Genomic DNA, 57,671 nt, shown 5'->3' with positions numbered 1-57,671 from the left:
TACCGTTCGGGATCGAGTCGAATGTACCTCAGTCGTGGAGTTGGTTTGACCTTCATACCGTGGCGAGTAAACTGCCCGCCGGAGATCTCGGTTTTCCATTTGAGGCCCGCGGTGGACGGCAAAACGAAGATAAGCAGAACCGATGGTGCAATCACAGGGGTTTAGATTTAAGGGCATCGTCATCTCTCGGGCAGGCATGTTAACAATCTGTCGGAATGCAAACAACTCGAATACGAGTGCGTTTTCAAATGGTGAAAACGACCTCGGAGCAAAATCAGCACTGACCTGGTGCCCAGGTCAGTGGTACCCAACAGCCATTCAACATCGACCTTGGGGTGCCACGGACCTGAGTTCGCTCATGTCCGTGCTTGATCTGGCAAATTATTCACTGTTTGAACGGGACCTGGTACAGGTCTCGGGGGACATTAGGCAATGACTAACGAAAGCACTTCGGAAAGCCATAAGAAATTGGCGGAGCAGGGTTGGCAACGCCGGTTCACAGCGGAAGAACCCCGCCTCTCGGAAATGAAGGAATTGTACGAATCGCTGGGTCTGGAAGTCCTGATCGAACCTGGAATGCCCGAAGATGATGAAGAGTGCCGGAGCTGTTTCGATGAAGTCGGTTTTGAAGACAGGTACAAGACAATCTACACCAGGGGCGAAGAGAAACCGGGCAACAGACCGGACGAAGACCTCTTTGGCTGACCGTAGTACCGGGACCTGCCGCGGCAGGAAGGCAGGCCTCCAACTTGCCTATTTAACCCCTTCAATCAGTTGATCCATGTGCTGTCCCTCCCGCGTCATGCGGACCCCCCTGAAGCCTGCCTGTTCCAGATCTTCCCGGATTTCTTGAAAGGTGAAACAATCGCCGCCGGTAGTAGCTGCGAGCATGTTTACCGCGAAAATCGCGCCCTCGGCCGGGTGAGTGCGAGTCATGTCCATGACAAAATCGCGAATGAGTATGACGCCCGCCGGCTCAAGACACTCATGTATTTTTCGGAAAAGCTCGCGATTAACCTCACGGCTGTTGCTGTGAATAATGGCTGACAGAAGTGCCAGGTCATGCCCCGCTGGGAGGTCGTCCTTCATGTAATCTCCTGCCACCAATTCCACTCGGTCGATGTAGCCCTCGTCCGTGAGCTTCTTACGAGCCATTTCAATTACCAGCGGAAGATCGAAGACCGTGGCAGTCATGTGCGGCGCGGCTTTAAGAAAAGCCACGGCATAAGTTCCAGTGGCGCCTCCGACGTCAAGCACGCGCCGAAAACGGGTCAAGTCCACGGAACGCGCTATTTCGCCTGCCCTACCGCGGCCGATGACGTGCATAGCTCCGATAAAAGCTTCCATGTCTTCCTTGGAACGTGATTCCTTGGTCGAATAGTAAGGGCTATTGCCCGTGCGAACAATCTCGGTAATATGTGACCAACTGTTCCACATTCGAACCCTGTGGAGAATCATGGGCAGAACGGTTTTATCTTCGTCATGGGTCAAAAATTCCACCACCGATTCCTCGACCGTGTAGCGTCCGTCAGCAGTTCGGGTCAAAAGGCCTTGAGCTGCAAGCGCGTCCATGAGTATCCTCACTCCGCGAGGATGCCATCCTTCGGTTGCGCACAGGTCCTCCACTGTCCGAAAGCGGCCTTTCAGTTTGGTAAAAAGATCCAGTTCAGCGGCGGTCAATAAGATCCTGGATAACTGGAAGGCAGCACCCGTCTCCAGCAGTCGTTCGGCGTTCCATTGTTCAGGCATGTTGGATTTCCTTTGTTTATACCGTGTGGCTTAATCCGGTCGCGCACGCGCTCGGGCGGTAACGTAACCCGAGATAGTCGCGCCAACAATTATTCGCTCACAATTTATATGTGCCTTGTACCTGCGACTTGACAACCGGTTTCTTGAGGTTAGTCTGATCATAAGGCACATTGTTAAAAGAGGCTAAACCATGAAATACGTAATAGGAGCATTCATCGGCGCAGCAGCGGGATTCGGGATTTACCTGGTGAGCTCGACCGCGGGCGCTGGATGAGCTTTATGGTGCAATCCGATCGCAGCTGTCTCCATCGGGACCGTGATCGGCATAGCACTCTCCTCCGGGTGAGGTTCGGTACGGGATGACATGGCAGCGACTGCGGTAGGACGAGGGTCGCATCGCGGACACGGGACTGGTTGAGTCGATGACCTTTCTGCTTTATTTGATGCATTAGCAACGACATATTGTTATTTGATATGCCTTGACAATACTCTCTCACCATAATATCTTTCCTTCTGTCCGGGCTTGGCGTGTTACTGGAGGTCCCCAGACTAACAGCCGCACATCACAGCCAAAATCCATGAGGCCAAATTGCCGGACGCAATCAGATGATTGAACACCAGCATTTTGCTTTCACGGCCGGTCGTTCTTCCTTCGGCCGTTCGCATCTTGGATGCAACCTGATTCGGGATCGCGGATGAAACCATCTCGAAAGGTGCAGAGAGGGTTCGGAATTCACCCTGATTGGGCGGCTTCATTGAACAATTTGCAGATCGTCCTGGTGGGAACGACCCATGCCGGGAACATTGGAGCGGTCGCGCGTGTCATGAAAAACATGGGTTTGAGGAAACTTATCCTGGTTTCTTCAACTGCATGCGGGCCTGAGACCGAAGCTTTTTCCAGGTCATCGGGGGCCTATGAGATCGTGGAGAACGCCCGCAGAGTGGAAAGCCTGGAAGAAGCGTTGGCCGAATCCCTCATGGCTGTGGGCATGTCCGCAAGGCTTGGAGGAAAAAGAGTCACGGCACAAGCACCGGAGGAATTAATGCCCGTGGTCATGCACCGAGCATTGCAGGAGCCCGTTTCCATTGTCTTCGGCAGAGAGTCCAGGGGCCTGACCAATGAGGAGATGAAGCTTTGCACTCATCATATGATAATTCCGACAGATTCTGATTTCGCGTCCATGAATGTGGCTCATGCAGCCGCGGTAGTCTCTTACGAAGCGTTCAAAGTCGCTTGCCGGCCTGTGGGCTTTCAGGCACAAAAATTCCTTCCTGCATCCGTAAAAGCGCGTGAACAGATGTACACCCACATCGAGAAGGTGCTTTCTCGAGCGGGTTTCTTGGACCGCTCCAATCCTCTGCGTATGATGCGGGACATCCGTCGAATTTTGAACAGTGCTGAAATGGATAATCGCGATGTCACCATTATTCGCGGTATTTTCCGTAAAATCGATAACATGGCCAGACTAGCTGAAAGAAAGATAAGGACCTTGGAGAAGACTTTGCCCGAATCTTCTCCTTGTGGTCTTGAGTCATGAAATCGCGTTTGGCTCCTGACAAACATCCGAGGCTGCAAAACGGTTCGTCATAATGGCTTTGCCTCTTCCTGAAATCGATCCTGTTCTGGTCAGAGTTGGCCCCGTGGAAATCCGGTGGTACGGCTTCATGTACCTGCTGGGGTTCGCCGCGGGGTACCTGGTCATCAGAGCGGAGCTTCGGCGAAAGAACGGCCCGATTCCCGTGGAGATGGCGGACGATCTGCTTTTTTATCTGATCGTGGGGTTGTTGGTCGGCGCCAGGATGGGATATGCGCTTTTTTACAACCTTGAAGCCTACGCGCAAGCGCCGTGGGAAATTTTGGCCGTGTGGCATGGCGGGATGAGCTTCCACGGTGGATTGATCGGCATGGTGGTTTCCGGTTGGATTTTTGCCCGTAGACAGGGGGCGCCTTTTATGGAGCTTGCCGACATCGGAGCATTGTCTGCCCCGATCGGGCTTATGCTGGGCAGAATCGGGAACTTCATCAATGGGGAACTGTTCGGGAGAGCCACTGCGTTGCCGTGGGGCATTGTTTTTCCAGCGGGCGGCCCTTTTCCCAGGCATCCTTCGCAGCTTTATGAGGCCTTGCTCGAGGGACCGCTGCTCTTCGGCATTTTGTGGTGGCTTAGGGTCCGTACGAGGCGACCTGGCGAGGTCTTGGCTGCTTTTCTTGTAGGGTACGGCTCATTTCGATTCATCGTTGAGTTTTTTAGAGAGCCAGACCCACAGCTAGGGTTCATTTTCGCGTGGGCAACGATGGGGCAGATTCTCTGCCTGTTTATGATCCTGGTGGGAATCGGGCTATTCGCTTATCTGCGCAAGAAATCCCGTTCGTCTCCTGGTTGAAATGCAGCCGATCAACTGATCATCCTGCATTCGGCCGGTCCAAGAGATCCCGGGAGAGGTTGAACCGGAGATTAGACTTTGATTACTAACTCATTGATTGTCAGACTGAAGGGATTGTGATGGAGCTACTCAGCAAACGCCTTTTGGCCACGGGAGCCTTTCTTCTCCTTCTTTCAATGCTGGCCTTCCCCGATCCGGCGCGCAGCCTGACCATGACTCCTCCGACCGAAAGCCCTTCGGTAGCTTTCCAAGGGACTTTCCTCGAGAAAATAATGGGAGGCGGAAGCGCCCTCCGGTTGAATGTGGAAACACCGGGTCGGCCGGAAATATGGCCCAGGAAACCCGCGGAACAAGTTCAGGCACCGGAAGCTCCGGAGCCGCCCGCGGAGTCTCCCCGAGAGACCTCACAGCCTGCGGCCCCTGTGCCGGATGCCACCACCGGAGGAGCGGCGCTCGAAGGGGAGCAGCAGCCCGAAGTCAAAAATACTGACGCGGCTGAAAAACTCCGTCCAGTCCCGGAACCCAAAGATGCCAAGAAAGCGGAGCCCGCTTCCGCGGTACTGAAAAAAGCCGCGGAGTTCCTGAAGCAGAAGGACTATGAGGCAGCATTGGCCCAATACCAGTTGGTGCTGAAGAAAGGGTCTTCGCCTGAGGATCAGAAACTCATGGCCGCGGCGCTTAGCGGGGCCGCAAGCGCAAGCCATCATTTGAATCGTGACAAAGAGGCGTTGAACTATGTAAACCGCGCCATAATACTTAACCAGTCGTTGAAAAATGCTAAAGAGCGCAGCCTGAATTATCTCCTCTCCGGCCGGATTCTCATGGCCCAATCGAATTACTCGCTAGCCCTCAAGTCGTACGAGGAATCGCTGAAGATACTCCCCACGTCGGAGTCCTCGGAAATGCCACGCTTATTGGAGGAGATGGCCACGTGTTTGATGCGGCTGGACAAATACTCCGACGCGTTGAGCACCCTAAATCGCCTTCTATCGGCCTTTGCCAAGGAGAAGAACGACGCTGAAACGGCCAGAATAAGCCTGATGGTGGGAGAAATCCAAGTCTCACGATCCGACTTCCGTTCAGCGAGAAGTAATTTCCAGAAAGCCGAGAAGATTTACAGAGAGATGAACCGGGGCCAGGAAGCAGGCGAGACGCTATTCAGAATGGCATACATAGATCAAATCCTCGGTGATCTAAAATCCGCCCAACAGGCAGTGGAAGAGGGCCAGGCGCTTCTCAAGGAAAATGGGGATGTAAGTGTGAATGGCCTGCCATTGATGGTCAAGGGCATGGCCGCGTACAGCGAAGGGAAGATTATTCCGGCCGTGAAGAGCCTTACAGCAGCCCTTAACCAGTACGAGAAGGCCGGCGACCGCATGATGGCCGCCAGGGTGAGGCTTACCCTTGCAAACCTTGAAATGGACAGATCCAACCTGAAGTCCGCTCTCGAAATGGGAGGAAGGTCACTCGAAGAATTCAGGAGCTTGTCCGCAGCCGGCAGCGAATCTGCCGCCCTTAATTTAATAGCGGAAGTCTATTTCCGTCAGGGATTTGTTCAGAAGTCCCTTGAATACGCTCAGGAATCATTGGCAGTCGCCAAGAAAGTGGCTGATAGAAATCAAATGGCGCACTCCCGAGTCCTTCTGGCCGATATCCACAGCAGCCTCGGAGACGTGGAATTTGCTTCCAAACTGCTGAAAGAGGCCGTCGAAGAGGCCAAGGCCGGTGTGAATCGAAGAATAAAGGCCCAGGTTTTGCTGGCGGTGGCTCGTTTCCGTTTGGCCCGAGAGGCCTGGGACAAGGCGCTTCAGGACGCTGCCCAAGCGCGGGCGGATTTCCAGGAAATCAACGACCGCCGGGGCATGGCCGACGCGGACCACCTGATGGGCCTGGCTTACGAACTGCGAGGCGAGCGGGATAAGTCGTTTAGTCTGCTTCAGGCTGCGTTGAACGAACATCGCGCCCTGTGGGACCGCTTCGGAGAGGGGCGAGATTTAACGGCACTGGGAGTTCATTTCAAGAATTTGGGCGATCATGACAAGGCCTTGGAGCATTTCAGCAACGCCCTGAACCTCCGCAACGGGATCGGTGACCGCCGCGGTTACGCGGCTAATCTAGCCAACATTGGGAACTTGAAGCGACACCAGCATCACTCGGCCGAAGCCTTGAAGAGTCTGGAAGACGCCCTGGCAGTGTATCGAGAACTGTCAGACAAGAAAGGCGAAGCTGACATCCTTACCAATTTGGGCAACGTTGATGCGGCCAGAGGCATGCAATCCGCGGCTCTGGAAAAGTTCACGATGGCACTCAAACTCCATCGAGAGATTCGTGACACGCGAGGCGCGTCCACGGATTTGGCAAGCTTGGGCAGGCTGTACCTGGCCAAAGGGGATTTGCAGAACGCGGCCTCAAATCTGGAAGAGGCTCAAAAGCTAAACAAGCGGATCTACAATCCCCGGGGCGATGTCGCAATCTTGTCGGAACTGGCCATGGTCCATCGAGCGAAAAAGAATTCACAGGCGGCCCTTTCAACCTTGAAGGCAGCCCTGGAACTGGCCGGTCAGATAAATGACTCACGCGCGGTGGCTTCAATAAACTTAAAACTCGCTACAGTCCTCGAAGATTCCGGCGAACACAATAAAGCCCTTGCCCTGCTGGGAGAAACCCTGGCAACCATGCGGCAACAAGAGGATCGGATTGGAGAGCTTTGGGCCCTGGGGAGCATTGGAGTCATCCAGGCCAAGCTTGAAGACTATGAAAGTGCGCTGGCCAGTCTGCAGCAGGCTGCTAAACTTCAGCAAGAATTGGACCTCTCTGCATCACAATCTCGTGATCTGGATTTCCATCTTGGGGAAATCTATGAAGGGTTCAGAGACTATGAGCGGGCGTTGGAACACTATCACAAGGCTTTGGCAGTGTCACAAAACCCCGGAAACGACTCGGGGCTTGGAAAAATCTATGACCGCATAGGCAACATCTATTACCAAATTGAAGAGTACGCAAAAGCCCGAGACTTCCTCGAAGATGCGCTCAGAATACATTCCGAAACCCGCAACGTGGCGATGCAGAAGACCGAGTTGATCCGACTCGGTGACGTTTTAAGTAAACTTGGGGACTCTGAGGCCGCACTTAGGTATCAACTCAAAGCCCTGACCCTTGCTCGGGAAACAGGGGACGAACGCACCGACGCCCTAATATTGACTCGCATCGGCACGCTCTATCAGATCCTGGGCCGCCAGCGCACCGCGCTGGAACATTACAGAGAAGCCTATGAGAAACGAACGAAAGTTGGCGACAGGAGAGGGGTCAATGAAAACCTTCTCCAGATAGCTCTGGTTACATCTATCCTCGGAGATTTTGAAGAGGCAGTGGCAGACTTAAAGCGCGCTTTTGAGATAGCCCAGTGCTCCGAAGACAGGAGCATGCTGTGGAAGGCCTATTTCATCATGGGACGCACCCTGGAGGGGAAGAAAAGCCCCGGAGAAGCGCTAGAGTCGTACAGAAAGGCAATTACCATTCTGGAGGCCATGGAGGCCGATATCATCGGAGAATCCGACGAAGACGATTTTATTTTCGGTGGAAAGAAGGCACTTTTCGAGACGACCTTGCGTGTTCTTATGAATCTGGCAAAGAAGGATCCGGACGGAGCGTACGATCAGCTGGCTTTGAGAATAGTGGAAAAATTGAAAGCCGCGGCATTCGAGAATGCTCTGTCAAGGATCAATGTGGACGGTTTCTCGGATTTGCCTCAAGAGCTGCTGCTGAAGGAAAAGAGTCTCCGACTAAGTCTGAGAAGACTGAACAGCCACCTGGCCGAGGAACTTTCCAAGATTAATCCGGACCAGGCAGCGATTAAGAAATTGTTGGACGAACGCAGGGCCAAAGAACAAACCTTCATGGCTCTCAAGGATCGCCTTGTCAAAGAATATCCCTCTTATGCAGACCTGCGCTACCCTCGTCCCGTCTCAGTCCACCAACTCCAACAGAGTATCGTGGATCAGGATGAAGCGATTCTCGAATTTATGGTCACTCGGAGCCGCACTTACCTGTTCGCCATCGACAAGCACCGTTTTTACACGCACTCTGTCGATTACGCCACCAAGGACCTGGAAAGGGATATAGACGCACTGACCAGACCTCTTTATCGAGCGGACACGCAGGCGAGTTGGGACCCCTCAGTTGCTTACAGGCTTTATTCGAAACTCATCAAGCCGGTGGAGTACTTTCTGGCAGGAAAGAAGACCGTGATGATAATACCTCACGGCCCTCTGTCCTCACTCCCCTTTGAGTTGCTCGTCGACTCGCAGGCCCACTCAACGAAGCGGTTCTGGTCCGCCTCGGAGCGCCCCTCTTACTTGTTGGAGAAATATGCGTTTTGTTACGCCCCGTCCGCCGCGTCTTTGTCTCACATCCGAACCCGTAAGCGGGACAAGAAACCAGGATGGAACCTGGTAGCTTTCGGCGACGCGGTCTATTCCGACCCGGAAAAAAAGAAGGAATTCAACCCTGGCGCTGACAAGCTGATGGCCATGTTCACCGGTGGGCCGCGAGGCGCACGAGGAAACGAGCTAAAGCCCTTGCCCGGGGCTCGTAAAGAGATCTCGGAAATCGTCAAGATCGTGACAGGGCCTACGCAGACTTACCTCGGACCCCAGGCTACGGAAACTTTATTCAAGAAGGCCGACTTGAGCCGGTACAATTACGTGCACCTGGCGACTCACGGCGTACTTCTGAGTGGAGCAGGAAAGTTTCAGAATCAACCTGCGATCCTATTTTCCCTGTACGGCGATCAGGAAAACGACGGGTTCCTTCAAGCAGGCGAGGTGTTCGGTCTGAAGCTGAATTCCGATCTTGTGGTCATCTCGTCTTGCCTTTCTTCGGAGAAGACTCAACCCGGCGAGGGCGGCGCCATGCTGGGCTTGGCAAGGGCGTTTCTCTTCGCGGGGACGGACTCGGTAATTTTGAGCATGTGGCAGGTGAACGATGAGAGCACGGCCAAGCTTTTCATAGAAATGTACCGAAACCTTAAGGAAGGGTCCAAGTCTGACGCGCTTCGCCAGGCCAAGTTGACCCTCTTGAACAGTCCTGGAACAAGCCACCCATATTACTGGGCCCCGTTTGTTCTTATGGGAAACTGGAAAGTCAGCTTCCGTCCGTCATCAAATGCCGAAGACCCTAAAAACATGCGCTTCAAAGGTGTTTCCACATGGCGAAAGCTGCTTAGCATGTAGCCCCCCCGATCAGGGTTGTCTCCACGTGACCCAAATACGCCGGACAAACGCATTCCCAGTCCTCATGAGGGGACATTTCTCTTGACACTTGGATGCGATTTGTCGCTAAATGACCAGAAGAAAGTCTGGACGCTAACGGAACACGGTGTAAATCCGTGGCGGTCCCGCCGCTGTAATCGGTTACGAACCCCGCATATCCACTGTCCGGTCTAAGCCGGATGGGAAGGGCGGGCAGAGGTCGATCCGAAAGCCAGAAGACGGGCGTTTAGACTAGGGTAGAAATGATGGAAAAGTAGAACCCTGCACCTTCAAGGTGTCAGGGTTTTTTATTTCTTGGAGACGAAGGGAGGTGATGAAGAAATGAAGGATGTCATAGCCTATCGGAAGACCTGCTCCGCGGACGGTACCGGATTATCCCATTATATCCTGATGGGAACCAAGACCACGTGATGACCTGATAACCCGGCGGGGGTGTGGGGCAACCTTTCACCCCCGTTGAAAAACTCGGAACTGCACCAGGGGATGGCTTATGGAAATGGATAAGAATGTCAGCAATTCCGCTTCCTCGAGCGGTAGTTATTTCAATACGGGCAACGGGCCAACCATTCAACTTATCGACATCGGACACCGTGACTACGTCGCGGCAATCGACCCGGACACGGCGTTTTGGTCTCTTTTGAGAAAAGAGAAAATCAGCGAAGCACTTGACGCCTCAAGTCATCTCATGCAGGAGTTCCGCAAGAAACGAGGCACTTTTGCTCAAGAAATGGAACTTCTTCGGTTCGGTCTCCAGCCTTCCGCTGTCTACTTCAACCCCACTGAACGGTGCAACCTTAACTGCTCCTATTGCTATATCCCTGCAGAGATGCGACGAGATGGCTCCCAAATGTCTCAGGAAGAACTTATCAAGGCCTTAGGAATCCTGAAGAAGTATTTCAGCAAGGTCGTACCCGACGGAAGACTTCCTCAAGTGGTCTTCCATGGTTCGGAACCGATGCTTGCCCGCGATACGGTCTTTGCCGGGATCGAAAAATACAAGGATGATTTCAACTTCGGGATTCAAACGAACGGCACGCTCCTGGACGATGAATCCATAGAATTCCTGACCTCCCGTGGCATCGGCATAGGACTCTCGCTGGATGGTCACGAGAAGGCCGTGGCAGACCTGACCAGAAAGAACTGGACGGGTGAAGGATTCTTCGGGAAGGTCGTCTCGGCCATCGAGAAGTTGAAAGGATATCCGAATTATAACGTAATCTGTACGGTCACGACCCAAAACATGGAATATCTCACCCAAATCGTGGATTTCCTTCACCGCATGGAAGTTCCGATCGGGATGCTCAACCCTGTGAGATGCACGAGGCAGGGTGCAAGGGACATCAAGCCCCCGGATTCAGACCTCTCTGCGCATTATCTAAAGGCCTTGGAACGCACCTTCGAGCTTTACCAAGAGACAGGACGAAAGCTAGTAATAGCCAATTTTGCCAATGTTCTTGTAAGCATAGTTGCTCCTCTTGCTCGGAGGCTTATGTGCGATATTTCGCCTTGCGGGGGAGGAAGGTGCTTTTTCGCGGTCGGAGCAAGGGGTGACCTATTCCCATGCAGCGAGTTCGTGGGGGTGCCGGAGTTCAACGGAGGGAATCTTTTCAGGGACGATATATCGGGCGTGTTGAAATCCGGGCCTTTCAAATCCGTCACCGGAAGGAGGGTGGAAGACATTACTCCGTGTTCTGCCTGTGCTGTCCGTCATTTTTGCGGCTCCCCGTGTCCCGCGGAAGCTCATGAAATGAATGGGGGGATGAATAGGCCCGGCGCCTTCTGTGAGCTGTACGAAGATCAGGTTCGTTACGCCATGAGGCTTATCGCCGACGGGAGAGAAAACGCTTTTCTTTGGGATGGGTGGGATTCGGGAACTTCAACGACGTTGGACATTTCTTCGCTGTGACTTAGGCTTTGAGATCGCTACCCGCCTGTAACGACGAGACGTACCAATGTTTGGAGCTGGCGTAGGTCCTTTTCCGATATCTTGTTAATGGCAAATCCCGTCACACAGGTCCCATCTGTTGGATCGGCAAAACGCCACCGACAGTAGCCTTGGAATTCGAAAGAAGAGAACTGACCGAATTCATCACCGAGAATGACCAGGGTCTTCAGGTCTCCTTCGTTTGCCTCAATACCCGTGACGCTGACGCCCTCTTCGGATATGTCCCGCACCATCCCGTGGATCTCGGGCCGAGTTATTTCATAGATAGGCAGTTCAAAATCGACTTCATGTCTTACGAATTCACGCGTCGCCAGAAATTCGCGAGGTTCCTCGATGAGGGTCTCCGGTTCGTCAGCCGATCTTATCCCTCGTGCAGCGAGGATCTTCTTGCTGGCCTGGCGAAGCATTTCCTCTGACAAGTTGTACTTCTTCATGAGGTCCGAGTTGCTCATGCCTGCACGGATGTCCGCCAGAATTCTTGCTATGTTAAGCTTTCGAGAAACCGGCCTCAAGTCCGGCTCCAGAAGGTTGGCCTCGATCAGCTTCTCATAGAGCTTCGTCAGGCCTTTGTCGGAGAGCCTGTATTTCTTCTGAATCGCCGTCTCGTCCATCCCGGACCTAATGTCCTGAAGAACTTCCTTCACCGAGACGCTACTTACGGCCATTTCTTCACCCCGTTCGGTGGTGTCATACCAACCTCCATGGCGCAAAGCGCCACAACGAAGCATGAAAACGCCGGTAGGACCGTCCCGCGCTGAACGCGGGATTCCCGGTTGCTTTCGGGGCGTTTTCAAAGGAATGCGCGTTCAAAGAAGTTACATTAGCAATGGCCGGCATCCCGCGGGACCGGCACTACTATTGTGTGGTGGCGGTCCCGCGAGATGGCCGCCATGTTCATTCACTTTTACGAAAGTCCGTTGGTATTATTCCCTATCTTACGTGATAATCTCGGCGGGCCAAACAAAAAAGGTTCTCCGGCTCACCTTTTCGAGTGCCCTTCGTGTCACTGGAGTGCGGTGGCGTGACGCCGCCTGCGCAGATTGAAGAACAGCTTCCCTAAGACCGAATATAACGATTTTGCATCCTGAGTCCATTTTTGGGACAGATTGCGAAGCAGCGTCTGGTCCCGCGTAACAGAGAAGAAACAGGTCATTATCCCCTCAACAACGCCGCGGCCGGTGCGGTGTTTGCGCCGGACCAAGCCGGTCTTCTAGTTTCGCGCGTGTGACCACTCCCTTCCTTTTCAGCAGGAAGCGTCCGCTTTGTTGACATGAGGATTGACCTTGGGTCAAGTGTCGGATATGCTTACCCATGACATCAAGAGCTTCTTGGTGAGACGAACGCGGTCCTGCAACCGCTCCGGACGACTGGTGCGCAGCAGATCCGGATCCGTTTCACTGCCGCGCGGTCGAAATCCTGTCAGCCCCATAACGGCCCGATTTTCGGAGCTTCGCCAACCTGAAGCCCCTGCCTTTAGTCCCCGGAACCTTGGAGGCCATGTGAAGACAAGAGCCTATTTCAGACCTACCACCCTGCTCCTGGCAACGATAATCTGTAACCTGATAGTTTTTGGGGACGCCCTGCCCGGCGCTTGCCGGGAAATCAGGATCGGCATGTCCGCTGCCTTTACGGGGCCGACCCGGAGCTTGGGCATAGAACTGTATCGCGGGAGCATGGCGTACTTTACCCACGTCAATGAAGCGGGCGGAGTCTTTGGGCGGAAAATCAAGATCATAGCTCGTGATGACGGATACAATCCCGTACCCACCATTCACAATACAATTCAGTTGGTCGAAGAAGACGACGTAAATCTCCTCTTCGATTATGTCGGGACCCCGACAGTAACGAGAATGCTGCCGCTGTTGAAAACCTATGGTAGCCACCGCGAGGTGTTGCTCTTCTTTCCGTTCTCCGGCGCTCAACCGCAGAGAGAGGGGCCTTACGGGCAGTACGTATTCAACCTGCGCGCTTCGTATCGTCAGGAAATAGATGCCCTGGTCGACTATCTCGTGTCCAGGGGAAGGACCCGCATTGCGGTTTTTTACCAGATCGATGCGTACGGTCGCAGCGGCTGGGAAGCGGTCCACAGGTCCGTGGCCAGATTGGGTTTGCGTGTGGTGGGTGAAGCCACTTACTATCGCGGAACTCGATATGACGCAGACATGAAGCCTCAGGTGAAGATACTCAAGGGATCGAGTCCGGACGCCGTTATCTCCATCGGAGCATATCAGGCTTGCGCCGCGTTCATTCGAGATGCCCGAGACGGCGGGTTGAATATTCCTATTGCAAATGTCTCCTTTGTGGACAGCCAGAATCAACTCAAACTTCTCCTTCGCACAGGAGAATCCGCGGGTCGAGACTACACTTTCAATCTGATCAATTCACAAGTGGTACCTAGCTATGAAGAGGCAGAGCTGCCCGCGGTCAATGAATATCGTGAACTGATGACAAAATACGACACCATGCCTCCACACCCCCTTGTACAGCAGGCCTACGAACCGGACAAATACAGTTTCGTCAGCCTGGAAGGCTTCCTCAACGCGAAATTGATGGTGGAGATCCTCCGCAGACTAGGACCCAATCCCCCTCCCAGGAGCGCCAAAGCGGTGGTGGAGGGAATCAAAAATTTTGATTTGGGTATAAATGTTCCGGTAAATTTTGGCCCGGAAAGGCATCAGGGGTTAGACGCTGTCTTCCTGACCACCGTTGAAGAAGGTCGATTTGTAACCATAGGTGACGGGACAGTACGGGAGAAGTAACATGTCCAAACTATTCAAAAAGACCCTGCTGGCAATGATCCTCCTCTTTGGCGTTATCGCCACGGTGATTTCCGGTTTTGCCGGATGGAGTCTCTACGACAGGATCATAGACGAGTACGAGAGCAAGGCGGTTGCGATAGCCAGTAACATCGCCCATTCCAGTATGGAAATCATTTTGAACAGAGATGCATCGACGATTCAGTCCATCGTCGATCAATACAATGAGATTAAAGGACTCGCATACGTCCTGGTAGTTCATCACAATGGCGAAGTCCTCTCCCACACTTTCGCCCCCCACGTTCCTTACGAATTGCAGAAGCTGATCGAACGCCCTCGAGAGCGCAAAGAAGATGTGATAGTGACCAAGGTCCGCGTGGGCGGTTTCAAAGACCAGCCAATAATGGAGGACCCTCTTGGAAATCTCCTCCTTCGCGTTTTGCAGTGGGTCCGCCTCAAGGATCAAGGAAACGTTCTCGACGTTTCGTCGCCTATACTCTCGGGAGCGGCAGGTTACGTGCACGTTGGCATGCACCTCGACGGCGTGGAGTCATACACCTGGGCGACCATACTCAAGCTTCATTTAGCCACATTTGTGATCTTCGTGGTGGCGGTCGTGATAGCGGGCATGATCACAAACACCATATCTCGTCCACTGGCCAAGCTGACTGAGTACTCCAACAAGGTTGCCAATAGGGAATTCAGCGCGGCCATAGACATCAAGTCAAAGGATGAGATCGGTATTTTGGCCACAACGATGACGAACATGGCTTCCGAGATTCAGACCCGCGTGACCACGCTGGAGCAGGAGGTCTCTGATGCCACGCAGGAGCTGGAGGACACTCTCGCCTATGTATCTGCCATTATCGAGAACCTGGCCGATGGCCTCTTGGTGATGGACTCGCAAGGAAAAGTCAGCCGCTGTAATCCAGCCTTACTGCACATTTTGGAACTGGACTATGACCCTCGAGGACATAGTGTGCGCGAACTATTAGGAAGCGAAGCAGCAGATTTTCTCCAGCGCAAGGGATCGGAACTCGCCGAGACCTTCGAGAATATACCCATTGATTCGCGAATCGAAGAGGCATCAAACGGCTTCTTGAGACTCGACCAGCGGCCTGACAATACCATTGAGATCACCGCTGTGGAGAAAAACGGCCGGCGTTTTCCAATCGAATTGGTGGCATCGGCGGTATGCCTGAAAGGCATTTGGCATACCATTGGAATAGTTCGCGACATCACCGTTCGAAAGCGAGCCGAGGAAACCCTTCGACTGAGCGAAGAAAAATATCGCGGGATTTTTGAACACGCGGTCGCGGGCATCTTTCAGACTGACGCGGGCGGTTTCTTAATCAACGCCAATCCTGCGTCTGCAAGAATTCTTGGTTACGAGTCACCTGAGGAACTTCTGGAAGCTGTGAAGAAAGTCGGGGCCAAGATTTACTTGAATCCTCAGCGTCAAGAGGAATTCATACGTTTGATGCAGGAAGGACAGCTTCTCCGCGGTTTTGAGGTCGAATTGCTCCGAAAGGATGGAACGCCGATCTGGGCATCACTCCATGCGCGTCCGATATTGAACGAGCGCGGAGTTCTGCTTTCTACGGAGGGGATACTTCGCGACATCACCGAGCGCAAGCGAGCCCAAGAAGCTCTGCTGGAAAGCGAGAGGCGGTATCGTGAGCTGTTTGACATCTCGCCTGATCCAATGATGGTCCACAAGGAGGGGATTATTCTCTTTGGAAACGATACGGCTGCCAAGTTCCTGCGAGTGGGGCCTGCCGAAGCACTTGAAGGGCTGCCAATACTGGATTTCATCCATCCCGACTTCCGTGAATCAGTAGGTCACAGCATTAATCAGGCGCAACAACTGCGCGTGGCTTCGGCTTTTGCTGAGGTGCAATTCCTGCGGGCGAACGGATCGGTGGGACATCTGGAGTTGGTGGCCGTGCCCACGAGATACAATAATGAAAATGCCGTCTTGTTCCTGGGCCGGGATATTACCGAACGCAAAGAGGCGCAAGATGCACTGCGCACAAGCGAGGAGAGGTTTCGCACCATCTTCGAGATAGCGCCTGACTGTATATTTCTGAAAGATCTCGATCTCAGATATACGAATGTCAATCCGTCTGTAGAAACGCTCCTCGGCATCCCCGCCTCAGAAATCGTCGGGAAACGAGCCGAAGATCTATTTGGAGCCGAAGCGGGGCGGCACGTCAGGGAAGGAGACATTAGGGTCCTCGCGGGTGAAACCATCGAAGACGAACACACTCGGCCCGTGAGAGGGATGTATTTGACGTTCCACGACATTAGGACACCGCTGCGGGATAGCTCCGGTTCTGTCATTGGGGTCTGCAAGTTTTCGCGCAACATTACCGACAGGAAAGGCGTTCAGCGCCCCCCTGTCGCCACCGAAAGGAGCTACACGTCAAAGGCCATGCTGGGAGCCTTGGAAAGAGCCAGACAGGCGGCGGAGACCGACGGCATTGTCCTACTGCTGGGCGAAAGCGGCAGCGGAAAGGACTACATGGCACGCTGGATTCACCGAAAGTCGCAGCGCGCTGACGGGCCTTTCTTCTCGGTGAATTGCGCAGCCATTTCAAGGGAACTGGCGGAGTCGGAGTTCTTTGGACATGAAAGGGGTGCCTTCACCGGCGCGGTAACGCGCAAAAAAGGCCTGCTGGAACTAGCCGAAGGTGGAACCTTACTCCTCAACGAAATCGGAGAGCTTCCCCTGCACTTGCAGTCCAAGCTCCTGACATTCCTCGATACGCGCTCATTCACTCGCGTCGGCGGAGAAAAAGACATTCGGGTCAACGCGCGGCTGATCGCCGCAACTCATCGAGACCTCGAATTGGAGGTCCGTGAGGGACGATTCCTCGAAGCGCTGTTCTACCGGCTCAATGTTTACCCGGTCCGCGTTCCGCCCCTGCGAGAGAGACTGGAAGACCTCCCCATCATGGTCGAGGAAATCCTTCTCAACCTCGCTACCGAAATGCGTCTGACGCAGGTTCCCACGATTGATCCGGAGGACGTTCGCAAGTTGGGTTCCTATACCTGGCCGGGCAACGTCCGGGAACTGCGCAACTTCCTGGAAAGACAGGCGATGCTCTCAAAAGGCGGCAAATTGGATTCGGTCCTCACGTCGGCCCCCTCGGCCACATCGCGTGACTGGTCGCACGAGATCCGCTTCTGTGACGACAACCAGAGCCTGACCACCATCATTGATGAAGTCACGCGAAGCTTTTGCAGGGAAGCGTTGCGTCGAAGCAGAGGAAGCAAAAAGGAAGCAGCCACCTTGCTCGGCATTTCTCGCCAATCTCTTTACCGCTACATCAAGAGTTATGATCTGGAGTCCGAATGTGAGACAGCGCCTGGCGAGAGTTCAGTTATGTGACAGTATCTGGTCGGCGCGTCCTCTTTTGATACGGCTGCAAATTGCGTAACTATTGATTATTACAAGCTAGGCGCAATCCGTGTACCGCTCTCGGTCACGGTGTCCGCTTGTAAAGGCTTTTCCGCCACCTCCTTGGCCGTTGGCTCACCATTCGTAACCTTCCAACATCACCGCATTTATTTACTTGATTTCCGGCTTTAAACTAACTTGGTACCGGATTTGCACTCTTAAGCCGCCAATGGCACCCGAGACCATACAGGATTGTTTACACGGGTACGGGGATACGGTGTTTACAGGAGGCGGCTGAATGACAAGGTTTCTTACGCTTTTGTGCATAGTGATCGTATGCACCCTGCAAACTGCGGCGCTGGCGTCCGAGACGGGAAACCCGGTAGTCGATCCTGTGGCTCTTGGGAAAATCGAACTTCCTTTGGCGGGGAATGAGACTCAGCGCGCATATCTTGGGATCTCCTCCCACTCTGCACCTTCGCTTTCGCAAGTGGGCGCTGAACGTCTCATCCTCGTTATTTTCAACTCCTATTGCACCATCTGTCAGGCCGAGGCTCGCGCGTTGAACATGTTTTACCAGATGATCGAAGACGATCCGGTCCTCAAAGGGCGCACCAAGATGGTCGGCATTGCCGCGGGCAACACCTCGATGGAGGTTGAGGAATTCAGCAAGACCTATGAGGTTCCGTTTCCTGTCGTTGCGGATCCCAATTTCTCTGTAAACCAAGCGGTCACGTCAAGTCTCAGGATTCCCATGGTCATTACTGCCAAAATCTTGAAGGACAAGACTCTGGAAGTGCTGAAGACGCATCTGGGCGAAGCGAAAAGCATGGACGATTTGCTGGAGCTGCCCGTCCGCAGCACCCGCCTCGATCCGGAAACCGGCCCAAGATATCACTGACTCCAGGCTTTCTCTCCAGGGCCGGTTTCTCGGCTTCCGCAATCCTACACATGATATCGGCTAAGGCTTTCGCGTCCGTCTCCGCGGCAGAACGTACCTAAGACAGGCTGGGCCTGCCTTTCACAGATGTCCTAAAGTGTACTCGCGTTTGCGGCGCTGATTCCCACCACATGAAAACTACTTGGCGGCTCGGCCTTCCGGCCACAAATGCGCCTCTGTGCACGCCAACGAAAATCGTCACACCTATAGCGGTTCTCGAAAGTAATCACGGATTGAAATGCAGCTGCCACTGCCGGCTTCATCTTGACTCGCCCCGTAATTTGCGGCGGGGCCATAGGCCGCCCTACGTTTGTAGTCCCAGGCTTGGTGTCATCTCCCGTAGGGCGGCCTATTGGCCGCCGTTGACCCAGGCGCCACTGTGGGTTCATTCCGCGAAAACTTTTGAGAATCACTATATACCCCGTCACGAACGTTATCGCGGAGTGACTCCCGGGTGCCACGGACCTGGGCTCCGCCAGGTCTGTGCCGGCGTTTTTGGAAAACAGTAAGGTTGTCCCGCGCACGGAACACTAAAGTGAAAAGCGAGCCGCCGGTACGGTAAGGCTGGGAATCTTCCGAGTTATCGTGGTGATAGAACCGGCAGGAAGCACGGACCGGGTAAGGCCCAGGTCCGTGGCACCCAATCCAGAAGGGATCGCCTAACATATACCGAGTGCCAAAAGGAATGTCCATTTGGCCAGAAGATAATCAATCTGGTCTTCAGATCGTATCTACGGGGCCTACTTTTCAAGAGCGTTATAACGCCCGTCGTTCCCGCGAAGGCGGGAACCCAGGGAATCCAGCGAGACGCGGGACTGATAGGGGTAGGAACAGCCGGTTACCCGGCCGCTCCCCCCTCCGAACCGTACGTGCGGATCTCCCGCATACGGCTCTCCAGTCGGTAGGTCACCCCATGAGGGACTGACTAACCACAGTAAGGATGTAGTGAGAGAACACCCAAAAGTGGGGAATGACGCCAGTCATTCTCCTCCATTACAGAGGTAGTCAGCGTGAGGTTCCAGCGTAAAACACGGTTGATCCCACTGATGTCAGTGGAGTTCTCCGGCGGTCTAGACCAAACGGCCACTCGATACCGGTGTGTATTCCGTGTGGCTAACTGTAGCCCACCCACCTTCCTGCCTCCCTTGGCTCCACGCCCATTACGGCGCTTCAATGCTACTATGGAGGCTCTGACTCCTGTACACCTCTCTCTGATGTACAGGTCTCCCTGTTTCACGTACTCAACCTTCCAGACCATTCCGTCCCCAACCACCTTGTGTTCCTCAGATGTCGCTTTTGCTTCCGCTACCACGTTTGTCAGCGCATCGGATCTCCGACCTCTGTACCGTGTGTTGTCCTTATCTCGGACGCAGGCCTCAGGAGATCGGTCCAGGCTTCACCATCGAATCGCAGGCTCGCCGGAAACACCCGGCCGAAACGGGTTCGTTATCCTACGGACTGGTCGTTCACCTCCTGTTGCTCTCCACCCCGCCTCACGGCGACGCAGTTACAGTCGGCTACAGGCTGTAGCGTAAACCTGGAGAGGACTTGCACCTCTCTGATTGAGCGCGCTTACAGGCGCACGATTCCTGCCTCCGCAGGAATGACGGAATGGAGTGCTTGCCAATCGGACAAAAATTATGGCAACCGCTATAAAGGGCCACTATGGCTCTTTCCAAAAGCCCTTCCCGAAAGAGATCGTCCCGCGTGGACGGGACACCCCAAATGACACGTGTCGCCTGTCGGAAGCCCTCCTCAAGATCCCGACGTGACGCAAAACCCCAAACCACAGCTGGCTGCATGGGAGTGTATCATATTGTTACACGTGAGAGCTTTGCCGCGTGTCCGGTAGGTTGACATTGGGCGTGTTCAATTATTCAACGGGTCCCTGACCTGCATTCCCCCGATTGGGTGTCCCGAAAAAGAAAATCCGGCAGTTGGTTCAGTTCCAACTAGCCGGATTGTTGATCGTTTCGTGGTGGAGCTGGACGGGATCGAACCGACGACCTCTTGAATGCCATTCAAGCGCTCTCCCAACTGAGCTACAGCCCCAAAGACTTTTAATTATAGGACAGGATGGCTTTGTCTGTCAAACCTTTTGCTAACCGCCGATATTGAGGACTAACCCCAGCAATTCCTTGGGGTCGGCGATTCGGAGAAGGTGATACGGGGGCTCCGAGAACACCTCCCCTTCTTTGACCCTGTGCATCACTGCTTGAACATCCTCGACCTTGATGCCTTTCTTTTCCTTAAGAGCCTCCAGATCGGGATCTTCCCTCAATGACAAAAAGACGAAGATCCTATCTCCCACTTTCTTGTCATCCGACGCATACCCTTTCGTTCCGATCGGAAGCTCCTTGGGATCGTTGGCCCTTATTTTGCCGCTGTCTCTCGGTAACGCCTCTTGAGCTTTGTTTCGCCTCCCCTTTTTCACCGGCGTGGGATAAAGCAGCTCAACGCTCTTGGCCCCCTGACGGAAAACGTACAAGTACCCGTCAACATTGGACACAAACCTCAACTTATATTCGTCACCCTTCTTAAATTCGGTGTTGAAAGGTTGGGGGCCGCCAAACGCTTTTTCGCGCTTGGCTTTCACCAGCACCTGGCTGCTTACGCCTATGATGGGATTAGGGATAACAATTTTCTCCCCTGCCGACATTTTTTGGCCGGCCGGCAGTTCGTTGTACTTGGCCAACCCTTGGGCCAGCCCAGGATTTCCCATCATGTTCTCCGCGACGCTCTCGAAGGTGTCCCCTTCTTTAGCGGGGTACACGCGGGTATCCGGATCATTACCGTCTTTTCGAGGCGTAGCCAGGTCACCCCACGGGAACGCCTCGAAGTATTTGCTCTTCATGGTCAAAGGAGGCTTGGTTTCCTCAATCGGAGGCAGAGGAGGCGGCACATCCGGCTTCTGCAAGTATGCGCATCCAGTAATCAGCCCCAGGATCAAAATGATGATAAATCCAACGAGGGGTCGTTTCATAAGATCCTCCTGGAACGGCCGATGGCGCCGTTCGATCTCACTTGGCAAGTCCCGGGGCAGCAGCGGGTGCGTTGTTCGCAGCGCTGCGGTTCTTCGGTGTAGGCTGTGAAGGCTCGGAAGTTCCCTTCCATTTCGTCACGAATGCGTGGACCTGCTCTTTGATCTGCTTGGGCGAACGAGCGAGGACTTCTTCCGACAGCCGGTGGGCCGGAGGGATCAGTTTCGACGTCTTCACTACCGGCCAATCGGGAATTCCAATCAAAATAGCCTGTACAGTACACGCCACCACGAGAAATCCTGCCACCACGCCCATGGCAGCTCCTAGGCAACGATCCAGCCAACTCAGCCGGGTCAGGTCGATCAGGGCGTCCAATATCCGTCGAATCACTACGAATACGGCCTGTACAGCAACAAAGATAATGACCATCGAAAGAATCATCGATATGTGCGGGTCGAGGGACGAGACCTTATTCAAATAGGGCTGGATCACAGGGTAATACTTGGCCGCAAACAGCGCGCCAATGACAACGCTTGCCAGCGCGGTGAGAGACCGAACAAACCCTTTCCAAATACCCAAAATGAGCGTGACCAGAAGGGTTCCCATTATAAACAGATCGATGAGATTATATGCCTCAATGTATTTCATTTGCTGACCCCTTGTCCGTTGGCCGGCCAGTGAAGCTTCCGTCCTTCGGACGCCGCCGGTAGGTAATCCAAGCTTGGGTCACTCTCCTTGTCCTTCGCTCGGTTGCAGGGCAATGAGGGAGACTCATGGCCACTATGCCATTTAGCGAGCCAAGACACAATCGCACGCGCTTCGATGGCCGCGCCAAGGGGGTGGCTTTCCGATGCCCCTCCACCGGTTGTTCCATACAAGTGTCAAGAGCTTGTCTGACCAATTCCACCCCGTGCACCCGCCTTCCGTACAAACGGTTCCTCTCATTACCTTCTATTACGAACCTAACTATTTGTCAATATAAATCAAAGTGTTCACAGTGAAAGCTAAAGTCATGCCGAATCGCCGGCAACAAACCGAGTCGGACCGGCTGCTATAGAGGCAGGTTTAAGCCGGAGAACTCCTCTTCCGGAAATTTACGGTATTCAGAATCCAGGAACTTGACAGTCTCACTGTCGGGCATGTTATAGCCATTGTTCACATGTAATGCCCGATATGGGCAAGGCTTGGCGGGGACGAGTTCCAACGCTTCCCGGACCGCCTCAGGGAATCTGGGGCAGCGCGGCTATGCACTGCCGACGCGGGGATCGGTTAGGACATTCGAGGCCAAGTGTAAGAACCCCGTGCTATTTTCCAAAGGGAAGAAGGCGCGACAAACAATACCAACCCAGGGGCACACCACAAATATGAAAGCCATCAAGCGAAATGGAGACCGTAGACCGGACGAACTGAGAGCATGGAAAATCGTCCGCGGGGTCCTGGAACATGCAGAAGGTTCGGCCCTTATTGAAGCGGGCAAGACCAAGGTAATTTGTTCGGCGAGCGTCGAGGACAAGGTCCCTCCGTTCCTGAGGAACGGAGGAAAAGGATGGGTCACGGCAGAGTATTCCATGCTCCCTCGAGCCACGCACGTCAGATCGCCACGCGAGCGTGGGAAGGTTGGCGGGCGAACCATGGAAATCCAGCGTCTTATAGGGCGTTCCTTGAGGTCCGTTACCGACCTGGCGGGATTCGGCGAGAGGACAATCACCGTAGACTGCGATGTGATTCAGGCCGACGGCGGCACGCGCGTCGCGTCAATCACCGCAGCGTGGGCGGCATTGCACGACGCGTTCGAGACCTTGGCGCAAATGGGATTGATTGCCTCAATACCGATCTTCGATTCGGTAGCAGCGGTAAGTGTCGGGGTTGTTCAAAATGAGCTTTTGCTGGATCTGGATTACGATGAGGACTCCATTGCCGAAGTTGACATGAACGTGGTAATGACCGGCAAGAAAAAGCTCGTGGAGGTCCAAGCTACCGCGGAAGGGTCACCTTTTTCCGTGTCCCGATTAAATTCGCTGATTCGTCTCGCGCAGGTCGGCGTCGAAACCATCAAGCAGATACAGATGCGCGCGTTAGAATCTCAGTGAACGTCCGGAGTGCGCCCGACAAGTATGGTGGACCCAGGCGCCCCCCTCAATCCCCTAGGGACTCCAATTGCGGACTGTACGGAGGCGTCAAACAAACCGTCTCGGCTACGGTGCCTACGGTCTGCTTCCGGAACCCGACGCGGTCGACTGCTCCTCGCTCCTCTTGCCCAATGCCGAGATTTTTTCCCGAATGTTTTCCTTAATTCTCTCGTCCGTGGTTAGCTGCAAGGCCGACTCATAGTCGGCTAGGGCCTTTTGCTCAAGTCCTTTGGCCAAATATATAAGCGCCCGGTTTTCAAAAAACACTGAATTAGTCGGCTCCAACGAAATCGCCTTCGTGTAATCCTCCATTGCCCGATCAAGTTGTTCGCACTCGTGGAACACCAAACCACGATTGTTGTACCCTATCGCATCACCGGGACTCAGTTCGAGGGCTTTGTTATAATCTGCCATGGCCTTATCGGACTGCTTCATTTTGTAGTACGCGTCGGCCCTCACCCGATAGAGTTCAGCGTTGGAATGGTCCTTGTCCAGCGCGGCGGTAAAATCATCTATCGCTTTTTGAAACTTGCCGCTCTTGTGGAGCGTCAAGCCTCGATCGCGCAGCGCGGGCACAAGGCCCGAGTCGATCTTCAGCGCGTCACTCCACAGCGCCAGGGCTTGCTTTTCGTTACCTTGGCGATACTGGTCCAAACCCCGGCGGTGCAGGTCTTCTCCCGCCAGTTTCCGGAGATTTGCTACCCTATCCTGAATTTCCTTGGTGCCACCTCGTCCCTGGGTTAGCTCCCCGACCTTCATATACGATTCCATGGCCTTGTCGTAAACCTTGTGACGCTCATAAAGCTCACCTAAAGCCAGATAGGCCCTCAAGTTCTTCTTGTTTAAAGCGATAGCCTGTCGGAGGTCCTTAATGGCCTGGTCAGTCTGCCCTTTGTCCCGCTCCACCAAACCAAGAGTCGTATAGATTACGCTGTCCTTTTTAATGTATCTGAGGGCCTTATTCAGGTCCTCTAATGCCCCGTCCAGGTCTCCCTTCTTGTATCGCGCAGTCCCTCGGTTGGCTAGTGCGGGCCCGTAATCGGGTTTGATTTCGAGCGCGCGGCTGTAATCGGCCAATGATTTCTCCAACAGGCCTTTCCTCTTGTGAGCCACGCCCCGGTTGTTGTAGGCCAGATGGTCCTGCGGATCTAGTTGCACGGCTCTGGTGAACAGGGCTATGGCATCGTCCAGCCGGTCCTGCCTGAGAGCTTCCACGCCTTGGTTGTACGGGTCCACCACATCCTGTTGGGGGAAGCACTGGAACGGCACCAGCACTAAGAGAATAGTGGCTAAAAACAATGGCTTATTCATTATTACTACGTTTCCCCTCCAGTTCTGGTCGTTGATTGTTCCCTTAACACATAATACTACTTGGCGTCACCCATCTTTCTTGATGGGGCCATAGGAATCCGAATAATTCCGAAAAAACATGTTGTAATAATTCTTTCAAAATCAGCATGATATACAGCTCAAGTCATCGGTCACCCATCCTTTAATTATAACTCTATACAATCAAATCTTTTTGCTTGACAGGGGTGGGGGGGCATGTTAAAGCCACGTTTCAACGAAGCCCCACAACGGGCTAAATTCAGTATCCTTAGCTTGAGCCTACGCCCTCAAGTCTTATATGAAGGATCTGAACAAAGGAGGATCAGGTATGGTGCTAAGAGTCGCTGCTGTCGTTTTGTGCCTTTTTTGTCTGCTTTTCACAACAATCGCTTCTCAGGGACTGGCGAGCGGGCCGTCGTACTGTGGTCCGGCACCATATACGTGTGCTCCCGCGCCCTGTGCTCCACCGTCCTGTCCTCCTCCAACCTGTGGGCCACCTTCTCCGTTCGCATTATGCGGAGGCATACTCGGGGCATGCACTAGCATTTGCGGCGCGTGTATAGGAATTCCTGCCGCTGTGATGTCGGCCATACTCGCTCCGCCTCCCCCAAGGCCTTGCGGTCCGCCTCCAATGTGTGCTCCCCCGGCTTGCCCGCCGCCTTCCTGTGGGCCTCCCATGTGCGGGGCGTACACTTGTCCTCCTGCACGCATCACCAAGTGCAAACCGGTTTCCTACGCACCCAGGTATGCTCCCTATCCCTATCCGCCTTCAGCCGGCCGGGTGCCGCTCATGATGCAAATGCCGCAGGCTTATTACACTCCAACCGTACCGCCTACAGGTATGGTGTCCCAGGCCCTTGAGATGCCTTTCAGGCTGATCTCCGGCGTCCTGAGCACTCCCTTCGGCTCGTCCTACTACTACGGGCCCTTTGCCGGTGAGCCGAAGACCCCCACGTTCGGGGGATATTGGTGAGGAGACTTCATCCGGATGAGACCTGCCGGAAAGACATAAACGAGCAAACCTGAAGATTAATTGAGTTTTATTACATAACGCGCTTATTTTACGAGCAAGTATCTCAGCCCACGGACGAGGGCCAGACAAAAGGCTGAGAAAGTTCAACCCAGTCAGGCAAGATGTCACCGCTGGCCGGCGGCAAGCTCCTGATCACAGATGAGGGGATAAAGTGGGATCCCCTCTTTCCACAAAACCCCAATTCCTCCTTATCCACGGGGACGCGAGACGTCCCCTTTTTTTTTTTACATTAACCCCGGGCTTTTTGCAGGGCGGCCGTCAAATTGGTGGCGACTTCTCACGCTGAATTGCAGCGGGCATTAGCGAGACTTCCACTCTTCTTTGGTTTCGCGTCTCAGCCTGGCTTTACGATCTTTCCGGAGTTGACGAACCGATTGTTCCTCCTTGATCTTGTCAAACCGCTCCCGTTTTTCCATATCGGCCAACTCCGCCTCCAGCCTAAGCTTTTCGGCCAGAACCTTTGCCTCGTATCTTGTGCGTCGCTGATCCTCGACGAGTATGTCTTCAAACCTCTGCCAATTCTCGCCGCCGCCTCGGCACTCCGCAAAGTGTTTGGCGACAAGCGCGCCCGGAATGGAACAGATGTACATACCGCAGGAGGGGCAGGATTGGGCTTTGCCTTCAGACTGAGGCTCCAGGGGTTCGTACCCCCAAGTCTCTAACTCTTCCGAGGAAAAATCGGTTTCGATCCACAGGTCCCTCCTGCGGAGATATCCCCATCCACGGCGCTCGCACCAGATGGTCTCCAGGATTTTTTCCGGAGCATCCAGGCGGTACGTAAAAGTGGACTGATGAATCCAAATTATTTGTCGGGAGGTCATCGAAGTCTCTGTGCAAAATATGTGTCGTCGCGCACTCAGCATATTATCCGGCGCGTTTTTCGTCAACATGGGTAAGTTAAAGAAACGAGCCCCGCGGACCGATGGTGGGATCGCTCACTTATCGGAATGCGACCGAGCGGCAGCAAAGTTTACTCGCCCGTCGTCGGGGATCGAACAGATCGGTCGCCTTGACAGATCACGGCAGTAATAATTAAGTTGATGGACAGAGCGGAGCATTCTTGACTCCGCATCGCCCATATTGAGGTTCGATTCTTTTTTCGGTGCCCCCTCTTTGCCGGCCAATGCGCTTTGATCGATAGGCGCGGTTGGGATGCTGAGGGTGGAAATTGCTTTTTCGGGGGACTACGAGGTAGCTATGGACAATTTCAAAGATACGCTCCGGATTCCCGGAGTGTTGGTAACAGCTGTTGGGAGCCTGCCTCACAGCGATGCAGGGCAGGCTGTGGATATGATTTGTAAAAGCCTCAAGATTGCTCCCCATGCGCCGCAATTGTCCGCGTCAGACCCTAGGGAGCAGATGTGGATACAGTACACCGAGGGTCTGCCGAGATTCAAAGTAGATTTGGACAATTTGAACTATTTTTTCGATACGTCGGGCGATCCTCTCTCGGATGTGGAGAGGTTCTACGAGGGTTATTTCCAGGTAATGGAAGGGGCCGCGGTAGAAGACTTCGCTATCGGTCCGGATTACGGCAGGGGAATTCACGCGTTCCTGGAGCGGCTGCGCGGGCGGCTGGCGAAGTGCGACTTCATAAAGGTACAGGTCACAGGCCCTCTCAGTTTCGGCCTGACTGTGACGGATGAGAACAGAAAACCGATTTTCTATCATCCTCTGTTCAGAGACGTGGCGGTTAAAGGGATGGGCTTAAAGGCAGTGTGGCTTCTGGAAACGTTCAAGCCCTTTGCGGAAAACGTAATTGTCTTTTTCGACGAACCCAGCCTGAGCGCGTACGGCTCATCGGCCTTTCTCGGAGTGTCTAAGAGCGACGTGATTGAATCACTGGATGACGTTATTTCGATGGTTGCGGACAGAGGAGGGATTGCAGGCGTCCATTGTTGCGGGAACACCGATTGGGGTATTCTGATGGAGACGGCCACTCGAATAATAAACTTCGATGCGGTGGACTACATGGGCTCCTTGGCCATTTACGCTCCTCAACTGGCCGGTTTTCTGGAGCGAGGGGGCGTGTTGGCATGGGGAGCAGTCCCTAATACGGAAAAGGTTGAACAAGAGGCTGCCGATGACATTATTCGCAGGATAAAGGCAGGGATCGATCTGCTGGAAAGAAGCGGTTTGGACCGCGGCGCCCTGACGCAAAGACTGCTGGTGACACCTGCTTGTGGCTGTGCAGGCCTCACCGTAGGACAGACCGAAACAGTCTATGCCCGGCTTTCCGAACTGGAAGAGAGGCTGAGCATCGACTCGCTTCGATAGAAATTTATCCGCTGGAAACGACAAAACCTTCCAGCGGCGAGAGGACTCATAATGGGAAAAACATTGGCCGTTGCAGGCAAAGGCGGAGTCGGAAAGACTTCGTTTACCGCTCTGGTTATCAAGGCGTTGGTTGAAAGGGGCAAAAAGCCTATCTTAGCCATCGACGCCGATTCCAACTCCAACCTCCATGAAGTGCTCGGTATCAGGGAGCCCAAAAGCGTAGGTTGTGTGCGAGAAGAAACACGGAAGGCCGGGGAAGATATTCCCGGAGGCATGACACGGGATCGATTCATGGAGTACCAGATCCAGGCCTCATTGGAAGAAACCAAGGATCTTGACTTCCTTTCCATGGGACGCCCGGAAGGGCCTGGTTGCTACTGCATGGCCAATAACATCTTGCGCGAAATAATTCAGCGCCTTACCTCCAACTACAGTTTTGTGGTCATCGACAACGAAGCGGGTTTGGAGCATCTTTCCCGGAGAACCGAAGAAGAGGTCGACCATCTTTTTATCATTTCCGACCCCGCTCCCAGGAGCCTGAGGACCATCGGGCGCATAGTGGAATTGATAGATGAACTGGGAGGCCGGGTTCACAACAAACATCTGGTGATAAGCCGTGCTCAGGGAGCCCTTGAAGACCTTCCTGAAATGACTCAAACCGAGATCCAACGCCTGCCCTATTCTCCCGAGGCTGTTATTCCGTACGATGATACGCTGGTCAACCTGGATCTCCAGGGTGTCCCCCTGTTACAGATCCCTTCCGAGGCGCCTTCGTACACGGCCGTCAAGAAGCTGCTTCAGGATCTGAACATCTTGAACGGGGCGTAATGGATCGGTACCGGTCCTGCCGGTTCTCATGCTTACGCCGACCCAAAAACTCCAAGACCCGCCACACGTACTTGCTTTCAGACAGGCAACTTACGGGGGAAACTTTTCCGTCCAAAAAGGTTCTCCCCGTAATTTATTCTTTTAAATGCGCATTGGAATAAGGGGGCTCCCCAAGACCCGCGACAGGTGCTCTGGTGAATTGGCCGTTTCAATTACGGGTGGGAAATTTCTTGACTTCCCGGATAACTCCTCTATACTAGAAACTGAATTCATTTTTCTTATGCTTTTTGATTATGGTGGAGGTACTTGGGCTACCTTTTTTTGCGAGTATGGTTCTAGGTTTGTAGGGAGAGTGTTATGGTCTACACGGACGCCCAAGCTTGGTTGGACGCTCACGAGCTTATCGAATGCAAGCCGCTGAAGGGTCGCTGGACCCGCAAAACATGCCTGGAAATCTCCAGGCGAGGACGCAGGATGCCGCGAAATGCTAAATCCCAATTGAATGCCTTGTCCTCGCGGACGCTCCCCTGCGCGAATTGCCCGATTCTGGCGGCGCTTGAAAAGTAGTCTTTCGCTCATTTCTGATTCCGGTCAGGCAGATTTGACGCGGGGAAACGCCGCAAGACAGCCGTAGTCTGCCCTCGCCAAGCCTGACCCCCTTCGTTGGTACCGATCCCCTTCAACAAATTGAGAAATGAGCTAATATAGTCTTTCTCAAAAGTTCTGTCCGAATAGAATCGCACTGCTGGACAAGCCAGTCCCGCGTTGGCGGGACACCCACAATTCAATCCGTAATTAATTTCGAGAACTTCTATATTCGCTTTGCGGCCGTCGGCGTGAAAGACTCGGTGCGAGCGGCAGGCTTACGGGTGTTTGGCGGGCACGGACGCCCGCCGTTCTATTTCCGGTGTCAGGAAGACAGGTCCGTGCTGATCTTTTCGATCTGTTCTCGGACGGTTTTCTCCACCGCCTCCAGGAGTTTGCCGCGGATTTCATGCCTCAGTAGATCCACTACTTCCTCCTTCTTTGGGAGGGACCCGCGGGTTCTCTCATCGAAAAGTCCTCTGGAAACGGTTTCGAGCCAGACGCGTTCGGGCAAGGATTCGTGAATCGCTTGAGCGAGGCTCTGAGTGAGGATTTCCTGGAAGCGATCCCGCTCCGGCAAAGCGCCCCTCATTACATCCAGAATCTGGTCTGTGGTGGGAAGCACCTTGGCCAGCGCTTCCTCGACTTCAGCCGCTGAGAAAGTCGCTTCAACTTTACCGGCAAGTACCTCGCGCACGGTTGCGGTTATTTCGTCCTTAGTAGGCATCAACGAGGTCATCCGCTGTTCCACGCGGGATAGGACAGCGTCCGCGGAAGGCATTGCGTCAAGAGATTGGCTGAGCCTGTCCATCACCTGATCAGATGAAGGAAAGGCCTCCAAGGCCTGATTCAGGCGGGCCAGCACCATGTCGGACGTGATCGCAGCGAATCCGGATTCCAGGCGCGTTTCGATGTGCTCTTTGGTCGGCAAGGCCTCCAGTGCTGCCCCAACCTTCGAGTTGAACAGGTCCGGAGATATGATTTTGTCGAGCCTTTCGTTGATTGCTTCAAGCATGGGGAGTGTGGCAATGGCTTCCTGAAAACGATTCCGGATGTCCTCCTCAGGTACGGAAGACTTGAACGCGGTTTCGATGCGTTCCAACAGGTCCTCTGAAGTCGGTAACGCGCCCATGGCTCCGTCGAACCGCGTGTTGATTTCTTCAGCGGAAGGAAGCTCCTGCAATACCTTGTCCAAGCGCGCCATGACTTCTTCCGGCGAAGGCAAGGCATCCTTGATCGCGTTATCCACCTTTTGAGCCACTGCTTCTCGCGAAGGAAGCTGGGCCGCTATCATCTGGTCTATCCTGGAGGAGATCTCCTCACGGCTAGGGATTGAAGCTGCAATCCCCTTGACAACGGTCTCCAAAACCTCTTCTTTGGAGGGGACAGCGGGTCTTACGGCCTTGTTGTACGCCTCGAAAAGCTCGTCCTTGCTGGGCATTTCGCCTTTCATCACGGTGTCTACCGATTCAGCAAACTGAGCCCTTGTGGGCATGGCTTCGCCAACTTTGGAGCCGGTAACAGCGGCCACGATTTCGGCAATGTCCGGTCCGAATGCGCGGGAAGTCGGAGGCGCAGCCTCAGGCGCTGGTGCCGCCGGCGCGAGTTCCGGCTGCCAAGGCTTCTCCGGCGCAACAGCCACAGCTGGTTCATTTTCAAACGCAGCCGCAGCAGGTGTGAAGGCCAATGGCGGGACGACCGCGGGTTTCTCCCTAGGCGGCGCTGGAGCCGGCTCCGCAATCTCATCCTCGGGAGGCGTCTCGGGGAATTCGTGAAGCGTTATCTCGTCGAAGGAAATATCTTCTGTCACCTCCAGCATAGGTTCCTCTTCTTGAGTTTGTTCAAAGAGGATTTCCTCCGCTGACGCCGTGTCCAGCGTCAATTCCTCAAGAGGGATCTCCGGGGCCGTTTGTGCTTCAAGCGCCAGTTCTTGCTCGAAGGCCACGTCTTCCAACGAGATTTCCTGCTCCAGCCCCACTTCACCGGTCTTGTCCTCGGGGAACTTTTCCGTAGGAAACTCCTCGGTGGGTAGTTCTTCTCCGAAAAATTCCTGAGTGGTGATTTCTTCGGGGCCCGTTTCCTCCAGGGTCAACTCATCTTCACCCTCTGCCGCTTCAAGGCGGGGCTCCACATCTAAGACAAGGTCCGGACCTTCTTCGAGGGTCACTTCACCAACAGTTACGTCCTCAAGATCTTCATTCGCCAACTGCTCCATTTCCAGGTCTTCGACCGGCATGGTATCAGTGCTCTCATCGAGATCCAGCCCCAGCCCGGCTTCCTCATCCGCATGCACGGGTTCCAGTTCCTCGATCTCAATTTCCCGAAGCTCAGTATCTTCCTCCAAATCTATGACATCGACTTCGGTTGTTGTCCCTGTGCTAGCGGAAGTGTCCTTTACCAGAGAGTCGTCGTCGAGGAAAAGATCTTCGGAAGTTAATACTTTCGATGGTTCCTGCACCTCCAGAATCTGCCCGATCTCCGTGTCGTCCAGATCTACGCTCTGCCCCGTGGGCAAGCTCTCCTCCGCTTCCTCGGAGTCCAGTTCCAGACCAAGTTCGTCCACATCCATATCAACGGTGACGGAATCCTTGCCCGCATATTCCGGGGACGCATGTTGCGAGTCGATTGTGGAGAAGTCAGGTAGCGTCTCGTCAGAATCAGGCTTCAAATCGAGGGCTTCCTCATCCACACCAGGCGTCTCTGCCGGGATGTCCGAGATCAGCTCAATAGTCGGTTCGAATGAATTGCCTTCATCCAGCTCATCCTCCAACCCCATGTCTTCCAGGTTGAGTCGAACAGTGTCTTCGTAAGTCTCCTCTCCTGCCTCTCCCGGATGATCCAGTTCGGCCACCAGGGTTCCGGTGTCAATTTCCACCGTGTCGCCCACCGAGGTGCCCCCGTCATCGTGTTGCATGGCGACATTGGACATCGCCAGCAACTCCTCGGTCATATCGCCGGAGTCTTCATCCGTGAAATCAATTAATATTTCTTCGTCAGCATCTTCGACCACATCGGAAGAGGAAATTCCCAAAAGGGAATCCACGGCCCGCCTGAGGACCGTGCCATCAATGGGCTTGCTCAGATATCGGTCAGCTCCCGTGCTGTGGACCTGAGCGGGAGGAGGCCCGCCGGGGTCTCCGGTCATAAGCAGAATGGGGATATTGGCGTACTCTTTGGAATCCTTGATCTTGGTTACCAACCGCCACCCGGGAGCGTCCTCAAGGACTGCGTTCAGGATTATAAGGTCGGGTTTTTGGCTTTTGATGGCCTGTTTCAGCTCCCCTGAGCTGGAAACGTTTATAAATTCATTATCTTGAGCCAAGAGATAGCGCGCCACTTCGTCCCGGCTTCGAGGGTCTTTATCGGCCACGACAATCCGGTAGGACATGTCGACCTCGCAGGTTTTTCTTAAAAAATACAACAAAATCAATAGAACTGTCAAGTTATTTCAAAGTTGCGGTTGAGGCCGATTCGTCCGGTTTTAGGCTGCCGGAACAAAATATCCTACAAAATGTCTTTAGTTTTGTGACTAACTTGCGAACATCAGACGTACAAATCATATGGCATTTTGCGCGGTGGCTGTCGGATTTCACATGTGTCAGCCACTCGCGTAATTCGAGTGCGTTTTCAACTTATGAAGATAATTCATGGCTCTTACGGCTGGTCTCCGAAGCGAAATCAGCCACGCGGAGTCTTGGTGTTCGTAGCGCAAGGGATGTGCCGGTGGCGGCGTGGCTGCTGTTGAAGAGCATCCACCGTCCGGAAGAGAACCCGCATGCGCCTTGCAAAGAATGCGGATAAATGAGAAACCTCAGATGCAAATACTTGATCAAGGCTTTGGAATTGTTTTTGAAACATGAGCGCGTATACACATCCGGAAGGAGGACAATAAAGGCCGGCGCCGGCCCTGCTATACGGAAGCTGGCCGATCTGTTAGAATCAGTCGATGGCAACGAGAATAAAGCCATAAGAATGAACTTTAAAAAAATGGTGTAATATTTGATAACCAGGTTATAACTTGACTTAAGACCAATAATAGACTAAGGAATCCTTGATTCGAAAGAAAGGAGAGTCTCTCTATGCCCGAGGCATTTGCCACGGCGTTGCCCGTACACACAATGAACGACCAAGGCCTATGGCACATAATCATGGGGGCCGGATGGGTAGTTAAGGGCGTCATGCTGCTTCTTCTGCTTTTTTCAGTCATTTGTTGGGGCATCATTCTCACCAAGGCCATCACCTTGTCACGCGTGCGCAAGGACACCCAGCTTTTTTTTGACGCCTTTCGTGAGTCCCGCAAATTCTCCCTTTTATACGCGGAGGCGAAGCAATTCACCTTCAGCCCGTTGGCCCAGGTTTTCAAGGCGGGGTACGCTGAACTGAACCGGCTGTCGAGGCTTCAGGCAGCAGGCCAAAAAACCGCGGACGAGGCATCCCAGGAGCCGGAATACGAACGAACCGGCATGGACAACGTCACGCGATCGCTCCAACAGGCTGTCACCGCGGAACGGACCCGTCTGGAAAGAGGGGTTAGTTTCCTGGCTACCACAGGTTCGTCAGCCCCGTTTATAGGGCTTTTCGGAACTGTGTGGGGCATCATGGAGTCTTTCAGGCAAATCGGAGTGATGAAAAGCGCCTCACTGGCCGTTGTGGCGCCGGGAATTGCAGAGGCCCTGATCGCGACCGCGGCCGGTTTGGCTGCAGCAATACCGGCCGTCATCTTCTACAATTACTTCTTGAGCCGGATCAACAACATTTCTACGGAAATGGACAACTTCTCGTCAGAGTTGATCAACATTATCGAGCGGATATACTTGCAGCGGAAGTAGACGGCGATTTCATGCAGGACTCAACCTTTAACAATAGGACAGGGAGCATTTCATGGCCTTCAGCATGAACTCAAACAAAAAGACGGCAATGTCCGAGATCAACGTCACCCCTCTGGTTGACGTGATGCTTGTGCTGCTGATCATTTTCATGGTCACAGCGCCGATGATGCAGGAAGGCGTGTCCGTGGAACTTCCTCAGGCCAAAGGTACACCGCTGCCGAAAGAACCAAATCAGAAGGAAATGGTCATTTCGGTCTCCGGCCCGGGCAATATCTACATGAACGATGTCCCGGTGAAGGAAGACCAACTTCGGTCAAGAATCGTGGAGGCCACCAAAGAAGGCGCCACTCGCGACGTTTATCTTCGGGCTGACCAGAACGTTCCATACGGAACCGTCGTCCGAATAATGGCCGTGCTAAAGGAAGCAGGAATCCCGAACCTCGGCGTTATCACCAGTCCCCAACAGGAACGTGCTCCGACACGATGATCCGCGTCCTTTCCAAATCCTCCTATGGCGCGTCTCCGCGGATGCTGCTGTTCTCAGCCGGCCTCCACGCCATTCTCCTGTGCGCCATAATTCTGGCATCATTTTCAATGGTTCGCCGGCCTGCTCCCAGCGAGGAAGTCATCAGTCGGATAAACCTTGTGGATGCTGCGCCGGGACCTGCTGTTGTGGAGCAGGTTGAACATGGCCCAATAAAGGCGCCTGCTGTCCTGCCCCGAGAAGAGCCGGAACCAATGGCCAAGGAAGCGCCGGAATCTGTCAGGCAGGTCGTGGAGCATGCAGCCATGACCCCTTCCCAGAATGACGCGATACCCTTGCGCAAGAGAAGGAAGCCCGCTGAGCAAGTGGAGAAGCCCAAGAAACCGGAACCTAAAAAACCGGACGCAACGGCCTCGAATAAGAAGGAAGATCCGCAGAAGTATCTGGAAAACAGGCTAACCGCGCTTCGTGATAAATTGAAAGATCGCAAGACGGCTGCATCTCCGTCTCCTGCAGTGGCAAATGACGGGCAAAATCCCGGAAGGTCCGGCTCCAATGATGGTGGAAACGCTGCCGAAGAGAACCTGCGCCGATGGCTCGAAGAGGTCCGCAATCGTATCAATTCCCGCTGGTCGGTTTTTGGAGACCTTCGTCAAGTTCGCAGGCTCACGGAAGTCCGTGTGAAGGTTGATGATGACGGACATCTGATGGATGCGTCCGTTGCCGCAAGCTCTGGAAGCCAGGTCTTTGACCAGTCAGCTCTCAGGGCGGTTTTTCAAGCTGACCCCTTTCCGGCCATTCCGCCCGATGTGAGCGAGAAGATTCGCAAAGCCGGCGGCCTCGCTCTAAGATTCGCACCAGGGGGAATGCAATAGGAATGGCGCTGACTTGCCGCATTATTCGCCTCTCTGGCTGGCTCTGTTTTTTCCGGGTTATTTCTATCCTTTGCCTGATGATCCTCATCGAACGCCCCGTGTACTGCCAGATATATGTGGATATCGACAAGCCGAAAGTCGCAAAGATGCCGGTCGCGGTCGCGGACCTGCAATCTTCGCAACCCGGACCTTTGAATGGTCGCCACCTGGCCGGGATCATCAAGAACGACCTGTATCTGACCGGATTGTTTCAGACGGTTGAACCTACTTCCCTGCCCTCCGGGACGCCCACTGGTGAGCCGGACTTCGAGTCCTGGTCCCAAACCGGAGCCCAAGCCCTCATAACCGGTTTCTTTCAAGCAAACGGCGACCAGCTTGTCGCAGAGATGAGGCTTTACGAAGTCCCCATGAAGAAGATGCTGCTGGGGAAAAGGTTCACCGGCCGAACCGGCGACCATCGGCAGATCATGCACAAGTTCGCGGACCATGTCATGGCTCAGCTCGACAAGATCCCGGGGTGCTTCTCTTCCAGGATCGCTTTTGTGGATGCCTCCCAGAGCAGAGAGATCTTTAGCATGGATTTCGATGGCCACGATCTTCGGCAAATGACGCGCACCGGTGCGCTGAACCTCTCCCCGGAATGGTCTCCGGATCGCGGCAGCATCGTTTTTACTTCGTACGTGAATCGAAACCCTGACCTGTGGGGTCTGGATTTGGCGACGTTGCGATCGTATCCAATATCGGCAAGGCCTGGAATTAACGCATCTGCGCGGTATTCTCCGGACGGAGGTCGTATTGCGTTATCGTTAAGTGCTAAAGGAATACCTAAGATATTTACAATAACACCGCAAGGTCACATAATAAAAGTGTTGACTAACGGTAGAGGGAATGATATCTCTCCCACATGGTCGCCAGACGGATCGGCCATTGCCTACGTTTCCGACCACGCCGGGACACCGCAAATTTACGTCATTCCGGCCGAAGGGGGTCCGCCCAAAAGACTCACTCCCGCCGGAAGCAAATACAACACCGATCCTGACTGGTCGCCCCAAGGCGATTTACTGGCTTTCACTTCAAGGATCGACGGGCGGTTTCAGATATGCACTATGAGGACCGATGGAACGGACTTCCGGGTTTTGACCAACAAAGGGGCCAACGAAGACCCGGCCTGGTCTCCCGATGGAAGGATGATCACCTTTACATCGAATCGGGACGGAAAGAAATTGATATACCTCATGGACGCCCGCGGAGAGATTCAAGTTCCCATTTCTCCCATTTCCGGAAAGACTCCTGCTTGGTCCCGGAACTTCAGATAAGGGGCCCTGGAGCGCCGGTGGGCGGCCAGAAGTCCGCCATTTTTTCTCGCCACACATTCCGCGGACTGCTCATCGTATGCATTCTATGTATTCTGGCCTCAGGATGTGCGCCCAAAATCGTCAAGCCCGGCCCAGGCCAGGGCCAGCCCGGTCCCGGTTGGCAGCCCCAACATCCGGTATTGGAGCAACAACTCCAGGCTGTGCAGGCTAATCTCAAAGCCGTGTATTTTGATTACGACAAGTACACCCTTTCTCCCGAAGCCCAATCCGCGCTTCAATATAATGCCGAAATCCTGAGAAGCTCACCGCAGGTCTTGCTGGTGTCCGAAGGACATTGCGACGAGAGAGGGACCGCGGAATACAACCTCGCCCTGGGCGATCGTCGGGCCAGGGCTGTTGTGGAGTTCCTGGTTAGTCTGGGAATTCCCGCTAATAGGTTCTCTACGGTTTCGTACGGTTCGGAGATCCCGGTAGACCCCGGTCACAATGAGGCAGCGTGGGCAAAGAACCGGCGGGTATACCTGAGGGTTTCGAAGTAATGCTGTTCAAAGAATTCCTTGTTCAAGCCCAAAAGCTGTCGCGATCGTGCTGGAATGCCACTTCGGTGGCTATGCTATGCATCCTTGTGATCGTGACCTCTTTGACCGGATGTCTCAGCAGATCCACCGGCCCAACCCTTCCTTACGTCAAGCCGGCCAATTCCGTGCCCCAGATTGATCCCGTCCCCATGCAGATAACGTCTCGGATGCAAGACATGGAAGGCGAGGTGCAGCGTCTCAGGGAAATGATTGAGCGGTTACAGGCTTCGGGTGAGAATGAGCAGTCCATAAGGAATCTCCAGGAAAGGGTGGCATTAATAGAGCGGCGGCTGGGAGCCGAACGCACTGCTCAAGGCACCACCGAAGCACCAGCCCGTGGAACTCAGGAAGCCAGGTTGTCAAGCCAGATCGCGCCCCAGCCTGTTGGTCCTCCGGAACGTCAAGCCCAACCCGCTGCGATTCCCGATCCGGCCGCTCCGGTTGAGATACGCAGCACGCCGCTTTCCCCGGAGGAAAAGGCGTACCGTGACGCTTATGCAGCATTTAGAGGCGGTGCGCTGGATCAGGCAGTCTCCTTGTTCGAGGACTTCCTTAAGAAACATCCGAAGAGCCAATACGCGGCTGATGCCATCTACTGGATCGGAGAAGTGCGCTTCGGCCAAGGTCTTTTTGATGAAGCTGTCCTCCAGTACGACAGAGTTATTAAAGAGTTTCCGGGTTCCAAAAAGGAACTCAGCGCGCTGCTGAAGCAGGGCCAAGCTTTTGAAAAGATGGGCGACGGCCGATCGGCCAGGATAATCTTTCAGAAGATCGTAACCGATTACCCGCATACGGCCCAGGCACGAGCCGCCGCTGGGAAGCTCAAGACCACCCATACCCAATGATACGGACTCCCCTTCCAACGATGGACATGATATAGCCTTCGAGATCCTGACAAAGGCCGGCAAAGGGAAGATTACCTACGCCTTTTTTTCAGGGCTGGCGAGGCTATGGAGCGACCGGTTTACGACGCCGTACAAATTCCCACTGATACAAGTGAGCATTGCGGGCGCCAGAGCCGTCGCTACCGTGCTACGGTAGGGCCGGCGCCCAAACAAAACTTTTGGCCGTATCGCAAAGCGAAATTCCAAAGAACTGGTAGGTCCGGCGTCCCTGTCACGCCAGGGGCGTGATTGATTTATCTGCGAATAGTCCACCGGCACGGAGGCCGGTGGCTACCAAATCCGAAGATCGTTCTTAAAAATCGGACATTATTCTTGGCAATTGTTTTGAACGTCTGCCATGATGCGGTAGCTCTGACCGTCATTGCGGCGAAAACCGGAATCCAGTCCCGCGAAACGCGGGATTCATACCAATGCGCTCTCGTACAAGTGAAGATGGCGGGCACGGAGGCCCGCCGCCACCGCATTATGGTAGCGGCCAGAGCCTGCCCCGGACCGCGATCCGGGGTCCCTGCCGGCCATTCCTAATGTCACTTCGTTGAACGCGCATTGGTCTAAGAGGACGTCGGTACGATTCCCAAGTAGGGGGCTTACATGAAAGGCAAACTGGTTAAAGGGCTGGTCGCTGCGGGAGCAATCTCCATCTGTGTGGTCATAGCGGCAATTGTTGTTGTCCCGTGGCTGAATACCTATCAGGAAGAAGGGACCATCAAGCTTTCTGCGCTGAAGCACCCCGTAAAGGTGGTTCGTGACGAGAAGGGAATGGCTTACCTGCGGGCTCAAACCGTCCGCGACGCGGTGGCGGCGCAAGGCTTTATAACAGCCCAGGACCGGCTGTTCCAGATGCAGCTCACCCGGATGCTCGCGCAGGGCCGGATATCCGAACTTGTGGGTCCAAAGGCCAAGGCCCTGGACATCAGAATGAGGACCATCGGGATGCATCGCCTGGCACGCAAGCATGAACAAATACTGGATCAGGAGACCAGGGACCTATTCCAGGCCTATGTGGACGGCGTGAACGCATTCGTCGAAAGCGGCCGGGACCGCCAGATAGAGTTCCCGGTATCCGGGCTCAAACCCGAAACGTGGACCATATCCGATTCTCTTTCGGTGCTGTACTACATGGCATGGACCACTTCAGCGAACGTCCAGACCGAAATAATTACGCAGATGCTCGTGGAGAAACTAGGGCTGGATAAGGCTAAACAGTTGTTCCCGATTAACGTAAATCCTGATGACCCCGGCGTTCCAGGCACCCGATCGACCCAAAATACACCGGCCCTGAGCTTACACTTGGCTTCCGACCATGTTCTTCGCGATTACTTGGATTCTGTCGCTCCACTGCAAGGCAGCAACAATTGGGCAGTTGCAGGGCGACTGTCCGTCAGCCGCAAGCCCATTGTAGCAGACGATCCTCACCTCGACGCACGGGTCCTGCCCGGAATCTGGTATCCGCTGGGCATAATCACTCCCCAGTTCAGGGCAGTGGGAGTCATGGTGCCGGGCATACCGGGAATGTCCATAGGCCGGACGGATCATTTGGCCTTTGGGGTTACCAACGCTTATGGCGATTGTCAGGACCTTTATGTGGAAACTCTGGATCCCAAAGATTCCGGCAGGTACATGGAAGGGGATACTTCATTACCGTTCCAGGTGGTCAAAGAGACGCTAAGGATCAAGGATAAAGATTCATCGAACGGTTATCGGGAAGAAGAAACAAGTATACGCTTCACCAGGCGGGGCCCTGTGGTATCCGGCACCCTCCCCGGGCTCCGAACGAACAGGGTGATAACGCTGCGATGGGCGGCCAATGAATCAATGGAACCCCGAATCGGGCTTACCGACTTGTTTACGTCCAAGACCGTCGATGAGCTACAGGGAGCTCTCCAGAGTCTCAGCATGATCGTACTAAACTATGTCTTTGCAGACAAAGCGGGCAACATAGGCTGGTTTGTGTCGGGCCGGCTTCCGATTCGCTCACAGGGTGAAAGCCTCACGCCATACGAGGTTCGTGACGGAAACGACAATTGGGTCGGATGGATCCCGCCGGAAAAGATGCCTCAGAGCCGGAACCCTTCCAGAGGGTGGGTCGGTACATGCAACCACAAGACGACGCTCAGTTCGTATCCGTACTACTATTCCAACCATTTGTCGCCATCTTACCGGTACAGACGGCTAATGGAGCTGCTGGACGAGCCAGGGCCCAAGGCACCGTCTGACCACTGGAAATACCAGAGAGATGTTCACAACGTTATGGCGCGAGATATTGCCCCTGTTATGGCAAAATCCCTCCTTGGCCGTCCTGAAACGAAGAAGATGGGCGAAATTCTGAGAGCGTGGAATTTTCAGGAGGACCTCGACGCAGCGGCCCCAGTGGTGTTCCAAGGTGTTTACCGAAACTTTGCCCGGCTGGTCTTCGAGGATGAACTCGGCTCCGACCTAGCCGCGCTCATGCTCGGAAGCTGGTACTACTGGCAGGAGCGTCTCCACGGCATGGTGAAACAGGGCGAATCACCTTGGTTTGACGATATCCGAACGCCTGGGAAAAAAGAAACAATGGACGATCTCTTTCAACAGGCGGCAATTCAGCTAGTTCGGGACATGACCCCTTCTTATGGTTCGGATCCGGACTGCTGGCGATGGAGCAATGTACATCAAATGGAAATCGTGAATCCTATCAGAAGAGAGGGGTTCGGTAAGGGGCTGCTAGGGGGTGGTTCCCACCCGATGGGTGGTTCGGGCGAGACGCTCTATCGCGCCATCTATGGGTTCAACGAGCCGTTCTCCGTGGTGAATTCCGCGTCCCTGAGAATGGTGGCTGACCTGGGAGACGACGACAAAGTATTGGCCGTTATACCCGCTGGTATCACAGGGAGGACTTTCCATCCACACCAAAAAGATCAGATCGGCCCTTTTATGCAGGGTGATGTTGTGTACTGGTGGTTCAACGACGAAGCTATAGCGAAGAATACAAAGAAAACTCTATTGTTGGAACCCTAAGAAGAGGACACCGCTCTCGCAACAAACTACTGGCCATATCCCTGGTACGATTGCGGGGCCGCCTGATATTGTTGCTGGGGCATGGCTTGATATTGTTGCGGCATGGCCTGCTGATATTGTTGAGGCATAGCCTGTTGGTACTGTTGCGGCATGGGTTGTTGATACTGTTGAGGGGCCGCCTGATACTGCTGAGGCATGGCCTGGTATTGCTGAGGCGCTGGATTTTGCTGAACAGGCAGCTGATATTGTTGGCCGGGTTGCGGAGCGTAAGACCCGTATCCTGGCTGCATTTGCTGGGGCTGGCCATAAGCTTGAGGCGCCTGCGGCGGATAATAGGACCCGCCGGGTTGCTGGTATTGTTGAACCGCACCCTGTGGACCTCCCACGGTATAGGAGCCCTGAGCGCCTGGGGCTTGGCCTCCGGAACCAGGCTGATTGGCCCCCGGGGTCTGGCCGGACCACCACGGATTGAATTGATAGGCAGGATTACCCGTCCACCAGGCTCTCATGTCCCCCAGAGCGGAGTTGTCTATAGCGTCCCTGCTGGAGCCGCCTGAAAACAGGTAGTCGAGGAAAGCGTGCGCGGGAACTGCCGAGGCCATCACCATCACTATGGCGGTCAGTAATAGGATCTTCTTCATGGCGGCTGCTCCTCTGCAAGTGATTTAGACATATTAATTCCCAATTATGATACCGCGTCTAAAATAACAGGTCAAGTATTCAAGTAAGGATGCTGATTGGCACAGATCTTTTCACAATTGTCACTCGAACGCGCGTGATATGTACGCCGAAAGACCGTTGCGCACGATCCTCAAGGCAAGCATCAAACTCTCGGTTCCGCAATGCTAAACGAAATGAGGGGTAGACAGTTGCTTATTGGTAGGAAGAGGAAGTGGACAGTCTTGCCTGGACGCCTCGTGCGTTCGCTGTCGCGCGAGCGGGGTTGAGCAGCCGTTCTCGCTCCGCCGCGATTGACACGAACCGACTCTTCAAGGGGCCGGCCACGCAGCGGGCGGTTTGGATCATTTTGTACTTCTGCGGGTTCTTATGGTCGCCGTTGACCAGCCATTCAAAATGTAGATGCGGACCTGAAGCCAGGCCGGTCATACCCACCAAACCAATTCCCTGGGTCTGTTTGACGCGTTGCCCTTTTTGGACGCCAATACGGGAGAGGTGCCCATAGCGGCTTTCGCAGCCATTGTCGTGTTTCACGCAGACATAATTGCCGTAATCACCCTTCCAACCTGCGAAAGTAACTGTTCCGCCCGCGACGCATTGGACAGGGGTGCCTTTAGGGGCCCCATAGTCCACGCCTTGGTGATGTTTCCAATATCTCAGAATGGGATGAAAGCGCCGGCCATAATTGGAGGTTACCCGGATTGCTCCCCTGAGCGGAGTCCGTAGAGTATCCTTCTTCAGCGCTTCACCTTTTTCGCTGTAATATTCGTCCTTATGTTTCTCGTTCTTGAAAAGTACAGCCGTCTTTTTTCCAGTCCGCTTACCCTCGTAAACGGCGTAGAGCACACGGCCATATCCGGAAGGGCGATCATCTGCGTAACGTCGCTCGAACACGACCTTGCATAGATCACCGCGCTTGGCCTCTCGTTCGAAGTCGATATCCCACTGAAAAACCTTGGTCAACTCACCGGCAAGCTGCATCCCTTCGCCAATACTCAGCAAAGAGTTAACCAAGCTGCCTTTGACTTGAAAGGAGATGGATTCAACCCTGAAATCAAGTACGACTTCTTCCTTCCAGGATCGTATCGTGTCGTCCTGAACTGCTGCGTGGAACACGTTGGAAGGATCAATTTCGACCGTTGCTTGGAGAAAGCGTCCTTCCCGGTCGAGGACCATGTAGTATCTCGTTCCGGGCTCAAGCGTGGTGAGACCGTCAAATGTCTTTTCACGCGCTTTTTGAATGACCGAGGCCAGACTCAGCGTTACTTCCTTGGCTGATTCCTCGTCCGGCAGATTCGCGCTCAAAACTGAAAACAGGGTGTCGCCTTCGCCTGTGTCCCCGAGGATCTCCTGGGAACCGGCGGCCTGCTGGACATCTGAGCCCGGCTCGGAAGCCATGGGCCTGGAAGCGTGGTTCGGACCCGCAGGTATGGGCGGGGACGGAAGATTACAGGCAAAGGGGAATTGAGACCCTTGGGGGGTAAACAGGCAGAAATAGCTCCCAAAGACGAGTCCACTCAGCAAAATTACAAAGAAAACCGCTAACAGTGCTGACGGACCGACTCGGCGCCCTGAGATCCGCTTTATGTAAAGGCGATCTGCTCTCACAGCCTATTATCCATACCTCTAAGGACAAAAAACTAGCATTAATGAACAGATCAGTCAATGCTAAATTTTGTGAATGTGAAAAGAAAACCTTCAGCCGCCTCATTACGTAGGAACATTTCCATAGTGAGGGTGTCAAGTACGATTACTCAACAGGTTAGGGGATCTGGAAAAAAGCGTACATCTGGCAAAGTGGCTTGCCGCGGACAGGCATATTGTCCGGAAGGGAGCGGTCGCCATGAGGGCGGACCAAAAAAGGTGGCTGGAGCAATATGCGGTGACCTGCAGAGTATTCAAAGGGAGATGGAGCATCCGTCATTGTTTAAAAATGTACAATGACATCAAGGACCTTAAAATCCATATGTCTTCGCGGATCAGAGGAAGAGTGACGCGTCATGAATCTGCGTACAATCCATGTGAGCGCTGCAAGGTCATGACTAGTTACATCGACAGCTTGCCCACGGATCAGGAACGCTGCGATCAGAACTGCGAAGCCTCATGCAATGAAATCCGGGTTGCATGACATATTGAACGTCTCTGTAGAGTAAAGTGCCTTATATGTGACCTGAGTATGCTTCGGCCTGCTAACGGTCGGTTTTGTTCCTCGCTATTTGGATGAACCCAACCCTCTCTTGAAAGCTTGCTGAATTTCCGCAACAGTGCTCCAGCGCTTGTGTGGCTCTTTTTCAAGGCATCCCAGGATGATGGGCTCCAGCCAGTCCGGAACCGCAGAATTGATCAGTCTGGGGGGAGCGGCGAAAACCCGCGTGTGTTGAAACTTGTAATCGTCAAACGCGGGTCCCTCAAAAGGAAACTCCCCCGTTGCGGCGAAGTAAATCAAAGCCCCAAGAGAATAGACTTCTGAAGCTCTTTCGGGAACCGTAGCGGGTTTTGCCCGGAAGAACTCCGGCGGCATTGTAGCCGGATTCATTCCCGGCTCTTCCCATCGCGGACGCTTCGCCCTCGTAAGGTTCCTATAGATTTGGGCGTATCCAAGACCGCTTATACGGCATAGCGTAAGGTCTTCGCTCACGAAGATCACCGATGGCTGCAGATGAAGGTGAAATGCTTTTCGAAGTCGTCCGTCGCGGCCTTTGTAATTGTGAGCATAGGCCAAACCATCAATAATTTGGTCCATCAGCCGCAACCGTACACCCAGATCAGGCGGCCTGTTTGCCTTTACGACCTGCTCCAGGGTTTTCGGAAGATAGGGATGAATGAGCCCGAACTCATTCGTCGGCCCTGTAACCGCTTCTTCCAAAGCCAGGATACTCTCATGTGCCATGCTGAAGCTCTGGTCTCCCACTTCTTCAATGAATTCTTTCATTGCTGTGGAATCGAGCAGACCCTTTTTGAAAATACGGATCAGCACGAGCCGGTCAGTGTTCACCTCCGCGCCTACCTTCACGGTGCCCCACCCATCACTCGACACCTCTTCAGCATCCTTGTAAGCCAGGCCTCCGGAGGCTGGAAGGAACAGTTCTTCCCGCGTGTAACGAAGCTTCGATCCTTGGGAATGAGCTGACACGAAAGTCGTAATGGCTTTCTCCGCCACTGGTATAGTCGGCGCGGTAATGGAGATGAACTGAGGCTGCACTTGCGGAGTGGGTTTAGCGCTTTCCTCCGGTATGGCCGATGCAGGCTTTTCAGGTTGGGCCGGCTTTGATGCCTCCGGTTTTGTGGGCGCCGGGGGCTTCGAAACCTTGGCGGCCGGCGTCGGTTTTGCCGCTACCGGACTCTCTTGAGGCCAACCTTGGGCCCGAGAGGCTTGGCCGCTCGGTGGTTGAGTGGATTCCTTCACGGGGGCACTCGCCACGGATGAGACAATAGAGGGTAAAACACCCGCACTTGCCCCCTGGGTTTGTGCCTTCGCGGCCGTCGGAGAGTACTCGCGGCCCGCGGGAGCCGGTTTAGACCCGATCGAATCAAGATAATTCCTGATCGGGGTGTTGAGCGGGTCCTCTTTCCGGGCCCTTTCAAGCACCTGCCGGCAAGTGGTACCGTCGGCCTGGGCTTTTACCAACTCCTCGGCGGTGACTGAAACAAGCCGTCCGATGCCATGTTGCAGTACGGGCTCCAGGAAATTGTGCTCAACTGCAATTCTCGCGGTCCTCTCGATCAGTTCCTCGTCGTCGGGCTTCGATTTGACCATGAGGACCAGGTGTTCAACGCTCTTCCCGTACTCGCCCCTTTGCTCGTAAGCCCTGGCGAGGGCCCCACGAATCAGTGCATTCTCCGTTTCATGCTTAACCAGTCGCTCCAATATAGACACTGCCGCATCGTTGGAAACGCCCCTCTTGATCAATTGTTTCAGCATCTTGGCATTTAGTTCGCGGTTTCCTTCTTTTATTGTCTGCTCGATCAGGTCGTTATCTATAATGCATTGGGCAAGATCCGTGAGGTAATCCTGGTTGACACCGTCTATCTCCTGGAGGAGGCGCAACTTTTCCATGTATTTCTTAAGATCTCCCCGAGTGAGATAAACAGTACTGAGCATTTTGTTAACTCCGATCGCTCTTGGCTGGAATTCCAAGACCTTTTCATAGACAGCCACCGCGTCGGAGTGGACTTCGGAGTGCGCAAGGAATATCTGGGCTATTTTCTTGATTATTAACGGGTTGCCTTCGGCGATGGCGTCCTGGACGCGCGCGTTCTCCACGTATATTCTTGCGGCTTGCTCCATATAGATTTCGGACTGGTCCTTATCCAGCTGATGGAGTATGGTCAGTTCGCTCACGGCCCTTCTGTAATCGCCGCCTTCGCTGTAAATCTCCGCCAGGAGTTTGTGCAACCGTTGATCCGTCCGGTCGTATTCGAGACATTTCAGGTAGATCCGACCCGCCTCGGGGGTCTTGACTCCGTCTTCCACGAACTCCTCGCACAGGGCCTTCACCAGATCTTTATTGTCCAAGTTGATGGCTAAGTCGGACTGCCCCTCGCTCATCAGGAAATTCACCGTGTCTGAAATAACTTGGGTTGCATCGCCTCCCATAGGAATGAGCTTGACGGCATGTTTGACCAGTCTCTTCGGCTCCTTTAATCTGCGGTAAGTCTCGAAGAGTCTCTTGTGGATTTCATAACGCTTTCCGTCATCAGGTTCATTTTCCAGGATCTGTTCGTATATGTCCGCTGCCTCGGCTTCGCGGCCCTGGGCGCTCATCAGTTCGACACCCAGAGCGTAGTCGTCCGTGGTCTTAAGCCCTCCCAAAGCACGCATCTTTTCCCAACACTGGATCGCCTCGGGGATTTCATTGGTTTGCTGATGACACACGGCCAGTCGTCTATATATGTCGGGATTTCTTATTTCTCCTCCCTGAAGCCCCAGGTAGTTGTTGAACTCCTTTATTGCGTTCCCATAATCCCCGGCGCGAAAATGCTCTTCGGCTCGCTTCATCGCGGCGGGAATCGACGCGGCATGAACAGCCACCTCCTTGGTTCGCTTCAGTTTCATCAGCCAGAACAAGCCCGCGCCGATCAACGCGGCGATGACAATGACTGCAACGGCAATGAGTATGGGAGAAGACCCACTGATGGGGGGCGCCTCCCAGGCCTTAGTGTGTTCCTTCAGCACGTATCCCGTGACTTTCTTGCCCGGAAGCCTAACCTCTATAAAATCTTCCTTTGGCCCGACCGCTTCGAGGATGACGCCGTTGAAGGCGGTATCCAATACTTCCGAGCCCACTTTGGGCTGGGAAAAGACCTTTGCCGAGATGCCGTCGGGCGCCACAATCTTTACCGCGTTAGGAAACTGGCCTTGACCATAGACCGGGGCGAGAAAGCAACAAGCGGAAAGGGAAAGAACAAAGCAGAATACGAGAGCTTGTCGAGAGAAAGTTTGTTTCAAGGATATTCCCTCATTCAATGGAGGTCGCTATACTAAGAAACAATCAATCTTACCATAGAATGCGCGATGGGAGCAAATCCTCTCGGCACTGAAAAGTCGAGAAAATCCAATGGAATTTCCGGAGTGAAGGACACATTCATGAACACAGCGTTGGAATTCGAACAAGGACCAATTCGCCCCCCCAGCGAGGCAGGAAGCCTACTGATACGAGTTACCCGCAACTGCCCATGGAACCGGTGCGCTTTCTGCAGCACCTATAAAGGAAAAAAATTTTCCCGCAGGACGGTGCAGGAAGTGAACGCGGACGTGGACGCTGCAAAGGCAGTCGGTGACCGCATCAAGGAGATCTCCTGCGAGATGGGTGACGGAGGCGTTATGACGCAGCGAGTTCTCACCAAAGTGCTGCGGGATTCTACGCTTCCTGACTCATTCAGGTCCGTGGCTCTGTGGATCGCATCCGGCGGCGACACGGTATTCCTGCAGGACGCCAACTCACTCATGCTGTCCACTGAGTCTCTCATCTCCATACTTAATCACATCAGAAAGACCTTTCCGCAAGTAGAAAGGGTAACCTCCTACGCCAGGGCCAACACTCTCCAAGGTAAGACTGTCGACGAATTCATCCGGCTCAAGGAAGCGGGGCTCGCGAGGCTTCATGTGGGGATGGAATCTGGTTCGGATCGCGTCTTAAAGCTTGTGGACAAAGGGGCCCGTGCGGATCAGATCATCGAAGGGGGAAAGCGCGTGGTCGAAGCCGGGCTTTCGCTCTGCCTGTATGTGATGCCGGGAATAGGCGGAATCGAGCTGTCCGACGAAAACGCGCTCGAAACGGCTCGAGTCATAAACGCCATCAATCCTGCATTTGTGAGGTTCCGGTCACTTTATGCGAGGCACGGGACACCGCTGGCGGAAATGGTTGAAGCAGGTAAATTCAACCCGCCGGACGAGGATCGCATGGTGCGAGAAATCCGATTGATGATCGCGACACTGAATGGGATTTCTACCACCCTGGTGAGTGACCACATTTTGAACCTCCTTGAAGAGGTTGAAGGCAAGCTTCCTGAGGACAAAGACCGGATCCTGGGCATCATTGACCGATACCTGAACCTGCCGGACGAAGACAGGCTCCTGTTCCAATTGGGGCGAAGAGGTGGAGCATTGAGGAGTCTGGATGATTTGAAACATCCGGTCATGAACGCGCGTCTGCAAGATGCCAAGAGACAAATCGACAAAGAACTGCCCGGAGGAGTGCCCGAGTATCTTCAGGCAATAAAACGGCGCTTCGTCTAATGCCGGTGGGCAAGCAAGCAGGTAGTATTAATGTGGGCCGGCAGGTAAATTGGCAACTAATATGATACTACGGGAACTAAGTTCGTAGGGCGGGCCGTGCCCGCCGTTTGCATTATCATCGGCCATCGCCGTCATCTTGACGAGATGCTGATCGGCCTCTTCCGAATGAGTAAAAAACTATTTATTGTACCATGCGGTGTCGGGAATGGGCTTCTGTTGCTCCATCTTGTATTGCTTTACCGACACATCGGACTTCAGCCAAGTCAAGGCTCGACGCAGCACCAGATCGTTCTCGGGGTCGACCTTCTGCTGAAGCGTGCGGCTCTTTTTCTGCTTTTTGGCTTCAGGCTTGGCGTCCTCTTCCGCTTCTTCGTCCTGCTGTTTCTGGACCTCTTCCTTCATGTCCACATCCGGCACTATGCCGGTCTTCTGGATGTGGCGGCCTTTGGGAGTGTAGTAATAGGCCGTGGTCAGTCGAAGTCCGGACCCGTTCTCCAGAGGAATAATGGTTTGTACGGACGCTTTGCCGAAAGACTTGGTGCCGAAAATCACCCCGCGGTCATGATCCTGCAAGGCCCCGGCTACGATCTCCGAGGCGCTCGCGCTGCCCTCGTTGATCAGCACGGCAACCTTGAACTTGTAATGCTTGCCCGTGCGAGTTGCACGGAATTCCATGCGCTGGTCCTTCACCCTGCCGTCTGTGTAGACTATTAGGCCCTTATCAACAAAAAGGTTCGCGACTTTAACCGCCTGATCCAGGAGGCCTCCAGGGTTGTTGCGCAGGTCAAGAACCATTCCCTTGATACTGTCGTCTCCGCCCAACTCTTTTACAGCGCTGACAAGGTCGTTGTCAGTGCTTTCCTGGAAGTTGACCACCTTCACGTACGGGTAGCCGGATTCCAGAGTCTCCTTCTTCACGGAGTGGACATGAATGATGTCTCTAACTATGTTAAAGTCCTTAAATTTACGCCACCCTTCGCGCATTATCGTGATGGTGACTTTCGATCCTTTTGGGCCCCTCATCATTTTGACGGCTTTGAGGAGCGTAATATTCTTGGTCGATTCCCCGTTTATTTTGATGATTTTGTCGCCCGGTTTGACACCAGCCTTGAACGCAGGGGTGTCCTCTATGGGTGAAACCACGGTCAGGACCCCGCTCTCAAGGGTAATCTCAATACCGAGGCCGCCGAATTCTCCCTTTGTCTCGACCTGAAGCTCCTTGAACATGTCCTCGGTTAGAAAGGAGGAATGAGCATCCAAAGACTGTAACATTCCGTTGATCGCGCCCTGAACAAGGTCTTTGTCAGCGACTTCCTTGACATAATTCTTTTGAACAATCCCCATGACCTGCCGGAAAAGCTTCAACTCCTTATAATCCGGCGATTTGCTCTGGGTCTCCGCGTAAGCGACAGGTCCTGCCCAAAAAAGCGCTAGAGCAATTATTATGATAAACGAAAGCTTTACGTGTTTGAGCGTCACCATTAGAGGTCCTCACTTTTGAAGTTTGCGAGGGTTTCCTAAAAAACCGTCCGCCAACGAAGATGTGAATGCTATCATACGATATCTGGTGCCACAAGTGAAGAGGTGTACAGGATGGAAGAAAAAATGCAGGCAAACCTGTATAGAGTCGATCCCCGTGTGATTCCGCCCGTGGTGTTGGCCATCGGCTTCGGAGCCTTTCTGTTGTTTCTGGAGGGGCTCAGTGAAAGGGGAATTCTGCTCGCGGTGCTGCTTTCACCGTTCTTTTATCTGGGGGCCGAAATCTTGGCAAGGAGAATAAGTCTAGATTCCAAGGGTATCACAGTCTCCAAGTTCCTCCGGACCGTTCGATTCGAATGGTCGCAGGTCGAATCGCTGGATGCGGTGCAGGCCGGGCGGAAGCTGTTCATGATTCTCCAAACGGAAAACGGACGCCCTGTCATCTTCACCAACACCATTCAGCCTTTCACGGATCTCGTCGAAAAGATGATGACTTTCATCCCCAAGGAGAAAATTTCAGGTGCTGCCGCGGAACTGCTCGTGAATCCCCCTTCCAAGCATGGGCCCCTGATCCAGGCATGGATAGTATGCCTCGTTTTCACGGCCTTGGTTGTGGGAAAGCTACTCGGATATGCCTGAAGAACGAGTTTGCCATTGAGGAAAACGCTTCTTTGATATATGACTTGACACAACTTCTCGGGGGCGATAATTTTCGCGGCCGATCAATGCGTGTAAGGGAGCATGGAGAGCGGAATGAGAATAACCCCACTCGCCAGCGGCAGCGCCGGGAACTCATTCTTGGTGCAGTGCAACGGCTCGGCCGTGCTGGTGGACGCGGGTCTTTCCGCCAAGCAAATCTCCCTGAGACTGGACACGGTGGGGATCGATCCGGGATCGTTGAAGGGGATTCTCGTTTCGCACGGCCATTCGGACCATGTGAAGGGAGTGGGGGTCCTTTCGAGAAAATACAAACTCCCCGTTTGGATAAATGAGGGCACCTGGTCCGTGGTCGAGAGCAGTGTGGGTGCGGTCCACCGGTTGGAGATTTTCGAGACCGGCAAAGTCTTTCGCGCAGCCGGATTCAAGATTCATCCTTTTTCAGTTCCCCACGATTGCGTTGATCCTGTGGGGTTCCGTATCTGCATGGGGTCGGCCCGGCTGGGGATCGCCACGGACCTCGGAACAGCTACCGGGCTCGTCACAACCCATTTGACCGGCCTGCAAGTGGTGGTACTGGAGAGCAACCACGACCCCAAAATGTTGATGGACGGCCCTTATCCGTGGGAATTGAAGCAACGGGTCCGAGGGCGCCTCGGTCATCTGTCAAACCCCGACAGCGCTCGCCTGCTTCAGCGCATATTCTCCGATGAGCTGCAAGCGGTTGTTCTTGCCCACATGTCGGAGACCAATAACCGTGCCGAACTGGCGCTTGAATGCGCGCAAACCTCCCTCCGAGAATTCCTTGAACAAAACGGAAAGATCTGTTGTGCCCGCCAGGATGAAGTCGGCCCCACCATCGAATGGTAAGTTGAGCGGAATTTAAACGTCCCGCGGGGAAAGAACTGTCTCACCTCAGGACGCTTTGTATAGCCGTGGAATTTGGGGTCTGTTTATGCCTTGGACGGTTTCGGCGGGCTGACGAGAGCTTCGCCGTCAAGGACCTGAGTGCCTTCCTGGTTGACACAAGTGGTCTTGAGCCTCACACGATTCTTTTCGGATATGATTTCAATGACCTCCACCTTGGCGGTCACAGTATCGCCGATTCGCACAGGGGCCAGGAAGTTCAGTTCCTGCCTCAGATAAATAGTTCCCGGACCGGGAAGCTTGGTGCCCAGGATGGTCGAAATGAACCCCGCCGTGAGCATGCCGTGGGCAATTCTCGTCTTGAAAAAAGTTTCCCCCGCGTACGCCTCATTGACATGAGCCGGGTTGAAGTCCCCGGTTACTCCGGCATAAAGGTACACATCCGATTCAGAAACGGTCTTGCTGAACTCAGCCGCTTCACCTACCTTGAGTTCGACGATGCTCTTCCCTGTCATTGAAATTTCCCCCGCCCAAGACGCGACGTTCCATAGGATTGGCTCCATTCTTCCCTGTTGTAACGGACAATGTCAAACAGAAAACCGGATTATGTAGTCTGTTCGGTTGCGCGGGGAGGTTTGGGAAAACCGCTTTATCCCAGAGACCGCGGACCAGGAGGTTGTTTTGCCACCCGAGGCGTCCCCGCGCAGGTGAGTGGTTATCGAAGCGGCAAAATAGTACTTGACACTGAAACTACCGGGTGTACTATTCTCGTCGAACATTCGGGAATCAATGCGTATTTTGGTTGGGTCCCCGCCGCCTACATCGGTTGGACCGGAGTCAGGATTTGCCGACTCACCGGAAGACCGAGAGTCGCGCTCCAAAAATGACCGCTGTGAATGCTGGGTCCATTGGCCCACGACGACATAGGTAGAGTCTGGAAACAAGGTCTCCCGGTCCCCGGCTTTGGACATGGGGGATCTAAATAGAAGGCTTTATAGTCATAAGAAGGGGGTCAGACCATGAACGCAATCTATGTCCTGATTATAGGCTTCATCGTCGCTTACGTCGGGTACAAGTTCTACGCCAAGTACGTTGACTCCAAGATTATCCAAGCCGATGCCAGCCGGGCCACTCCCGCCAAGATGTACATGGACGGCGTGGAGTTCATGCCCACCAGCAAGAACATCCTTTACGGTTATCAATTCAAATCCATTGCGGGCGCGGGGCCGATCATCGGGCCGATCATTGCCATTCAGTGGGGGTGGCTGCCCGCGGTGCTATGGATATTGCTCGGCGCGTTTTTCATAGGCTGGGTCCATGACTACGCCAGCGCGATGATCGCGGTGAGACACGAAGGGGCCTCGTTCGGCGGCCTTAGCCACAAACTGATTTCTCCAAGGGCGAGGGTGATACTCCTGGCCTTCATCTACTTCTACTTGCTGCTTATTGTGGGCGCATTCGGGAACGTGGTGGTCAGTACCGCGATTGGTCTAAAGGCCGCGCCCATGGCCTGGCTTTTCCTGACGATCGGAGGGGTCCTGGCGGGCCAGATGATTTATCGGTGGAGGAAGGATATTATTCTTACCACCGTGGTTTGCGTGGTGATCGCCATGCTCGGAATAGTCGTGGGAAAGCTAGTACCGTCCAATTCGATTCTTGGGGACTATCTTGCGAACAGCAGGTGGATGTGGGCTATATGCGCGTTCGTGTTTTGTTATTTCGCGGCGGTCTTGCCGATCTGGAGGTTCGCTCTCCCCATCAACTACGTCGCCGCGTATATAGTATTTCTTGGGCTTTTCTTTGGCGTCATAGGAATATTCATAGTCCATCCGGATTTCACCTTGCCCGCGTTCACACAGACTTGGATTCCTATCGGGCCGCTCTGGCCGATCATGTTCGTCACCATAGCCTGCGGGGCAATATCGGGGTGGCATAGCATCGTATCCAGTTCGGGGACTGCACGCCAGCTTGAGAGCGAACTGGACGCGCGACCCGTGGGAGCCGGCGTGATGTTTCTGGAGATGATGCTGGCGCTATTTGCGCTGATCATTGCCGGAACTATTTTCACGTCATCAGCGGAATACGCCCAGGCAGTGGCCAAAGGGCCGGGCGGTGTGTTTGCCGCGGGCGTGGGCAAATTCTTGGCAGCGGTAGGCTTGCCTCTGGAATACGGCACCGCTTACGGAAGCGTAATGATGATCATTTTGGCCATTACCATCATGCAGTTGGTTGTACGCTTCATGAGGGTGGCAACCGCGGAGTTGCTCTCAGATGTCAGCCCGATCTTTAAAAATGCGCATGTGGGAACGATCATAGCCAGCATTCTTGGTATGGCCCTGGTCCTGACCGGTTGGTGGCAATATTTGTGGGTGCTCTTCGGTGGAGCGAACCAGTTGATGGCTTCGCTGGCATTGTTGCTCATCTCCGCTTGGCTGGTATCTGAAGGCAGGCCGGCCGCGTGGGCGTTCTATCCTATGATCTTCATGTTCGTAACGACCATTGCGGCACTTCTGTTCACGTCCTATAATCTATTGATCGTCAAGGTTCTTTCCGGAGCAGTGAAAGGCGAGGCCCTGATAGGCAACACGCTCATGGGAGTCGTGGCTCTGTTCCTTGTCATTGCCGCCCTTGTACTGGCATTCGAGGGCTTCAAAGCCTTCAAGCGATTTCGTGCAATTAGAGCTGAAGGGGCCCCGTCAAGGGCCTGATCAGATCCCGAGACAACGGGGAATGCCTCAGCAAACGGAGGTTTGCGGGCATTCCCTCATCTTTACAACACGTTAGTTCGGAGTGAGAGTATGTCGGAAAAAGACAAGAAAAAAGGCGGTGGATTTTTCCAATCCGTGAAAGAATTTGTGTACGGCGTAGCAGCCCATGACTCGGCCCGTTTTGCGCTGAAGACGCGAGCCAGCATGGAGCATCTCTTCATCCTCATTACCATGGGTGATATGTTGGGCGTTCCTATTCTGCCGCCATATTACTCGCTTAGATTGCTGCCGTACGTGGTACCTCAAATTTCTACGTGGAAGCGAAGGATGCTGAGAGAAAAGGACCTCACCGACGCTCTAGCCTGACAGATTTCTTTGTCTGTTTTTCCCGTTGCGGTATCCGGCCTCATGAGGCCCAGGCGTCGCGAACCAAGCGGCACATCCGGAAGGGGCTTATCCACATGTCTCTAGTAAAGATTTTCGAACAATATCCCGATCGGCGATACATCATGTTTGGCGGAAAGGGAGGATTGGGCAAGACCACCTTTTCGGCCGCCACTTCCTATTACCTTGCCAAAAAAGGGAAAAAGGTCCTTGTCTTTTCAGTGGACCCCCAGGCTTCCCTCACTGATATCTTCCAACAGGATATCTTCGGAAAAGGACCTACTGAAATAATGCCCAACCTGTACGCCCAGGAGATCGACGCGGATAGGCGAGTCCACGAGTACCAGAATGAGATCCGCCAAAAAATCCTGGACATGTACGGAATGGACAAGATTCCCGACGAAATCGAGAGCTACATCCAGGCAGCGGCAGCAGAACCCGCGATGGAGGAAAGCGCGATCTTCGACGAGGTCGTGGACATAGTGGTGGCGGGAGATTACGACTACTACATCTACGATCTGGTTCCATTAGGCCATGCGCTCTACTATTTGAGCATGGCTTCCGTGTACGACGCCTGGATCGGCAAAATCACGGGCCTACGAGAACAGATGAGGGAATTCGACCAAGTCGCGGCTGTGATTAAGCGTGACAAGGACCTGGAAGAAGACCAGATCCTGAATGAACTGATTTACATCAGGGAACGGATCAACAAATCGTCCAGCATACTCACAGATAAGCAAAAAACCGCTTTCTTCTTCGTAATCACTGCGGAAGAAATGATCATCAAAGACACCCAGAAGGCCGCAGAGCTTTTCGCAAAGTTCGATGTGCCCATGAGCGGCTATATCATCAACCGCGTACTGCCCGATGAACTCAAGGCCCAGAACATTCCGGAGTACCTGAAAAATCGTTTCCAGATGCAGGACCACTATCTGGAGGTCATAGAAAAGGATTTTGCAGGCGAGATACTGGCTTCCGTTCCGGAGATGGAACGAGACGTTACGGGGCTGCCCATGATTGAAAAGATGGCCAAAGCCATGTTCGGCGATTTCTAACGAGCCGGCAGGGGGTACGAAGTGAACACGATTACAATCGATATGCACAAATTCATGAGCGATCATCCGCGAATGAAATACATCTTTTTCGGAGGAAAAGGAGGGGTCGGGAAGACTGTCATGGCCGGGGCCGCGGCGCTCTGGTCCGCGAAGCAGGGCAGGAAGACTTTGCTGGCCTCCACCAACCCTGTCCACAGCCTTTCCAACCTGTTCGAGCAAAATGTCTTCGGAAAACCGGTGGTTGTATGCGATGAAGCCAACTGTTACGCTTTTGAAATCGACACCCGCGACACCATTGAGCGTTCCAAGAAAGAAATTCGCGAGAAGATAAACTGGTTCCTCAAGTTCGCGGACATAACCACCAACGCGGATGAATTCATCGAATCCGCGACGATGAACCCCGCGTTCGAAGAATCAGCCATGTTCGAGAACATGATGGATCTCATGTTCAAGGATGAATACGACTTTTATGTTTTTGACACCGCGCCCACAGCGAACGCCAGGCGCCTTTTGGGAATGTCCAAAGTCTACGCACTTTGGGTCCAGAAGATGTTAACGAGCAGGGAAGAAGCGAAATCCTTGCGTGAAATGCTCTCATTCTCCAAGAAAGAGGAAGCCGACCCGCTCATGGATTACCTGCTCAGCTTCAAGGACAGAATGGGCCATGCAAAAGAATTGCTTACGGACGAAGCTCTCACGGCTTTTTTCTTTGTGACCCTGCCTGAAAGTCTTCCCATCGCGGTGATTACACGGTTCATAAACTGGTTCCATGAGTTTGGGATTCCTGTTGGCGGTGTAGTGGTAAACGGGGTCATCCCGAAAAAGGAAGTGAAGGAAGACGCGGCTGAGTTTGTCCGGAACCGCGTGCTGATGCAGGACGAACACATGGAGGAGATCCACCGAATATTCGGCGACCGGGTTCGTTCCATTATTCCGCTATTCGAAACCGAGGTTAAGGGATCGGAGATGTTGAATCGGCTTGTCCGTCACCTGTTCCCATGATCATTGTTGACCACTCCGCCTGTAACAAGGCGCTCGACCTTGCGTTGTCTTAGTTTTTTTTTCTTTGACCGACTTCGGCCCGCCCGTCTCAATGAAGAGATTGGCGGGCCGAAGCGTTTCAGGACGGCCATGTTGACACGGACCTGCCTATACCATGTTGCGTTCGTAAGGACGTAGTACTAGTGTGCGACAACCGATTCGGCTTTGGGATTGGACCAGCGAGGACGCGATGCTACCTGTAGGGGCGAGGCATGCCTCGCCCGCACGGGCGATCCTGCGTCGTCGCGGGATGTCGCCCCTACAGCGTCTCACATCGTCGCTGCAATCTTGAGGTAGCATCTTGAACGCAAATTAGTATTACGCAGGTCCGTGTGGCTTCGTTTTCACGTTCGGCGTCTATACCTATTCTCGAAAGTTCTGTCGGAATGGAATTGCACTGCGTAAAACGAGCGGACAGGGGCATGCCAGTAGAGCCCTTACTTCCAGCGCGCCGTCCATGCATCCGGCA

At 53.8% G+C, this 57,671-nt stretch carries 40 protein-coding genes, 1 tRNA gene and 1 riboswitch (1 of these 42 only partly in view); of the genes, 28 read left to right on the top strand and 13 right to left on the bottom strand.

Annotated features, from left to right (window positions below; genetic code table 11):
* Positions 1 to 165: the end of a metallophosphoesterase gene (locus HY913_00560; protein ID MBI4961743.1), read on the top strand. Its footprint begins 1,296 nt before the window's first position; only the last 165 of its 1,461 coding nucleotides appear in the window; the start codon falls outside the window, past its left edge; its stop codon occupies positions 163 to 165.
* 267 nt (positions 166 to 432) lie between these two features.
* Complete coding sequence (locus HY913_00555; protein ID MBI4961742.1) at positions 433 to 705, top strand: hypothetical protein; 273 nt, start codon at positions 433 to 435, stop codon at positions 703 to 705.
* A gap of 48 nt (positions 706 to 753) precedes the next feature.
* Here HY913_00555 and HY913_00550 read toward each other — a convergent pair whose 3' ends face one another.
* Positions 754 to 1,749, bottom strand: a complete 996-nt coding sequence (locus HY913_00550; GenBank protein MBI4961741.1) for a methyltransferase domain-containing protein — start codon at positions 1,747 to 1,749, stop codon at positions 754 to 756.
* A 695-nt stretch (positions 1,750 to 2,444) separates the two neighbouring features.
* Here HY913_00550 and HY913_00545 point away from each other — a divergent pair.
* The 5 genes from HY913_00545 to cbpB all read left to right on the top strand — a co-directional run bounded on the left by HY913_00545 (position 2,445) and on the right by cbpB (position 11,310).
* Positions 2,445 to 3,287, top strand: coding sequence for an RNA methyltransferase (locus tag HY913_00545; GenBank protein ID MBI4961740.1), 843 nt, complete (start codon positions 2,445 to 2,447; stop codon positions 3,285 to 3,287).
* Positions 3,288 to 3,339: 52 nt separating this feature from the next.
* Positions 3,340 to 4,134, top strand: coding sequence for a prolipoprotein diacylglyceryl transferase (locus HY913_00540; GenBank protein ID MBI4961739.1), 795 nt, complete (start codon positions 3,340 to 3,342; stop codon positions 4,132 to 4,134).
* A gap of 119 nt (positions 4,135 to 4,253) precedes the next feature.
* Positions 4,254 to 9,365, top strand: coding sequence for a tetratricopeptide repeat protein (locus HY913_00535; GenBank protein MBI4961738.1), 5,112 nt, complete (start codon positions 4,254 to 4,256; stop codon positions 9,363 to 9,365).
* Between the two features lie 104 nt (positions 9,366 to 9,469).
* A riboswitch (cobalamin riboswitch) is annotated at positions 9,470 to 9,647 on the top strand.
* Between the two features lie 78 nt (positions 9,648 to 9,725).
* Positions 9,726 to 9,815 carry a modified peptide precursor CbpA gene (gene cbpA / locus HY913_00530; GenBank protein MBI4961737.1) on the top strand — a complete coding sequence of 30 codons (90 nt, stop codon included), beginning with the start codon at positions 9,726 to 9,728 and terminating at the stop codon, positions 9,813 to 9,815.
* Positions 9,816 to 9,894: 79 nt separating this feature from the next.
* On the top strand, positions 9,895 to 11,310 hold the full coding sequence (gene cbpB, locus HY913_00525; protein ID MBI4961736.1) for a peptide-modifying radical SAM enzyme CbpB: 1,416 nt from the start codon (positions 9,895 to 9,897) through the stop codon (positions 11,308 to 11,310).
* Positions 11,311 to 11,327: 17 nt separating this feature from the next.
* Here the strand turns inward: cbpB and HY913_00520 are convergent, their stop codons facing one another.
* The gene (locus HY913_00520; protein MBI4961735.1) at positions 11,328 to 12,014 is read right to left on the bottom strand and encodes a PilZ domain-containing protein; all 687 of its coding nucleotides are present in this window, start codon (positions 12,012 to 12,014) and stop codon (positions 11,328 to 11,330) included.
* A gap of 948 nt (positions 12,015 to 12,962) precedes the next feature.
* On the opposite strand from HY913_00520, the gene HY913_00515 reads away from it, so the two are divergent.
* The 3 genes from HY913_00515 (at position 12,963) to HY913_00505 (ending at position 18,409) form a co-directional block, all read left to right on the top strand.
* Positions 12,963 to 14,108, top strand: coding sequence for an ABC transporter substrate-binding protein (locus HY913_00515; protein ID MBI4961734.1), 1,146 nt, complete (start codon positions 12,963 to 12,965; stop codon positions 14,106 to 14,108).
* Between the two features lies 1 nt (position 14,109).
* A complete protein-coding gene (locus HY913_00510) occupies positions 14,110 to 17,499 on the top strand; it encodes a PAS domain S-box protein (protein MBI4961733.1) in 3,390 nt (1,129 codons plus the stop codon).
* A gap of 307 nt (positions 17,500 to 17,806) precedes the next feature.
* Entirely contained in the window at positions 17,807 to 18,409 is a 603-nt protein-coding gene (locus HY913_00505; GenBank protein ID MBI4961732.1) for a redoxin domain-containing protein, read from the top strand.
* A gap of 2,015 nt (positions 18,410 to 20,424) precedes the next feature.
* Here the strand turns inward: HY913_00505 and HY913_00500 are convergent.
* From HY913_00500 to HY913_00490, 3 genes are all read right to left on the bottom strand, one after another.
* Positions 20,425 to 20,500, bottom strand: a tRNA-Ala gene (locus HY913_00500).
* Positions 20,501 to 20,549: 49 nt separating this feature from the next.
* Positions 20,550 to 21,431: a hypothetical protein gene (locus HY913_00495; protein MBI4961731.1), complete on the bottom strand. Its 882-nt coding sequence runs from the start codon at positions 21,429 to 21,431 to the stop codon at positions 20,550 to 20,552.
* A gap of 37 nt (positions 21,432 to 21,468) precedes the next feature.
* Entirely contained in the window at positions 21,469 to 22,077 is a 609-nt protein-coding gene (locus HY913_00490; protein ID MBI4961730.1) for a CvpA family protein, read from the bottom strand.
* A 716-nt stretch (positions 22,078 to 22,793) separates the two neighbouring features.
* On the opposite strand from HY913_00490, the gene rph reads away from it, so the two are divergent.
* Positions 22,794 to 23,519, top strand: a complete 726-nt coding sequence (gene rph / locus HY913_00485; GenBank protein ID MBI4961729.1) for a ribonuclease PH — start codon at positions 22,794 to 22,796, stop codon at positions 23,517 to 23,519.
* Between the two features lie 114 nt (positions 23,520 to 23,633).
* Here rph and HY913_00480 read toward each other — a convergent pair whose 3' ends face one another.
* The gene (locus HY913_00480) at positions 23,634 to 24,869 is read right to left on the bottom strand and encodes a tetratricopeptide repeat protein (protein MBI4961728.1); all 1,236 of its coding nucleotides are present in this window, start codon (positions 24,867 to 24,869) and stop codon (positions 23,634 to 23,636) included.
* A gap of 808 nt (positions 24,870 to 25,677) precedes the next feature.
* Here HY913_00480 and HY913_00475 point away from each other — a divergent pair.
* Positions 25,678 to 25,860 carry a hypothetical protein gene (locus HY913_00475; protein ID MBI4961727.1) on the top strand — a complete coding sequence of 61 codons (183 nt, stop codon included), beginning with the start codon at positions 25,678 to 25,680 and terminating at the stop codon, positions 25,858 to 25,860.
* A gap of 359 nt (positions 25,861 to 26,219) precedes the next feature.
* On the opposite strand, the gene HY913_00470 is transcribed toward HY913_00475, so the two are convergent.
* Positions 26,220 to 26,741: a hypothetical protein gene (locus HY913_00470; protein MBI4961726.1), complete on the bottom strand. Its 522-nt coding sequence runs from the start codon at positions 26,739 to 26,741 to the stop codon at positions 26,220 to 26,222.
* Positions 26,742 to 27,117: 376 nt separating this feature from the next.
* Between HY913_00470 and HY913_00465 the strand changes: the two genes are divergently transcribed.
* Together HY913_00465 and HY913_00460 are read left to right on the top strand one after the other, a co-directional pair.
* Positions 27,118 to 28,197, top strand: a complete 1,080-nt coding sequence (locus HY913_00465) for a hypothetical protein (GenBank protein MBI4961725.1) — start codon at positions 27,118 to 27,120, stop codon at positions 28,195 to 28,197.
* Positions 28,198 to 28,248: 51 nt separating this feature from the next.
* Positions 28,249 to 29,025, top strand: coding sequence for an AAA family ATPase (locus HY913_00460; protein ID MBI4961724.1), 777 nt, complete (start codon positions 28,249 to 28,251; stop codon positions 29,023 to 29,025).
* A gap of 910 nt (positions 29,026 to 29,935) precedes the next feature.
* Here HY913_00460 and HY913_00455 read toward each other — a convergent pair.
* Positions 29,936 to 32,998 (bottom strand): response regulator, encoded by a 3,063-nt coding sequence (locus HY913_00455; GenBank protein ID MBI4961723.1) that lies wholly within the window; start codon positions 32,996 to 32,998, stop codon positions 29,936 to 29,938.
* Between the two features lie 691 nt (positions 32,999 to 33,689).
* Between HY913_00455 and tolQ the strand changes: the two genes are divergently transcribed.
* The 7 genes from tolQ to HY913_00420 all read left to right on the top strand — a co-directional run bounded on the left by tolQ (position 33,690) and on the right by HY913_00420 (position 41,594).
* Positions 33,690 to 34,439, top strand: a complete 750-nt coding sequence (gene tolQ / locus HY913_00450; GenBank protein MBI4961722.1) for a protein TolQ — start codon at positions 33,690 to 33,692, stop codon at positions 34,437 to 34,439.
* A 52-nt stretch (positions 34,440 to 34,491) separates the two neighbouring features.
* A complete protein-coding gene (gene tolR / locus HY913_00445; protein ID MBI4961721.1) occupies positions 34,492 to 34,926 on the top strand; it encodes a protein TolR in 435 nt (144 codons plus the stop codon).
* Complete coding sequence (locus tag HY913_00440) at positions 34,923 to 35,798, top strand: cell envelope integrity protein TolA (GenBank protein ID MBI4961720.1); 876 nt, start codon at positions 34,923 to 34,925, stop codon at positions 35,796 to 35,798. The genes tolR and HY913_00440 overlap by 4 nt, the downstream gene beginning before the upstream one ends.
* Positions 35,799 to 35,800: 2 nt before the next feature.
* On the top strand, positions 35,801 to 37,114 hold the full coding sequence (gene tolB, locus HY913_00435) for a Tol-Pal system beta propeller repeat protein TolB (GenBank protein MBI4961719.1): 1,314 nt from the start codon (positions 35,801 to 35,803) through the stop codon (positions 37,112 to 37,114).
* A 38-nt stretch (positions 37,115 to 37,152) separates the two neighbouring features.
* Positions 37,153 to 37,653 (top strand): peptidoglycan-associated lipoprotein Pal, encoded by a 501-nt coding sequence (gene pal, locus HY913_00430; protein MBI4961718.1) that lies wholly within the window; start codon positions 37,153 to 37,155, stop codon positions 37,651 to 37,653.
* Positions 37,611 to 38,537 (top strand): tol-pal system protein YbgF, encoded by a 927-nt coding sequence (ybgF, locus tag HY913_00425; protein MBI4961717.1) that lies wholly within the window; start codon positions 37,611 to 37,613, stop codon positions 38,535 to 38,537. Before pal ends, ybgF begins: the two co-directional genes overlap by 43 nt.
* 651 nt (positions 38,538 to 39,188) lie before the next feature.
* Positions 39,189 to 41,594: a penicillin acylase family protein gene (locus tag HY913_00420; GenBank protein MBI4961716.1), complete on the top strand. Its 2,406-nt coding sequence runs from the start codon at positions 39,189 to 39,191 to the stop codon at positions 41,592 to 41,594.
* A 26-nt stretch (positions 41,595 to 41,620) separates the two neighbouring features.
* Here HY913_00420 and HY913_00415 read toward each other — a convergent pair whose 3' ends face one another.
* From HY913_00415 to HY913_00405, 3 genes are all read right to left on the bottom strand, one after another.
* A complete protein-coding gene (locus HY913_00415) occupies positions 41,621 to 42,235 on the bottom strand; it encodes a hypothetical protein (protein MBI4961715.1) in 615 nt (204 codons plus the stop codon).
* A 232-nt stretch (positions 42,236 to 42,467) separates the two neighbouring features.
* On the bottom strand, positions 42,468 to 43,880 hold the full coding sequence (locus HY913_00410; protein MBI4961714.1) for a M23 family metallopeptidase: 1,413 nt from the start codon (positions 43,878 to 43,880) through the stop codon (positions 42,468 to 42,470).
* Between the two features lie 604 nt (positions 43,881 to 44,484).
* Positions 44,485 to 47,721: a tetratricopeptide repeat protein gene (locus tag HY913_00405; GenBank protein ID MBI4961713.1), complete on the bottom strand. Its 3,237-nt coding sequence runs from the start codon at positions 47,719 to 47,721 to the stop codon at positions 44,485 to 44,487.
* A gap of 138 nt (positions 47,722 to 47,859) precedes the next feature.
* On the opposite strand from HY913_00405, the gene HY913_00400 reads away from it, so the two are divergent.
* Positions 47,860 to 49,011 carry a radical SAM protein gene (locus HY913_00400; protein ID MBI4961712.1) on the top strand — a complete coding sequence of 384 codons (1,152 nt, stop codon included), beginning with the start codon at positions 47,860 to 47,862 and terminating at the stop codon, positions 49,009 to 49,011.
* A 177-nt stretch (positions 49,012 to 49,188) separates the two neighbouring features.
* Here the strand turns inward: HY913_00400 and HY913_00395 are convergent, their stop codons facing one another.
* On the bottom strand, positions 49,189 to 50,493 hold the full coding sequence (locus HY913_00395) for a S41 family peptidase (protein MBI4961711.1): 1,305 nt from the start codon (positions 50,491 to 50,493) through the stop codon (positions 49,189 to 49,191).
* 111 nt (positions 50,494 to 50,604) lie between these two features.
* On the opposite strand from HY913_00395, the gene HY913_00390 reads away from it, so the two are divergent.
* A complete protein-coding gene (locus HY913_00390; protein ID MBI4961710.1) occupies positions 50,605 to 51,129 on the top strand; it encodes a PH domain-containing protein in 525 nt (174 codons plus the stop codon).
* A gap of 114 nt (positions 51,130 to 51,243) precedes the next feature.
* Positions 51,244 to 52,017 (top strand): MBL fold metallo-hydrolase, encoded by a 774-nt coding sequence (locus tag HY913_00385; protein MBI4961709.1) that lies wholly within the window; start codon positions 51,244 to 51,246, stop codon positions 52,015 to 52,017.
* A gap of 83 nt (positions 52,018 to 52,100) precedes the next feature.
* On the opposite strand, the gene HY913_00380 is transcribed toward HY913_00385, so the two are convergent.
* The gene (locus HY913_00380) at positions 52,101 to 52,529 is read right to left on the bottom strand and encodes a MaoC family dehydratase (protein ID MBI4961708.1); all 429 of its coding nucleotides are present in this window, start codon (positions 52,527 to 52,529) and stop codon (positions 52,101 to 52,103) included.
* A 504-nt stretch (positions 52,530 to 53,033) separates the two neighbouring features.
* On the opposite strand from HY913_00380, the gene HY913_00375 reads away from it, so the two are divergent.
* The 4 genes from HY913_00375 to HY913_00360 all read left to right on the top strand — a co-directional run bounded on the left by HY913_00375 (position 53,034) and on the right by HY913_00360 (position 57,163).
* Positions 53,034 to 54,722 carry a hypothetical protein gene (locus HY913_00375; GenBank protein MBI4961707.1) on the top strand — a complete coding sequence of 563 codons (1,689 nt, stop codon included), beginning with the start codon at positions 53,034 to 53,036 and terminating at the stop codon, positions 54,720 to 54,722.
* Between the two features lie 90 nt (positions 54,723 to 54,812).
* Positions 54,813 to 55,088, top strand: a complete 276-nt coding sequence (locus HY913_00370; GenBank protein MBI4961706.1) for a hypothetical protein — start codon at positions 54,813 to 54,815, stop codon at positions 55,086 to 55,088.
* A gap of 95 nt (positions 55,089 to 55,183) precedes the next feature.
* Positions 55,184 to 56,161, top strand: coding sequence for a TRC40/GET3/ArsA family transport-energizing ATPase (locus tag HY913_00365; GenBank protein MBI4961705.1), 978 nt, complete (start codon positions 55,184 to 55,186; stop codon positions 56,159 to 56,161).
* 21 nt (positions 56,162 to 56,182) lie between these two features.
* A complete protein-coding gene (locus tag HY913_00360; protein MBI4961704.1) occupies positions 56,183 to 57,163 on the top strand; it encodes a TRC40/GET3/ArsA family transport-energizing ATPase in 981 nt (326 codons plus the stop codon).
* The last annotated feature ends 508 nt before the right edge of the window (positions 57,164 to 57,671 follow it).

The sequence above is a fragment of the Desulfomonile tiedjei genome (assembly GCA_016212925.1).
In the GTDB taxonomy this organism is placed as follows: domain Bacteria; phylum Desulfobacterota; class Desulfomonilia; order Desulfomonilales; family Desulfomonilaceae; genus JACRDF01.
This window is presented reverse-complemented; position numbering and strand designations above follow the sequence as displayed.

Excerpts from the sequence above, each read along its gene's own strand:
- HY913_00555 (MBI4961742.1), top strand. The coding sequence starts at position 433 with ATGACTAACGAAAGCACTTCGGAAAGCCATAAGAAATTGGCGGAGCAG.
- HY913_00550 (MBI4961741.1), bottom strand. The coding sequence starts at position 1,749 with ATGCCTGAACAATGGAACGCCGAACGACTGCTGGAGACGGGTGCTGCC.
- HY913_00545 (MBI4961740.1), top strand. The coding sequence starts at position 2,445 with ATGAAACCATCTCGAAAGGTGCAGAGAGGGTTCGGAATTCACCCTGAT.
- HY913_00540 (MBI4961739.1), top strand. The coding sequence starts at position 3,340 with ATGGCTTTGCCTCTTCCTGAAATCGATCCTGTTCTGGTCAGAGTTGGC.
- HY913_00535 (MBI4961738.1), top strand. The coding sequence starts at position 4,254 with ATGGAGCTACTCAGCAAACGCCTTTTGGCCACGGGAGCCTTTCTTCTC.
- cbpA (MBI4961737.1), top strand. The coding sequence starts at position 9,726 with ATGAAGGATGTCATAGCCTATCGGAAGACCTGCTCCGCGGACGGTACC.
- cbpB (MBI4961736.1), top strand. The coding sequence starts at position 9,895 with ATGGAAATGGATAAGAATGTCAGCAATTCCGCTTCCTCGAGCGGTAGT.
- HY913_00520 (MBI4961735.1), bottom strand. The coding sequence starts at position 12,014 with ATGGCCGTAAGTAGCGTCTCGGTGAAGGAAGTTCTTCAGGACATTAGG.
- HY913_00515 (MBI4961734.1), top strand. The coding sequence starts at position 12,963 with ATGTCCGCTGCCTTTACGGGGCCGACCCGGAGCTTGGGCATAGAACTG.
- HY913_00510 (MBI4961733.1), top strand. The coding sequence starts at position 14,110 with ATGTCCAAACTATTCAAAAAGACCCTGCTGGCAATGATCCTCCTCTTT.
- HY913_00505 (MBI4961732.1), top strand. The coding sequence starts at position 17,807 with ATGACAAGGTTTCTTACGCTTTTGTGCATAGTGATCGTATGCACCCTG.
- HY913_00495 (MBI4961731.1), bottom strand. The coding sequence starts at position 21,431 with ATGAAACGACCCCTCGTTGGATTTATCATCATTTTGATCCTGGGGCTG.
- HY913_00490 (MBI4961730.1), bottom strand. The coding sequence starts at position 22,077 with ATGAAATACATTGAGGCATATAATCTCATCGATCTGTTTATAATGGGA.
- rph (MBI4961729.1), top strand. The coding sequence starts at position 22,794 with ATGAAAGCCATCAAGCGAAATGGAGACCGTAGACCGGACGAACTGAGA.
- HY913_00480 (MBI4961728.1), bottom strand. The coding sequence starts at position 24,869 with ATGAATAAGCCATTGTTTTTAGCCACTATTCTCTTAGTGCTGGTGCCG.
- HY913_00475 (MBI4961727.1), top strand. The coding sequence starts at position 25,678 with ATGATGCAAATGCCGCAGGCTTATTACACTCCAACCGTACCGCCTACA.
- HY913_00470 (MBI4961726.1), bottom strand. The coding sequence starts at position 26,741 with ATGACCTCCCGACAAATAATTTGGATTCATCAGTCCACTTTTACGTAC.
- HY913_00465 (MBI4961725.1), top strand. The coding sequence starts at position 27,118 with ATGGACAATTTCAAAGATACGCTCCGGATTCCCGGAGTGTTGGTAACA.
- HY913_00460 (MBI4961724.1), top strand. The coding sequence starts at position 28,249 with ATGGGAAAAACATTGGCCGTTGCAGGCAAAGGCGGAGTCGGAAAGACT.
- HY913_00455 (MBI4961723.1), bottom strand. The coding sequence starts at position 32,998 with ATGTCCTACCGGATTGTCGTGGCCGATAAAGACCCTCGAAGCCGGGAC.
- tolQ (MBI4961722.1), top strand. The coding sequence starts at position 33,690 with ATGCCCGAGGCATTTGCCACGGCGTTGCCCGTACACACAATGAACGAC.
- tolR (MBI4961721.1), top strand. The coding sequence starts at position 34,492 with ATGGCCTTCAGCATGAACTCAAACAAAAAGACGGCAATGTCCGAGATC.
- HY913_00440 (MBI4961720.1), top strand. The coding sequence starts at position 34,923 with ATGATCCGCGTCCTTTCCAAATCCTCCTATGGCGCGTCTCCGCGGATG.
- tolB (MBI4961719.1), top strand. The coding sequence starts at position 35,801 with ATGGCGCTGACTTGCCGCATTATTCGCCTCTCTGGCTGGCTCTGTTTT.
- HY913_00420 (MBI4961716.1), top strand. The coding sequence starts at position 39,189 with ATGAAAGGCAAACTGGTTAAAGGGCTGGTCGCTGCGGGAGCAATCTCC.
- HY913_00415 (MBI4961715.1), bottom strand. The coding sequence starts at position 42,235 with ATGAAGAAGATCCTATTACTGACCGCCATAGTGATGGTGATGGCCTCG.
- HY913_00400 (MBI4961712.1), top strand. The coding sequence starts at position 47,860 with ATGAACACAGCGTTGGAATTCGAACAAGGACCAATTCGCCCCCCCAGC.
- HY913_00395 (MBI4961711.1), bottom strand. The coding sequence starts at position 50,493 with ATGGTGACGCTCAAACACGTAAAGCTTTCGTTTATCATAATAATTGCT.
- HY913_00390 (MBI4961710.1), top strand. The coding sequence starts at position 50,605 with ATGGAAGAAAAAATGCAGGCAAACCTGTATAGAGTCGATCCCCGTGTG.
- HY913_00385 (MBI4961709.1), top strand. The coding sequence starts at position 51,244 with ATGAGAATAACCCCACTCGCCAGCGGCAGCGCCGGGAACTCATTCTTG.
- HY913_00380 (MBI4961708.1), bottom strand. The coding sequence starts at position 52,529 with ATGACAGGGAAGAGCATCGTCGAACTCAAGGTAGGTGAAGCGGCTGAG.
- HY913_00375 (MBI4961707.1), top strand. The coding sequence starts at position 53,034 with ATGAACGCAATCTATGTCCTGATTATAGGCTTCATCGTCGCTTACGTC.
- HY913_00370 (MBI4961706.1), top strand. The coding sequence starts at position 54,813 with ATGTCGGAAAAAGACAAGAAAAAAGGCGGTGGATTTTTCCAATCCGTG.
- HY913_00365 (MBI4961705.1), top strand. The coding sequence starts at position 55,184 with ATGTCTCTAGTAAAGATTTTCGAACAATATCCCGATCGGCGATACATC.